We start from the raw sequence: 57347 nt of genomic DNA, 5'->3' as shown, positions 1-57347 counted from the left end.
GCGCCTTACCGCGACGCACGTCGGCGAACACCGCACCGAGCTGACCGGCCTGCTGCACCTGCTGGATGAACTGCTCCGGCGACATGCCGTAACGCTGGGCCTGGAACAGGATTCGCTCGGTCAGCTCCTGCTGGCCGACCTGGGTGTTCTCGGCCTCGGCGATGGCGTCGAGCAGCAGCTGGGTCTTCACCGACTTCTCGGCGGCTTCCTGGGTGTCCTTGTCGAACTCCTCGCGGGAGGAGCCCTGCGCCTCGAGCGCCTCGGCCAGCTTGGCCTCGTCGTGGTCGAAGCCGTGCACGGCGTCGTGCAGCACCGCGTCGACCTCGGCCTTGACCACGGCCTCGGGCAGCGGGACCTCGACGGTCTCGAGCAGGGTGTCGAGCACCTTGTCGCGGATCTGACCGGCCTGCTCGACCTTCTTGACGCGCTCGACGCGGCCCTTCAGGTCTTCCTGCAGCTCGTCGATGGTGTCGAATTCGCTGGCCAGCTGGGCGAACTCGTCGTCGGCCTCGGGCAGCTCGCGCTCCTTGACCGACTGCACGGTCACGGTGATCACGGCTTCCTTGCCCGCGTGGTCGCCGGCGACCAGGGTGGAGGTGAACTCCTTGGACTCGCCGGCCTGCAGACCGGTGACGGCCTCGTCCAGGCCCTCGATCAGCTGACCCGAACCGACCTCGTGCGACAGCCCGGTGGTGGCCGCCTCCGGGACGTCCTCGCCGTCGACGGTGGCCGAGAGGTCGATCGACACGAAGTCGCCGTCCTGCACGGCGCGCTCGACACCGGTGAGGGTGCCGAAACGCTGACGCAGCGAGGTGAGCTGCTGCTCGATGTCGGCGTCTTCGATGGTGTAGGCGTCGACGGTCACCTCGATGCCCGAGTAATCGGGCAGGGTGATCTCGGGGCGCACGTCGACCTCGGCGGTGAACGCCAGTTCCTGGCCGTCCTCGATCTTGGTGATCTCGATCTCGGGCTGGCCGATGACCTTCACCTCGGAGGTCTGCACGGCCTCGGCGTAGCGGCCCGGCAGCGCGTCGTTGACGACCTGCTCCAGCACGGCGCCACGGCCGACGCGGGTCTCGATCAGCTTGGCCGGGGCCTTGCCGGGACGGAAGCCGGGGATCTTGACCTGCTGGGCCAGCGCCTTGTACGCCTTGTCGAAGTCGGGCTTCAGCTCCTCGAAGGGCACCTCGACGTTGATCCGGACCCGGGTCGGGCTCAGCTGCTCGACGGTGCTCTTCACGGACATGCTCCTTGGTTCGTAGTTCAGTGGTGTCCCCGCATGGGACGTCGCGCCCTGATCGGGGTGCAGCGCAACAACGCGCATCCCGACCAGGGTAGTTGACCGCCTGCGCGGTCGCGCAATCGGCGGTTGTTCGGCCCGCGGCTAGCGGCCGACCTGCACCGCGTCGGTGACGAAGACCAGCGTCTCGTTCGGCGGGACACCGTTGCCACCGGCGCCGTAGCCGAGGTCCGGCGGCACGATCAGCAGCCGGCGCGCGCCCTGCTGCACACCGAGCAGACCCTGGTCCCAGCCCTCGATGACCTGGCCCGCGCCCAGCGTCAGCTGGAACGGCTTGCCGCGCTTGAACGAGCTGTCCAGGGTCTGCTTGTCCGACCAGGTGACCAGCGCGTAGTTCATGGTCAGCGGCTGACCGGCGACCGCGCCCGCGCCGTTGCCGGGCACCAGGTCCTTGGTGATCAGGGTCTTGGGCGGATCGCAGTCGTCCGGGATGGTGATCTCGGGAACGTCGCCGAACCCACCGGTGACCTTCACGTCGTCAGCAGTGCACTCACGGCCCTTGCTGCCGGTGTCACCCGCGGCGCTGCTGGTGGTGGTGGCCGCGGCCGTCGAATCCGAGTCCGAGCCGCAGGCCGCTGTCGTGATCGCGGCGGCCGCGACGAGTCCGATGCCGATGATCCTGCCGAGAGAATGCATGGCCCGCACAGTAATAGACCGCGGGTCCGGCGGCGGGAACGGGCACGGCGGTAGGCTCGGATCTGCGTTTCTCCACCGGGTACCGGCTCGGTTCCCGGCCAGGTCCCCGGCAGCGCGGACGGCGCTGCGGCACAGCCGAGCGCGAGGAGCCAGCGATGACCCCGACCAGCGAACGCGACGCCGACACCGCGGCCGACAATGTGGGCGGCGGACAGGGCGAGACCATCGCCCCGCGGCCCGCTCACCTCGGCGACGCGCCGGGCCCACTGGACCGCGACGAGCTGATCGCCGTCGACGCGTGGTGGCGGGCGGCGAACTACCTGGCGGTCGGGCAGATCTACCTGATGCGTAATCCGCTGCTGCGCACACCGCTGGCCGCCACCGACATCAAGCCACGGCTGCTCGGCCATTTCGGCACGGTGCCCGGCCTGAATCTGGTGTGGGCGCACGCGAATCGGGCGATCCGGCAGCGCGGTCTGAACGCCGTCTACGTGGCCGGTCCGGGCCACGGCGGCCCCGGCCCCAACGCCTGCGCCTGGCTCGAGGACGCCTACACCGCGCTCTACCCCGACATCGACCGCGACATCGCCGGGATGGGCAGGCTGTTCCACCAGTTCTCCTTCCCCGGCGGCGTGCCGAGTCACTGCGCGCCGGAGACGCCGGGCTCCTTCCACGAGGGCGGCGAACTGGGCTACAGCCTGCTGCACGCCTACGGCGCCGCCCTCGACAATCCGGATCTCACGGTGTTCTGCGTGATCGGCGACGGCGAGGCCGAGACCGGTCCGCTGGCCGGTAGCTGGCACGCGAACAAATTCCTCAACGCGGGCCGAGACGGCGCGGTCGTGCCGATCCTGGCGCTCAACGAGTACAAGATCGCCAACCCGACCATCCTGGCCCGCATCCCCCGCGACGAGCTGACCGAACTGCTGCGCGGCTACGGCTACGACCCGCTGATCGTCTCCGGCGAAGATCCGGCCCCCGTGCACCAGGCCATGGCGCGCGCGCTCGACACCTGCCTGGACCGCATCGCCGCCTACCAGCGCGCCGCGCGCGAACACGGCGGCACCACCCGGCCGCGCTGGCCGATGATCGTGCTGCACACCCCGAAGGGCTGGACCTGCCCGCCGGTGGTCGATGGCGAACGCGTCGAGGGCACCTTCCGCGCCCACCAGGTCCCGCTGCCGGCCGCCCGCACCGATCCCCGGCACCGCGAAGTTCTCGAGCAGTGGCTGCGCTCCTACCGGCCCGACGAGCTGTTCGACGAGCACGGACGCCCGCGCCAGATCCTGCTCGACCAGGTCCCCGAGGCACCGATGAGCCTCAACCCGGTCGCCAACGGCGGACTGCTCGTGCGCGCGCTGGACCTGCCCGACTGGCGCGAGTACGGCGTCACCGTCGACGCACCCGGCGCGGGCAGCCACGAGGCGACCCGGGTGCTCGGTGGCTGGCTGCGCGATGTCACCGCGCGTAACCCGCAGAACTTTCTGACGATGGCCCCCGACGAGCTGGCCTCCAACCGGTTGCAGGACATTCTCGAGGTGACCGGCCGCGACTGGCAGGCCGAGGTCGGGCCGTGGGATGTGGCGCTGAGCCCGACCGGGCGGGCGCTCGAGGTGCTCTCCGAACATATGTGCCAGGGTCTGCTCGAGGGCTATCTGCTGACCGGCCGCCACGGCGTGTTCACCTGCTACGAGGCGTTCGTGCACATCGTCGACGCCATGTTCAACCAGCACGCCAAGTGGCTCGACGCCAGCCTGGCTGTTCCGTGGCGGCGCAAGATCCCGAGCCTGAACTACCTGCTCACCTCGCATGTGTGGCGCCAGGACCACAACGGTTTCACCCATCAGGACCCCGGCTTCCTCGATGTGGTCGCCAACAAGAGCCCCGAGATCGTGCGGGTGTATCTGCCGCCGGACGCCAACACGTTGCTGTCCACCTACGACCACTGCCTGCGCTCACTGCATTACGCCAATGTCGTCGTCGCGGGCAAACAGCCGGGGCCCGACTGGCTTTCGGTGGAACAGGCCGCGCTGCACTGCGCGCGCGGCGCGGGCATCTGGCCGTGGGCGTGCCACCACGACGAGCCCGGCACCACCCCCGACGTGGTGCTGGCCTGCGCGGGCGACATCCCCACCCTGGAAACGCTCGCAGCCGCGGCGATCCTGCGCGATCGTCTGCCCGAACTGCGGGTCCGGGTGGTCAACGTGGTGGACCTGATGCGCCTGCTGCCCGCGGACGAACATCCGCACGGCCTGCCCGATGCGACCTTCGACACGCTGTTCACCCGGGACCGGCCGGTGATCTTCGCCTTCCACGGCTATCCGTGGCTGGTGCACCGGCTCACCTACCGGCGCACCAACCACGCCGGGCTGCATGTGCGCGGATACAAGGAGAAGGGCACCACCACCACACCGTTCGACATGGTGATGCTCAACGACCTGGACCGGTTCCACCTGGTCATCGATGTGATCGACCGGGTACCCGGGTTGGGCGAGCGCGCCGCCGGACTGCGCGCGCAGATGGTCGACGCGCGGCTCATCGCACGCGCCTGGACCAGGGAGCACGGCGAGGACATCCCGGTGGTGGCGAACTGGGTCTGGCCGGATCCGGCGTTCCCGGTCGCGGACTGAACTCGCTTGCGCCGGGTTCACCGGCCGGGCCACGATGGACCGACGATGACCCAGCCCCGCCGCACCGAGCCCCTCCCCCGCGATCGCCGTGATCTGACCGGGCCGTTCGACGTGATCGGCGATGTGCACGGCTGCCGCAGCGAACTGGAGTCGCTGCTCGATGCCCTCGGCTACCGGCTCGAGCGCGACGCCGCGGGCCGCGCGGTCGACGCGATCCATCCCGACGGCCGCACCGCGGTGTTCGTCGGTGACCTGGTCGACCGCGGCCCCGACACCCCCGGTGTGCTGCGCCTCGTCATGGGCATGTCCGCCGCGCGACGGGCACTGTGTGTGATGGGCAACCACGAGTTCAAACTGATCCGCGCGCTCGACGGCCGCGCGGTCCGCGTCGCGCACGGCCTGGAACGCTCACTGGCCCAGCTGGCCGAGGAAACCCCCGAATTCCGTTCCGCCGCACACGCTTTCCTGCGCGGCCTGCCCGGCCACTACCTGCTCGACGGCGGCCGCCTGGTGATCGCGCACGCCGGCCTGCCGGAAAGCCTGCACGGCAGCACCTCCAGCCGCGCCCGCGCCTTCGCCCTCTACGGCGCCCCGACCGGCGAGGTCGACGCGCACGGCCTGCCGGTGCGCTACGACTGGGCCAAGGACTATCACGGCGCCGCCACCGTCGCCTACGGCCACACCCCGGTCCCCACCCTGCGCTGGGTCGGCAACACGCTGTGCCTGGACACCGGCGCCGTCTTCGGCGGTGCGCTGTCAGCCCTGCGCTATCCGGAACGAACCACCCTGTCGGTCCCTGCCGAGCAGGTGTGGAGCGAACGCGCGGGCATCTCCCCGGCCCGCTAGACCGCGCCGTCCGCGTCCCGCATGATCGTCATCGAATCGTCGGCGCGACATCCCGCGCGGACCTGCCACGACCCGGTGGGCGGCGGCCTACCATCAGCTCCGGACGACCCGACTCGCTGTTGAGGAGAGGTTCATGCGCCGTACCCTGCTCGCCCTCACCGCTCTCGCCCCGCTGGCTGTCGCCGGTGTCGCGGCTGCCGATCCGGCACCACCACAGGACGGCACACTCACCGTGCGCGCCGTGACCGGCCGGGAACCGATTCCGGTGAATCGCGCGCAGATCACCGTGACCGCGTGTGACACCGACCAGGTCGTCGCCACCCTGGTCAGCGGCAAGGACGGCAGCGCCACGGTGACGCTGCCGGTGGGCTGCTACGAGGCGCGGGTGACGACCGTGCCCGGCGGCTGCGGCCTCAACGACCGGGAACCGGCCCGCCTCCAGGTGGCCGCGGGCACCGAGGTCCGCACCGACTTCCGTTTCGGCTGCGCCTGAGCCGATCCGACGAATCCGGACGTCAGTCCTTCGGGCCACCTGCCACGTAGATGACCTGACCGGAGACGAAACCGGCGGCCTCACCGGCGAAGAACGAGGCGGTGTTGGCGATGTCGTCGGGGTTGCCGACCCGGTTGACCGGGATCTGCGCGGCGGCCGCAGCCTTGAAGGCCTCGAAGTCGACGCCCACGCGGGCGGCGGTGGCCGCGGTCATCTCGGTCTCGATGAAGCCGGGCGCGATGGCGTTGGCCGTGACGCCGAACTTGCCGAGTTCGAAGGCGAGGGTCTTGGTGAAGCCCTGCATGCCCGCCTTGGCGGCGGAGTAGTTGGCCTGGCCGCGATTGCCCAGCGCCGAGGTGCTCGACAGGTTGACGATGCGGCCGAAACCGGCCTCGACCATGTACTTCTGCACCGCGCGGGTCATCAGGAAGGCGCCGCGCAGGTGCACGTTCATGACGGTGTCCCAGTCCTCGACCGTCATCTTGAACAGCAGATTGTCGCGCAGCACGCCCGCGTTGTTGACCAGCACGACCGGCGCGCCGAGTTCGGCGGCGATGCGCTCGACCGCGGCGGCGACGGCGGCTTCGTCGGCGACATCGGCGCCGACCGCGAGGGCGGATCCGCCCGCGGCCTCGATGGCGGCGACGGTGTCGGCGCAGGCGGCGGCGTCGAGATCGAGGACGGCGACGGCGTACCCGTCGGCGGCGAGCCGGACCGCGACGGCCGCGCCGATACCCCGCGCGGCACCCGTGACAACAGCGACCCTGGCAGTCATGCGCTCTCCTCTGACCCTGAACTGGGCGAATGGTGATGGTCGGGGTGACAGGATTTGAACCTGCGACCCTCCGCTCCCAAAGCGGATGCGCTACCAAGCTGCGCTACACCCCGAGGCCTCGCCGGCGGAACCGCCGTCGAGGGAATTCGTGTTTGAGCGGGTGACGGGAATCGAACCCGCACCATCAGCTTGGAAGGCTGAGGTTCTACCATTGAACTACACCCGCAGGCATACGACATCGATGGGATCGCCACGATGTCGTGTGCGCCACGACTGTACCGAACCTCGCGCGGTAAATGCCAATCAGCCCCCGGCCCGCGTCGTCGCGCGCGCCGGCTCCGGGTACCCACCGATGCCACGGACATGCCCGATTAGGGCCTAATGACCCTAGCTATGAATCCCCTACGCGGACACGATGGTTGGTGCGCGCTTTCAGGGAGCCGGCGCCAGTTCCACCGGGGGAATAAATAGGAGTTTTTTCCTTGAAAACCTGGCAGGTGGGCGGCGAGTAGGTCACCATGAGGTGAGCGTGACCCCGGCCAGGAGGGACCAATGGCGACACAACGCCCACCACCCGTAACAGGGCAACACGCTGCAGGTTTCGACGGTCTGAAAAAACTTTCGGGAAGTGTGTAACACCAGAGCCGCTGCAGCGATGTCATACCCGATCGCCATTCGCGAGAGGCTGTAACGCGTGCTAGAACGCGACTTTTCGGTCTCGGGTGGCTTGCTAGGATCCTTTTTGCCGGACGGGGGTATCTGGAAAGGGGGCGGTGAGCGTGTGCCGAACTCGGTGGACTCAACCGCGTAGCAGTGCGAACGATCGAGGTGGCATGTCCGACGCCACCGACCACCGGTGATAACGATGACTGTCCACATCGAGCCACCGGTCGCCGCGATGGCCCGCGCCTGGGCCCGCGCGGTGTGTGCCGAGCCCGGATCGTCCACGGCTCCGCACCAGCTGGAGCCGGTGCTCGTCGAGATCGTCGAGCGCCTGCTGCATCTGGCCCGGACCGAACCGTTCCCGGTGCCCCAGGCGCGCAAGCTGGGTGCCCGGCTGGCCGAGGCGCCCTTCGAACGAACCAGAATGCTGGCACACGCCACCCGCTGGCTGCTCGGTTTTCCCTCCGGCGTGCCCGGCTCGCTGGTGGCCACCCGCTGGCCGCTGGTCGCCAGCCAGGCCATCGACAGCTACGCGCAGGCGCTGCAGGAACGGGCGCTCGCCCAGCAGGAACAGAACATCTCGGCGAAAGTGTCGCTGCGCGTACAGGAGATCGCCGCGCTACAGCACCGCTTGCGCCACGAAGCAACCCACGACGCACTCACCGATCTGGCCAACCGCACGCTGCTACAGGAACGGGTCCGCGCCTTCGCCGCCGATCCGACCCGCGGTGTCGGCGTACTGGTGGTCGACCTGGACCGGTTCAAGCAGATCAACGACGGCTACGGGCACGCGATCGGTGACGAGGTCCTCGTCGAGCTGGCCAACCGCCTACGCGAGGTCTGCCCGCCCGACACGGTGATCTGCCGGTACGGCGGCGACGAATTCGTGGTCGCGGCCAATCCCCGCCGCGACACCCTCGGCGAGCTCGCGCACCTCGTGGTCGCGGCGCTGCGCGACCCGGTGTGGTCGAGCGCGGGTCCGGTGCCGGTGTCGGCGAGCGTGGGCACGGCGTTCTGCGCGCCGGGTAAGACGTGCGATTTCACCGACCTGCTGCGTCGCGCCGACCGCGCGATGTATTCGGCGAAATCCGCGGGCGGGCGGCGTTTCGCCCTCGCCGAATCGGGCGACCCCGAACTGGGAACGGCGGTCGCGGGCTGAGTCGGATCGCGAAGCCTGCACTTCGCGGTCCGGCTCAACCCTGTCAGTGTTCGATGTAGCCCGCGTCGCCGACCGGCGGCTTCGCCGCGATGTCGCAGCGGCGCACCACAACGATCACCGGCGCGCATTGCTGAACGCCACCGAGCCGGAAAACAGTGCGGTGCCGCCAGGTTGCGCGCCCCATGTCGCGTGCGGTCGGCTTGCCGCCGTCGGTGCCACGAATCCACGTCAGACCGGTCAGGAACTGACCGACGGTCGCGCCGACGACGGCCGGGAGCACGATGGCGTCGGCCACCACCATGACCAGCACGACGAGCGTGGATACGAGCATCACCGGGGTCTGATCACCCATCCCGAGGATCCACTCGTGGCCGAAAAGCAGCATCATGCCCACGAACGCGGCGATGAGCACGCCGTACGGGAGCACGATGTCGGCGACGTTGGCCACCGCATTGCGCAGTTTTCGCGTCGACGGATAGCGCGGATCACCGTCGGCGCCATGGTATTCCGCGCTGGCTCGTCGCGAATCCGATTCTCTTGTTCCCCCGAATTGTGTCACCGACCCATGGTCGCACACCCACAGGCAGGTCAGCGGGGCTGACAGGTGGGGCACCAGAAGAGGTTTCGTCCCTCCATGACCGCATGCGCGATAGGTGTGCCGCACACCCGGCACGGCTCGCCCTGGCGCCGGTAGACGTAAGTGCGGGGCCGGTCCTGAGCGTAGGACGGTGCGCCGGTGTCGTGTTCGGGGCGGACGACGTGCATGCGGCCGGTGGCGACGCCGATGGGCATGAGCTCGACCAGGTCTGCCCACAGGGTGTCCCATTCCTCGGAGGTGATCGAGGTGCCGGGGCGGTACGGCGAGATCCCGTGCCGGAACAGCACTTCCGCGCGGTACACGTTGCCGACGCCCGCGATCAGCGACTGGTCCATCAGCAGAGCTCCGATCGCCCTGCGGGAGCGCCGGATTCGCGCGCCCGCGCGCTCGTGGTCGGCGCCGGGACGCAGCGGGTCGGCGCCGAGGCGGGTGATCAGCGCGTCGACCTCGGCCGGGTTCATGACCTCACACGCGGTCGGCCCACGCAGGTCGGTCCCGAATTCCGTAGCGGCACCGACCATTCGCATCCGCACCTGTCCGACAGGCGCGCCCATCGGCAGCCCGGACTCGCTGAACGTGCCGTACAGCCCGAGGTGCACGTGCACGGTCAGGCCGGCCTCGTAGTGATGCAGCAGGTGCTTGCCGACCGCTTCTGCCCGCTCGAGCACCCGCCCGTCGACCAATGCCGCTCCGTCGGCGAAGCGCCCCTGCGGACTCGAAACCCGAACCACCCCACCGGAGAACCGTTCCTGATGCAGGCCGGCGATCCGGTGGAGGGTGTGTCCTTCAGGCAATTCCCTTGCTCAGTACGCGGGGACCGCAGGCGCCTCGCCGGACTTCTCGTAGTCGGCGAGGATGTCGATGCGGCGCTGGTGGCGGGGCTCCTCCGACCAGGCCTGGGCCAGGAAGGCATCGACGATGGCGAGGGCTTCCTCGGTGGTGTGCATACGGCCGCCGACGCCGATCAGCTGGGCGTTGTTGTGCTCGCGGGCCAGCTTGGCGGTCTCCACGCTCCAGGCCAGCGCGCAGCGGGCGCCGGGGACCTTGTTGGCGGCGATCTGCTCGCCGTTGCCGCTGCCGCCGAAGACCAGGCCGAGGCTGCCCGGGTCGGCGACGGTGCGGCGCGCGGCCTCGATGCAGAAGGCGGGGTAGTCGTCGAGAGCGTCGTATTCGAGAGCGCCGCAATCGACGACCTCGTGTCCGGCCTCCTGCAGATGGGCCTTGACGTGATTCTTCAGTTCGAAACCGGCATGGTCGGCACCCAGGTAAACGCGCATGGCTGCGATTGTGTCAGGCCCGCTTAGAGTCGTTTTCATGCACCCGCACGAACCGCATTCCCCGCATTCGGCAGGTCCGCCACCGGAGCATCCGGACCGGCCGACGGACGCGGAACCCGCACTGCGCAAGGACACCGGAGCGGCACCGCAACCCCCGCCCGCCGACCCCGCGCACTCACCGTGGACCCAGCCGGGCGCGCCGACCAGCGGTTTTCCAACGGCGCAACCCACCGGGACCTACCCGCCGATGCCCCAGTTCCCCGGCGGGCAGGGCGGCTATCCGCCCGTCGGCCAGGGGCAGTACGCGCCCGGTCCTTACCCGCCCGGCGGTCCGCCGGTGCCGCCGCAGTTCCAGCCGCGCGGGCTGTCGCCGTACGGGATGCCCGCCCGGCATCCGTGGGAGATCCCGCTGCTGGTGGTGGTGATCATGGTGACCTCGCTGGCGTTCCTGCTCGCGCTGCTGATCGTAGCCGTCGAACTGTTCGCCGATCCGGTGCTCGACGAGCACGGGCAGCCGGTGGCCGAGGATTCGCTGATCACCAGCCCGTATGTCCTGTTGCTGTTGTTCGCGCCGGTGCTGCTGTGGGCCGGTCGTGGCCTGAACTACGCGACCCAGCGGATCAACGGCGTGAAGATGTCGCCCACCCAGTTCCCCGAGGGATATCGCCTGGTGCAGGAGGCGGCCGTGCGGTTCGGCATGCACAAGGCGCCCGACGCGTACGTGATCCTGGGCAACGGCCAGATCAACGCCTTCGCCTCCGGGCACGGATTCCGCCGGTTCGTGGTGGTCTACAGCGACCTGTTCGAGATCGGCGGCGAGGCCCGCGATCCCGACGCGCTCGCGTTCATCGTCGGCCACGAGGTCGGCCACATCGCCGCAGGCCACGTGTCCTATTGGCGCCAGCTCGGCATGTTCGTCGCACCGTGGCTGCCGCTGCTGGGTTCCTCGCTGATCCGCGCCCAGGAGTACACCGCCGACAATCACGGCTTCTGCAACCGCCCCCAGGGCGCCCCCGGCGCCATGGCCACCCTGGCCGCGGGCAAGTACCTCAACGCCGAGGTCGGTTTCGACGAAATGGCCGACCGCGCCGCCCTGGAAAAGGGCGGCTTCGTCTGGCTGGTCAACGCCATGGCCAGCCACCCCGTCCTGACCTGGCGCATGTGGGCCCTCCGCGACCGCAGCAAACCCGGCCCGATGTTCTGGCGCCCGAGCCCACCCCACCCCGGCACAATCCCACCCCCAGGCGGCTACCCCCTCAGCACCACCACCCGAGCCCTCCCCCCGAAGCCGGTGTGAGCACGACGCCAGCCACACCGCACCACCCGAGACCGCACCCTCCCGCACTCCCAACCCCGCACATCCCGACCTCGAGGAGGGATCCGCCGCGCAGCGGCGGGTTCGCGCCCGTCCCGTCGATCAGGTGCCGGTGCGTAGGCGACGAAGGAGCAAGCACCGGTGCCTGATCGACGGGACCCAAGGGGGCGCGAACTCGAGCGCGCCAGCGCTCCAATATCTCAGCCGTTGAGTTTGGTCAGCCGGTCGTAGGCGGTGACGTATTCCTCCACCAGGCGGTTGATCACGTCGGCGCTGCGTTCGACCTTGTTCATCATGCCGACCACCTGCCCGACCGGGTTGAAGTTCACGTCCTTGGCGGCCTCCGGGTAGCGGTGGCCACGCTTGACGCCGTCGAGGGCGACCATCATCTGCAGCGGCATGGGCAGCGGGTCGGGGTTCTCGGCCGACTCCCACGCGTCGGTCCAGTCGTTGCGCAGCATGCGGCAGGGCTTGCCGGTCCAGGAGCGTGAGCGGATGGTGTCGTGGCTGGTGGCGTCGATGTAGGTCTCCATCTGCGCCGGCGGCACATTGGCCTCTTCGACGGTCAGCCACAGCGAGCCGGTCCAGGCACCCTGGGCGCCCATCGCCAGCGCGGCCGCGACCTGCGCGCCGTTGCCGATGCCACCGGCGGCCAGCACCGGCGTGTCGCCGATGGCTTCGATGACCTGCGGCCACAGCACCAGCGAGGACACCTCGCCGCAGTGCCCGCCGCCTTCGGTGCCCTGGCAGACGACGAAGTCGAGCCCGGCGGCCTTGTGGTTCATGGCGTGCTTGACCGAACCGCAGAGCGCGCCGATCACCCGGCCGGAATCCTGGATCCGCTTGACCACGTCCTCGGGCGGGGTGCCCAGCGCGTTGGCGACCAGCTTGGCCTTGGGGTGGTTGAGGATCACATCGACCTGCGGGCCCGCGGTGGTCGCGGTCCAGCCGAGCAGCTCGTTGTGGTGCTCGCCGTCGGGCAGCTGCGGCACATTGTGGTCGGCCAGGATCTGCTGGGCGAAATCGCGATGGCCCTGCGGAACCATCTGCGCCAGCTGCTTTTCCAGCTGTTCGGGGCTCAGGCCCTCGGCGCCCTTGCCCTCGTACTTGGACGGGATCACCAGGTCGACGCCGTAGATGCCGTTGACGTGCTCGTCCAGCCAGGCCAGCTCCACCTCGAGCTGTTCGGCGGTGAAACCGACGGCGCCGAGCACACCGAGCCCGCCCGCGTTGCTCACCGCGGCCACCACGTCGCGGCAGTGGGTGAAGGCGAAGAGGGGGAACTCGATGCCGAGCTGTTCGCAGAATTCGGTACGCATACCGAACTGTAACACGTTCTAGTTTATTCGAGAATGGTCAATTTTCAGTCGGCGGCGTCCTCCAGCGCCGCCAGTGCGTCCTCCAGATGATCGAGGAGTCGATGCAGGTCGGGCAGGGTGCGGCGGCAGCCGACCAGCCCGAAATCGAGGCTGTCGCCATGGGAGGTGAGAGTGATGTTCACGGCTTGTCCGTCGAGCGGAATCGATAACGGATAACCGGCGTCGAGCCGGGCCCCGTTCCAATACAGCGGCTCGCTCGGACCGGGCACATTCGAAATGATGATGTTGAACGGCGGCAACCCCAGCGAGGCGAAACCCGGCAGCAGCAACGCCGCCAGCGGACTGAGCATCAGGCCGGCCACCGCGAGGGTCTGCGTCGCGGTCAGCGAGCGGTAGACCTCCTTGCTGGTGCGCGTCGACTCGCTCACCACCCGCAACCGCTCCAGCGGATCGGCGATATCGGTGCCCAGATTGCACAGCAGCGCCGCGATCTTCACGCCCTGGGTGTCGGTGTCGTCGGCCTCGCGCAGCGACATCGGCACCAGCGCGACCATCGGTTTGTCCGGTAACGCGTCCCGCTCGAGCAGATACGCCCGCAGCGCACCCGCCGACATCGCCAGCACCACATCGTTGACGGTGGTCCCCGTCGCCTTCTTCACCTGCTTGATCCGGTCCATCGACCAGGTCCGCACCGCGCACTTGCGCGCCCCGCCGATCGGCACATTGAACAGCGTGCGCGGCGCCTCGAACGGCAACGTCAGCTGCTGCTGCACCAGCCCGGCGCGCGCCGCCTTCATCAGCGCCGTCGTCGAGGTGCCCGCCGAACTCAGGTTCTCCAGCAGTCCACCCAGCCGCGAACGGCCGGACCCGGTCTCGGGCCGCGGCTTACGCGGCAGATTCCACGGCGTGCTGACCTCGGTCGAGCACGGATCGGTGGTCAGCGTGCGGCGCAGCAGCCGCTGCGCGGAGACGCCGTCGATCAGCGCGTGATGCATCTTCGAATACAGCGCGAACCGGCCGTCGGCCAGGCCCTCCACGAAGTGCAACTCCCACAGCGGGCGATGCCGGTCCAGCAGCGCGCTGTGCAGAGTGGAGGCGTGATCGAGCAACTGCGCCATACTGCCCGGCGCGGGCAGCGCGCTGCGCCGCACGTGGTAGTCCAGATCGACTTCGCCGTCCTGGGTCCAGGCCAGCTGCGGTGCGCCCAACCAAGTGGCAGGCCGCTTACGGAAAGTCGGCCGGAAGTTCTTGTCGGCCAGCAAGGTTTCGCGGAACTCGCGCAGATAATTCGGCCCGGCGCCCTCCGGCGGCTCGAACAGCTGTAGTGATCCCACATGCATCGGATGCTCGCGCGACTCCGCGAGCAGGAACAACGCATCCAACGGTGCGATGAACTCCATGACAGATCGCCCCCTGACGAGAGTGGTTCGGTGCAAGTCTGTAGACGATCGACCACGCTGTCGGGCCGGCGCCGCGATATATCACGCGCCACATCCCAAGCTACCCGCCCCCGCCCATCCGCGTCAGGTGAACGCCCATGCCACCGGGCCAAGCCTTTGCGGGTCAGACCCTGCGCCGGTTCGGTCTGCGTGGGTCAGACCTGTGTGGTTCGGCCTGCGTGGGTTCGGCCCGTGTGGGTTCGACCTGCGTGCCCGCGCGGCGTTGTCTCCGATCGGGTTTTGCTCAGGACCATCTCGGCCATGGCGATTGGCTGGTTTCCGGCGGTTGGCTGGTCATACCGGAGGATATCTGGACCAGGCAGGCCGTCTCGGAGTCAGACCTGTGTGGATTCGGCCTGTGCAGGTCAGACCTGTGCGGGTTCGACCTGCGTGCCCGCGCGTTGTCTCCGATCGGGTTTGCCCAGAAGCATCTCGGCCATGGCGATTGGCCGGTTGCCGGCGGCGGCTGGCCGTCATACCGGAGGACAACGGACCAGCCAGGCCGTCGCGGAGTCAGACCTGTGCGGGTTCGGCCTGTCGCTGCTCGGTCGGCTCGGCGGCCGCGGTGGGTGGTTGGCTGGGATCGGTGACTACCCGAAGAACGGCCGTATGGTGTTCGCCGGCTGCGGGTTCCGGTGTCGGGTCTGCGAACGCGGGCGCGGTCGACCCGGGGGTAGCCGAACCGGATGTAGCCGGAGTGGGAGCAGCCGACCCAGGTGCGGCCGGAGTCGTTGCGGTCGACCCATGTGCGGCCGACTCAGGCGTGGCCGACCCGAGCGCGTCCGGAATCGTTGCGGCCGAACCAGATGCAGCCGGTCCAGGTGTGGCCGACCCGGGCGCGGCAGGAGTAGTTGCGGCCGCACCGGGCGGGGGCGGAGTGGGCGCGGGCGAAGCGATTTCGGTGACCGGCTCGGGTGCGGGCGGCTGCGCCGCCAGAACCGGGGGCGTCGCAGTGGTTTTCGTGGCGATCTCGACACCCAGCTCCAAGCGGGTGATCTCCACCAGTGCCCGTTCCTGCTCGGCGGCATGGCGCATCGCCTTCTGCCACAGCGAGGCCATTTCCTCGAGCTCCTCGACGGTGGCCTCCACATCGATGTGCAGCTTGAGCCGCTGCATGGTGATGTGCTGGGCGGCGGTGAGGGTGCGCAGCAGGTCTTCGCACTTGTTCGGGATCCGGCGATGCGCCACCACCCGCAATCGGGTCAGCATGCCGCTCGGGCGATCCCAGATCACCTTGTGGATCTGCGCGCCGACCCCGTCGATCTCCTCGACGGTGACCAGATCCCACTCACCGCAGTTGGCCAGATCGGCCCGCACCGAAGCCGAAGTCTCCAGGATCGAGGCGACCGCGGCCAGCACCGCTTCGCGCCGCCACGCCTCGTGATCACGCTGATCACCCACCATGTTCGACAGCTCGACATGACGTTGCGCGGCATCCAATGCCTGCCTGCCCCGCTCGTCGGCCGCCGCGATGCCCTGGCGGTGCGTGCGGTTGTTGGCGAAGACGCCGACCAGAACAGCGCCGGCGACAGGGAGCGAGCCGAGGAGTGGAAGCCACTGAGTCACCAAGCGATCATTGCATCGCGGCTCGTCCGGCGTCACCATGATCGGCGCGTTGCCTGAAGATCACTCCGGGGTGTCGCGCCCGGGAAGTCCCGTCGAACCGGCATTTTCGTGCAATTCGCAGCGCTGCAATCAGTTTTCTGACTGCGGCGACGCAGATTGCACGAAAATGCCGGATCTCCGGGGCACAAAGGATCTCTCCGGGGTCACGAAAGGCGAAAATCCCCGGTAGTTCGGCCGACTCGGCCGAACTACCGGGGATTTCGTTCTCGCGGTGCCTAGTTCGCCGGGGTCGGCGTGGTGGTGGTCGGTTCGACCGTCGTGGTCGGGGCCACGGTGGTGGTCGGGGCCGGGGTCGACGTGGTGGTCGTCGGTGCGGGGGCCGCGGCCTGGTTGGTCGCGGGCTCCTCAACCGGGGCCTCGGTGGTGGTGGTCGGGTCGGCCGGGGTGGGTGTGGTGGTGGTCGGCGAGGTCGTCGACGTGGTGGTGCTGGTGCCGGTCGTCGACGTGGTGGTGCTCGGCGAGGTGGTCTTGGTCGTGGTCGACGTCGACTTCTTCGTGGTCGAGGTCGCCGTCGCGGTGGTGGTCGTGGCCGGCTTGGTCGGCGCGGCCAGCGCGGCGGCCACACTCTCGTCGTCCGGTGCGGCCTTGGTGTCCACCGGCTCGCCGGCCTGGGCCTGCTTGGCCAGATGGGTCAGCCAGGCGGCGGCGTACTCGGCCGAGGTCATCGGCTTGCCGTTGTTCGCGTCGGAGTCACGCCAGTAGTCGAAGTGATGACCGGTGCCGTTCGGGCCGAGGGTGAGCTGGTACGGATCGCTCATCGCCACCGGGATCGTGTTCTGGTTGGTCACGATCAGCCCGACGATCTCGTTGAACACCTTCTGCGGCAGGTATGCCAGCGGCGAGACCTGCTCGGCCGCGATCGTGTCCGCCTTCGCGGGCGCCTTGGTCTCACCGGGCTTGTAGTCCGGGTCCGAGACCTTCAGCAGCACGTCGAGGAAGGTTTCGTCGCTGGCCATCCAGTTCGGGTTCGCGGCGATATCGGAGAAGGCCGCCATCGCGATCCGGCCCAGCGTGAACGCCATGTCCTGGCCGGTGGCCGGGGTCAGGCCGTCGCGCTGCAGGTCGTCGATATTGATCTGGCGGCCGACATTCGCGGCCAGCTGCAGCAGCGAGATGTTCTCCGGCGCCGCGCAGGTCAGGTCGCCCTCGGAGCAGAACGAGGCGATCTTGCCGTTGAGCGCGCCGAAATCGCCGCCGGTGGTGGCGCCCTTGCCCGAGACCGGGGTGCGGCCGTCCTGATATTTCTGGTCGAAACCGTCGGGGTTGGCGAAGGGGTCCTCGGCGCCGATGAACGGTCCGTCGCCCGCCGCGCGGCCGGCGTCGGCGAACATCACCACACCGAGCACGTCGTCGGGATCGACCACCGAGTAGCCGTCCTCCGGCGCGTCGTTGCCGATGCCCTCCGCGACGCGGCGCACCACATCGGCGCCCTCGCTGTAGCCGACGATGGAGAACTTGGTGTCCGGGCAGGCCGCCGAGATCTCCCGCATCACCTGCTGGGTATTGGCGACGCCCTGGTTGACCGCGTCCTCGTAGGTGGACATGTCCGCCGGGTAGGCGATGTAGACCGCCGCGTACTCACCCGCGGCGAGATCGTCGGCGGGCGCGTTGACCACCGGGTCCACCCAGACACTGCTGTGATCGCCCGACAGCGCGGCGGGCAGCGGGTTGCCGTTGGCGTCGAGCAGCATGGCGGTGGTGCCCTCGACCGGGGTGTCGTTGCGGCCGGCGACGGAGATCGTCACCATCTCGCGGCACTCGGTCACCGAGGTGGTGAGCTGGTAGGTGGGGGACTCGGGCTGTTGCGATGTCACCGCGAACGACGCCGCGACGATCGCCGCGACACCCAGGGCCGCCGGCGCGGCGACAGCCGATGCGATGCGATGTTTCGCAAGGAACTCACGCAGATTCATGTCATGATCCCGTTCGAATGACCTACAGGTGGGCAGGCCCCCCGACGGGCCGCATGTCACGACCTTTGTCGCGCCCCACCTGCGGATCGTTACTACCGCGAACAGCAAGGACGTGCCCCGGGTTCTGGGGGCACGGCAGTCGGCAGGGGGGACGTGGGCATGTCAGCGACACTGGTGAAGGGTCAGAACGGGCCGATCCGGGGCGGTGAGGTGGTCGTCTCGGTGCGGGTCGGCGCGCCGGTGTCGACGGCGGCGTTGCTGGTCACCGAGCAGGGACGGGTGCGTTCGGACAGCGATCTGGTGTGCGATTACCAGCCGTTCGCGCCGGGTGTGCGATTGCAGGCCGGGACGGTGGCGGTGTCACTGGCCCAGGTGCCCGCCGATATCGCGCAGGTCAGGACGGTGATCGTGCTCGACAGTCCGGCCGGGGGATTCGGGCGGATCGCGCCGCCGTCGGTGGTGGTCGCCGAGGACGGCCGCCCGGTCTACGAGTTCCGTATCGACGGGCTGAGTTCGGAGTCGGCGGTGCTCGCGGTCGAGCTCTACCGGCGTCAAGGCGGCTGGAAAGTGCGGGCGGTGGGGTCGGGGTACGCGGGTGGGTTCGGTGCGCTGGCCGCCGATCACGGTGCGCGACTCATCGAGGTGCCCCGGCCCGCACCCACACCCAGCCCGTCATCCTGGCCGAGCTCGTCATCTACGTCGAGCCCGCCGACGCCTGGCCGGGAACCCACGCTGAGCCAGCCACCGACGCCAGGCTGGGAATCCACGCCGAGCTGGCCGCCGACGCCGAGCCGGGAGCCCGCACCGAGCCGGCCGCCGATTCCGAGCTCTGGTCCCGGAGCCTGGCCCGGGTCGGCTCCCGTGCCCGGTGCGGGTTCCGCGCCGCCACCGGGACTGTCCCGGCGTCGCCCGGTCAGCCTCGCCAAAGGCCAGCGGGTGACCCTGCGCAAAGACGGCGGCGCCGCCCTCACCTTCGTCCGGATGGGCCTCGGCTGGGACCCCGTCACCCGTGGCCGGCTCTTCGGCCGTCGCCCCATCGAGATCGACCTCGACGCGTCGGTGGCGATGTTCGCCGACCACACCCTCGTCGACCTCGTCTGTTTCGGTCAGCTCATTTCCGACGACGGCGCCATCCGCCACCAGGGCGACAACCTCACCGGCGAGGGCGACGGCGACGACGAAGTGATCCTGGTCGACCTGGTCCGCGTCCCCGCCCACATCACCACCCTGCTGTTCTTCGTGACCTCCTACCAGGGCCACACCTTCCAACAGGTCACCAACGCCTTCTGCCGCCTGGTCGACAACACCACCGGCGCCGAACTGGCCCGCTACGCCCTCACCGGCGGCATGCCCTACACCGCCATCGCCATGGCCAAGGTCAGCCGGGCCGCCGGCGAATGGACGATGCAGGCACTGGGTGACCCCTTCCATGCCAGGACCCCTGGCGACGCCATCCCGCAACTCGGCCGGTTCCTCACCGGCCGCTGACCGGTCACCGCTGGTCGAGCGTGGCGACCTCGCGCACCGAGTCGGCGATGGCACGGAAGTCCTTGCGCAGGATGGCGCCGTGGTTGCTCGCGACCTTGGCGCCGATGCGGATGTTCGGGTTGCGGGTGGTCGCCGAATCCAGTCCGCCGCGGATCTTCTCCTGCTCGTCGCGTTTGCTGCCGAACGAGGTGCCCGAGGCGATCACGTACCGCACCGGCACACTGATCGCGTCCAGCACCGGACCCAGCTCGCGCTCGCGGGAGAGCTTGCCGAGCTCGATATTGCTCTCGGCCTGCTGCGCGGCGCTCATTCGCGGGGCCAGCCCGGTCGGGCGCAGCAGCGGCATGAACCAGCTCAGCCGCTTGAACAGCGTGCGGATCCGCGCTTCCATGGCGTCGTCGAGCCAGTCGTAGGGGAACGCGCCGTCGACGAGGACCGCGCCGATGGTCCGTTCCGGATTGCGCTCGGCCCAGTGCGCGCCGACGACCGCGCCGTAGGACCAGCCGACCAGCAGCGCCCGGTCGACGCCCCTGGCCGCGAGCACCGCGTCGACATCGCGGACAGCGGCCGCGAAGGAGTAGTCGGCCGACAGCCCCGACTTCTTGCCGCGCGCCCGCTCGTCGAAGGTGATGTGCCGGAACCCGGGACCGAGTTCGGCGATGGTCTTGCGCCAGTACCCCTGGGTCGCGAACTGCCCGTTGAGATACACCACCGGGATGCCGTCGCCCCCGGTGTCGGTGACGGCCAGCGCCGTGTCGTCGACGGTCACCAGGCCGCTCCAGGCAGCGTTCGTCGGGTCGGTACTCGGTGTGTGCTGTGCGGTCATTTCGGATCACCCTCCTCGGTGCGTGCTCGATGTGACTACTGTCGCGACCCGGCCTGACACCGCGCTGACACCTTCCTGACGCGCCCGCTGACACCTAGAATCAGCTGGTCGCGCATGTCGAATTCCAGGTGCCGAGGAAGGTGAGGCGATGTCCGACGAACTCGACGCCCCGCCGGGCCGGAAAGACATTGCGCCGCAAGGCGGGTCGTAGCGATGGCCGACTGGGACGGCGCGGGATACGCCCACATCAGCGAACTCCAGCGGACGATGGCGACCGACGCGGTGGCCTCCGTCGCGGTCGCCGGTGCCGAGCGGGTGCTCGATGTGGGTTGTGGCGACGGCTATGTGACCCGCCTGATCGCGGCCAGGGTTCCCGATGGCCGCGTGCTCGGTGTCGACCCGTCGCCGCGGATGATCGATTTCGCCCGCTCGGCCGACGACCAGTTCACGAATGTCGATTTCCAGGTCGCCGATGTCACGACGATGACCCTGACCTGCGACTTCGACCTCGCCGTCTCGTTCAACGCCCTGCACTGGGTGCCTGACCAGACTGCCGCCTACCGCCACATCGCCGCCGCCCTGGCACCCGGCGGACGGGTGCTCGTGCAATACGTCTGCGCAGGCCCGCGTCCGAGCGTCGAGGACATCGCCACGGCCGTCACCGGCGACCCACGCTGGTCGACCGCGTTCACCGATTTCCCGCGCCCGTACATCCACATCGACCCCGGCACGCTGCCGTCGATCGCGGCACGTGCCGATCTCGAGGTCTCCGCGCGATCGGTGACCGACCGCGAATGGGACTTCGGCTCCCGCGAAGCCTTCACCCGTTGGTGCACAGTCGGATTCGCCGACTGGACCGCCCGCCTACCCGCCGCCGACATCCCCGTTTTCGTCGCCGAGGTCGTCGACCGCTACGAAGCCGTCACCGGCCGGCCAGGATTGTTCCGATTCCTGCAGATGCGGGCCGAACTATCGCGACGCGCGGACGGTTGAGCGATCACCAGATATCGACCCACTGCGGCCGCTGTGGCACATCGAATCCGGCCGCGCGCCCCCGCACCAGCATCGGCATCCCCGCGCCCACCGGAAACCGCTCCTTCATCGCTTTCGCCGTCCCCCGCCGAAACTCATTGAACGCGAACTCTTTCTTCATCTCGTGCTCCACCCCGGTCTCCGGATGCGTGAACCGCACCTCGACCCGCACCCGATGAGTCGACAACGGATTGTTCGACGTCTGCGTCACCCGATACCCCGCATCGATCACCACCCCCTCGACCCCCTCCGCCGTCCGGCGCAGATAAGCCCGCCGCACCCGCCACCCCACCCCGAGCACGAACGGCCAGGTCACCAACCCGAACACCAACGCCCCGATGAACCAGATCGCGATCAACTCCCCACCGGTCCGCTCCGAAGCGAACATCGCCACCCGCAACACCAGCGAGAAATACAGCAGCACGGCCACCGCCGACACCACCCAATACCCGATCACAACCTGGTTAACCAGCAGTTTCTTGTTCCCCACCCTGAGTCCGATCCACTTCAGCCGACACAACCCAGCGATCGTAACCGGCCCGCCACGGTGGTGCTGCTAATCGGGAATTATCTATAAAAGCTTGCATACTTCCTTCAAGGATTTTATGGTAGTTCTCATGAGTGAAACGGAAGACGCAGTGGTCGTGTTCACCGCCAAGAGCCCGGAAACGATCCTCCGCGAGGGTGGTTCTCAGGCGTGGAAGCTCGACCCCGCGCGCGCCAGGAAGTGTGAATGGCTGGTGTGCACCCAGAACGCCCACAACTACGAGGACTACGCCGATCCCAGCGAACCGCACGGGAGCGCCTTCCTCGTCGGCCGGATTTCGCGCCTCACCCCGGCGACCGAGGTCGAGGGCCGTTGGAAGATCGAGGTCGACGAGTACATCCGCATCAGCCAGGCCGACGTGTGGGCCGGTGACCGGAACCCCGTGCGCTACACGAACCTCGCCGCGCTCGGCATCGACATCGACGGCGTCACCTTCCAGAAACTGGAACGTTCCGATGCCACCACCGCTCCGACTCCCGCCGCGGGGCTCACCATCGCGCAGGCGAAGGCCGGTCTCTCGAAGACCTATGACGTCGGCGTCGACGCCATCGAAATCGTGATCCGCGGATAGCCAGTCTTCGCCGTGGTGGATCCGCTCCGATCAGCCGCGGGCCATGTCCACGAAGCGGCTCAGGTGCAGCTGGTGGGCGACGGTGATGGTGGCGGTGGGGCCGTTACGGTGCTTGCCGACGATGAGGTCGGCCTCGCCGCCGCGCGGGTCGTCCCGCTCGAAGGCGTCGGGACGGTGCAGCAGGATGACCATATCCGCATCCTGCTCGAGACTGCCCGACTCGCGCAGGTCGGAGACCATGGGTCGCTTGTCGGTTCGCTGTTCCGGACCACGGTTCAGCTGTGAGATCGCGATCACCGGAACCTCGAGTTCCTTGGCGAGCAGCTTCAGGTGACGCGAGAATTCCGAGACTTCCTGCTGACGCGATTCGACCTTCTTGCCCGAGCTCATCAGCTGCAGGTAGTCCACCACAACGAGTTTCAGATCGTGGCGCTGCTTGAGCCGTCGTGCTTTGGCGCGGATCTCCATCATCGTCAGGTTCGGTGAATCGTCGACGAACAGCGGCGCCTCGCTGATCTCACTCATCCGCCGGGCCAGCTTGGTCCAGTCGTCATCACTCATCCGCCCCGACCGCATATCGCCCAGCTTGATCTTCGCTTCGGCCGAGAGCAGGCGCATCACGATCTCGGTGCGGCTCATCTCGAGCGAGAAGATGACGCTGGCCATGCCGTGTTTGATCGAGCAGCTGCGCATGAAGTCCATGCCCAGTGTCGAGTTGTGGGTGGGGACCAGTGAGCGGCCTGCCAGGTACATGTGGTCGGCATTGTCGACCTCCACACAGCGGACCGGCAGCGGATCGATCTTGCGGACATCGACGATCTGGCGTGCCTCCGAACGCGCGGTGCGTGGCACGGCGTGCGCGAAGTGATCGCGGGGTGTGCGCAGGCTGTGCGCGATCTCCCCGGTGGTGCGGACCGCCGGATGGGGTGCGAGCGTGGGGGCCAGTGTCGTCCACTGATGGTCTTCGTCGGCGACGAGCACCGTCCCGTCGGAGAACTCGACCTCGTAGCAGGGGCGGTCGGTCATGACTTCCGTGGTCGCCACGACGCGGGTCGGGCGCCCGTCGGGCCCGAGCAGTTCGTCGCCGACCTGAATCTCACCCATCGTCGTCCACCCGGACGGGGTCGGCAGGGGGGTGTCCAGCGCCAGCGCTTTACCCACACCAGGTCGGGCCGCGACGATGATCATCTGGCCCGCGTGTAGGCCGTTGGTGAGTTCGTCGAGTTCGGTGAAGCCGGTGGGGACGCCGAGGGAGATGCCGCCGCGGGAGGCGATGGAGTCGATTTCGTCCATGGTGGGCTGGAGGAGTTCTTCCAGCGGGGTGAAATCCTCGGTGGTGCGGCGCTCGGTGACCTCGTAGATCTCGGCCTGGGCGCGGTCGACGACCTCGGCGACGTCTTGGCCGTCGGCGCCGGCGTAGCCGAACTGGACGATGCGGGTGCCCGCTTCGACGAGGCGGCGCAGGATGGCCTTCTCGGCGACGATCTCGGCGTAGAAGCCGGCGTTGGCGGCGGTGGGGACGGTCTGGGTGAGGGTCACCAGGTAGGGCGGGCCGCCGATGCGCTTGAGCTCGCCGCGGCGGTCGAGTCCGGCGGCGACGGTGACGGGGTCGGCGGGCTCGCCGCGGCCGTACAGGTCGAGGATGGTGTCGTAGACGGCCTGGTGGGCGGGGCGGTAGAAGTCGCCGGGGCGCAGCACCTCGACCACGTCGGCGATGGCGTCCTTGCTCAGCAGCATGCCGCCGAGCACTGACTGTTCGGCCGCCATGTCGTGGGGTGGCTGCCTGCCGAAATCCTCGCCGGGGGGTTCGGGCGGGAAGTCGGTATGCGCGCGGTCACCGGTGGTCGTCACCAGACCGTCCTCTCTGCCCACAGAACCAGGGGTTTCACATCGATGAACTCGTTGTACTCCCGGGCACCGACACGATGTCAGCAATCGGTTGCCTGCGTGCTTCCCGGGGTCGTGCGCAGGGCGATGCGACGAACCTAGGCGACGTTTTCGGGATGCGCCAAGCCGACCTGTGCACAGAACTGTGGATAACTTGGGGGTAGTTCACCCAGAGTTGTGCAGCTCCTGTGGAAAACATGGGGAAAACCCAGGTCAGTGCCTTGGAACGCCCTGCTAGGCCCGGTTTTACCCAACTCTCGACCTGTGGATTAAAGAAGTTCCGGCGTGTCGGTAAAGGTGAACAGCCGGGCGTGTTGGGTAAACAGCGGTGGTGCAGGCTATGACCGGGGTCACAAATGTGCCGGTCGGTTTCCACGGTCATCCACAGGGTGAATAACCGGAGGTCAGCGAGTTGCCGACCGTAGGCCGCGCACGGCGACCGATACGGACGGAAAGACCGGCTACCGGTCAGCTATCGCTGCCGGAGGCAACGGAAACCACCCCCGTGCGAACACAGGGGTGGTTTCCAGCGAACTCAGTTCGCAGCAACCTCGAGGCTGAACTTGGCAGCCACGTCGGGGTGCAGGTGCACCACGATGCCGTGCTTGCCGGTCGCCTTGATGTGCGACTTCGGCAGCTCGATGCTGCGCTTGTCCACCACGGGGCCACCGGCGGCCTTGATGGCGCCGGCCACATCGGCGGTGGTGACCGAACCGAACAGCTTGCCGCTGTCGGCGGTCTTCACGGCCAGCGACACCGACTCCAGGCCCTCGATGGCCTGCTTCAGCTCGTTGGCGTGATCCAGGTCGCGCACCTTGCGGGCGTCCTGGGCACGACGGATGCCCTCGACCTGCTTCTGGGCGCCACGGGTGGCCACGATGGCCAGACCGCGGGGCAGCAGGTAGTTGCGGCCGTAACCGTCCTTGACCTCGACGAGGTCGCCCGGAGCACCGAGGTTGTCGACATCAGCGGTGAGGATGAGCTTCATCTGTCTGACTCCCTTTCTCAGCGAGCGGTCGACACGTAAGGCAGCAGGGCCACCTCACGCGAGTTCTTGACGGCCACAGCGATATCACGCTGGTGCTGCACGCAGTTGCCGGTGACGCGGCGAGCGCGGATCTTGCCGCGGTCGCTGACGTACTTACGCAGCAGCGTGGTGTCCTTGTAATCGATATTGACGAGTCCGGACTTGGCTTCCTTGCAGAAAGCGCACGCCTTCTTCTTCAGTACCTTTTCGCGCGCGGGCGCTTTAGGCATGGTCTTCTCTCCGTACTATGAGTGCCGTTCGGTCAGAACGGCGGTTCGTCATCCATGCGGCCGCCGCCCCCGAAGGAGCCGGCCGCGGGCGCGCTACCCCACGGATCGTCGGTGCCTGCGTTGCCGCCGCCCGACTGTCCGCCGCCATTGTTGGCGTTGTAGCCGCCTGCGCTCGCACCACCACCACCGGCATTGCCGGAACCGCCACCGAAGCCACCGCCTCCGCCGCCGCGACCGGCCTTGGAGACCTTGGCCGTCGCGTAGCGCAGGGAGGGGCCGACCTCGTCGACCTCGAGTTCGACGACCGTGCGCTTCTCACCCTCGCGGGTTTCGTAGGAGCGCTGCTTGAGCCGTCCGCTCACGATCACGCGAGCACCTCGGGTCAGGCTCTCGGCGACATTCTCCGCTGCCTCACGCCAGATGTTGCAGCGCAGGAACAGGGCCTCGCCGTCTTTCCATTCGTTCGAATTGCGATCGAACACGCGGGGAGTCGAAGCGACGGTGAAATTCGCCACCGCTGCGCCCGCGGGCGTGAAACGAAGCTCGGGGTCGGCCGTCAAGTTTCCGATGACGGTGATGACCGTGTCGCCTGCCATGTGGGTTCCTCCTGCTCGGGGGGTGCAGTCCGCATCTCGCGTTTGTGCTGGAGCCTAAAGCTAGGCGGTGACACAAAACTCGAGAAGTGGTCGCGGACTACTTGTCGTTGCGCAGAACCTTGGTGCGCAGCACCGTCTCGTTCAGGCCCAGCTGGCGGTCGAGCTCGCTCACGGTGGCCGGGGTCGCGGTCAGTTCGACGACCGCGTAGATGCCTTCGGCCTGCTTGGCGATCTCGTAGGCGAGCCGGCGGCGGCCCCAGATGTCGACCTTGTCGACCTTGCCGCCCTCGGTCTTGACGACGTTGAGCAGGTTATCCAGGGACTGCCCGACGATGCGCTCGTCCAGGCTGGGGTCGAGGATGACCATCACTTCATATTGACGCACGGACCAATCACCTCCTGTGGACTAGGAAACGGCCATGGACTTTCCATGGCAGGAGGGTTCGTTGCGTCAGCAACCCGCCAAGGCTACATGAGCCGCCCGTGAGCGGCGAAATCGATCATGGTCGCGGGTGTACCCGGGTGATCGGCGCGCCGGCGCATAGGGTGTTCGCCATGATGGTCGACCCGCGGCGGCGCGCGGCATCCGGCGCCGCGCGAGCCACCGCGCTGGCCTTCGTCATCGTGCTGCTGTGCGGGTTCACCCTCGCCCTCGGCTATGCCAACAAGGCGCGCTGTGCCGGTGGGGCGATCGATGAATACGGCCGCAGCCAGGTATTCGATGTGCGCAAGGACATGGATGTCTGTTATTCCGATATCCAGTTCCTCTGGCAGGGCCGCGAGATCGACAATCACGTCTTTCCCTATGTCGACGGCGCCATCACCGACGACGGCGTGCTGATCGGCGGCGCGGTGGAGTACCCCGTGCTCAGCGGCCTGCTGATGTGGGCCGGTGCGATCGGGGTGCACAACGACGCGGACTTCCTGTGGCATTCGGCGCTGCTGCTGGCGCCGTTCGCCCTGCTGACGGCCTGGCTGCTGGCCCGGCTGGCCGGCCCGGCCGCGCTGCTGTGGGCGATCGGCCCGCCGCTGGTGTTCTACGCCTTCCACAACTGGGAGCTGCCGGTGGTGTGTACCGCGGTCGGGGCGGTCTACGTGATGACCGCGCTGACCGGCCTGACCGTGCGTACCAGGGGGATCATCGCGGCGGTGCTGCTCGCGCTCGGTTTCTGCCTGAAGATCTATCCGGGCATCTTCGTGCTGCCGCTGGCGGTGTACGTGCTGACCGAGGGCAGGTCGCGCGGTCCGCGCCGGATCGCCGAGCTGGACGTGGCAGGCGCCGCGCAAACACTGCTGGCCGCGATGGGCACCGTCGCCGCGGTGAATCTGCCGTTCGTGCTGGCCGGGGTGGAGGGCTGGCGGGCCTCGGTCACCTTCCAGCGGCTGCGCCAGGCCGACATCACCACCAATTCGATCTGGTACTGGGGTCATCAGGCGATCTTCGGTCGCGACGCCGAGACCACCCAGACCTGGCACGACATCGTCGGGGTGGCCTCACCGGTGCTGATCGCCGCCGGATTCGCGCTGGCCATGTGGCTGGGCCGGCGGCGCTGGACGCCGGACTCGGCCTTCCCGTGGGTGGGGGTGAGCGCGGCGATGCTGGCCGCGTTCCTGCTTTTCCACAAGGTGCACTCACCCCAGTACACCCTGTGGATAATTCCGTTCCTGGTGCTGCTCGAAGTGCCGTGGTCGCTGGTCGGGGCCTATCTGGTCGCTGACGCGGCGGTGGGGATCGGGGTGTTCCGGTACTTCTATTCGATGGGCCAGGGCGAGGACTTCGAGCTGCTGGAGGGGATCGTGCAGTTCGGCGTGTGGCTGCGCAGCGGGCTGCTGCTGGTGCTGTTCTTCCTCTTCCTGCGGGCGCGGTCGCGCGCGACACCGCTGCCTGGCCCGATCAGCCGGGCGCGGCGACCGCAGTTGCAGCCGGTCGCCTGAAGACGACGACGGCGGCGAATCCGGGAGGGATTCGCCGCCGTCGTGGGGAGAGAACCGATCAGCTGACCGGCGCCGCCTCCTTGGCCTCGCCGACATCGTCGGGTTCGGATTTGCGGTTGCGGATGATGCTGGTGATCAGCGCCGCGCCGATGAACGCCACCCCGACCAGGCCGGTGATCAGCTCGTTGACGTGCACGCCGATCGAGATCAGCAGGATCGTCGCCAGCGCGCCGATCGCCCAGTGCGCGCCGTGCTCGAGGTACACGTACTCCGAGAGCGTGCCCTGGCGGACCAGGTACACCGTGATCGACCGGACGAACATCGCGCCGATGAAGCCGAGGCCCAGCGCGATGATGATCGGGTCGGAGGTGATGGCGAACGCGCCGATCACGCCGTCGAAGGAGAACGACGCGTCGAGCACCTCGAGGTACAGGAACAGGAAGAACGCGGCCTTACCGGTCGCCTTCACCAGACCCGACGGGCCCGACGGCGCGTGTTCGAGTTCCTCGGTGTGGAACATCGAGCCCAGCCCGTCGACCGCGATGTAGACGATCATGCCGAGCAGACCGGCGACCAGCACAGTCGAGCGATCGTCGTCCTTGGCCAGGAACTCCGCGGTCAGGATCAGGCCGGTACCGGCCACGACCACCGAGAGCATGTCGAGCTTGCCCGCCTTGGCCAGCGGGCGCTCCAGCCAGCTCAGCCAGGTGATGTCACGCTCTTCGAAGATGAAGTTCAGGAACAGCAGTGCCAGGAACATGCCGCCGAACGCCGCGATCTGCGGGTGCGCGTCGGTCAGCAGGGTCTCGTAGCTGGGGCTGCCGTCGGGGAAGTGTGCCGCGTCGTCGGCAGGCGGGTTGAGCGCCAGGTCGAACGCTTCGATCGGGCCGAGGCCCGCGGTGACCCACACGATGGCCAGCGGGAACACCAGCCGCATGCCGAACACGGCGATGAGGATGCCGACGGTCAGGAAGATCCGCTGCCAGAACTCGCTCATCCGTTCCAGGACGGTGGCGTTGATGACGGCGTTGTCGAACGACAGCGATACCTCGAGGATGCCGAGGATCGCACACAGTACGAGGGCGGTCAGGCCACCATAGAGGTAGGCCACGACCAGCGATACCACCGTGATGGCGATGGACAGGCCGAAGATGCGCGTAATCACGCGGAGGGACCTTTCTGTGTCACACGGACAGGGGGCCCGGATTCATCGAGCCCCCGTCCGCGATGGTGACTAGACGTTGACGCCGTAGTCGCGGGCGATACCGGCCAGGCCGGAGGCGTAGCCCTGTCCGATGGCACGGAACTTCCATTCGGCACCGTTGCGGTACAGCTCGCCGAAGACCATAGCGGTCTCGGTCGAGGCGTCCTCGGACAGGTCGTAGCGGGCGAGCTCGTTGCCGTTGGCCCGGTCGACGACGCGAATGTAGGCGTTGCGCACCTGGCCGAACGACTGCGAGCGGGTCTCCGCGTCGTAGATCGAGACCGGGAAGAAGATGCTCTCGATCGTCGGCGGGGTGTTGGCCAGGTCGACATTGATGACCTCGTCATCGCCCTCGCCCTCGCCGGTGGTGTTGTCACCGGCGTGCTCGATGGCACCTTCCGGCGACTTCAGGTTGTTGAAGAACACGAAGTGCTTGTCGGAGACGACCTTCTTGTCGGCGCCGGTGGCAATCGCGCTCGCGTCGAGGTCGAAGTCGGTGCCGGTGGTGGTACGCACGTCCCAGCCGAGGCCGACCGCGACCGCGGTCAGGTTCGGGGCCTCTTTGGTCAGCGAAACGTTGCCGCCCTTGGACAGACTGACACCCATGCGGGATTCCCTTCGGTTAGTCCGGTGTGTCGTTTCCCAGCATGTCCGAATCGCCGGGTACGGCTACGACAGTAATAGGTTTCACGGATCTTGCGTAGGAACTGTCTGCAGCCCAGGTGAACCGGGGGAATCTCCTACCATCGGGCAGTGGGCGCCAGGCGATGGCGTGTGGTCGGGGAAAGGACGTGACGGTGACACCTCGCAGACGCGGCTGGTTCAGATCCGGGGCGGATCATGGCTGGATCAGTGGTGCGCGGGCCTCGGCCTCGGCCGCCTTCCTCGATATGGATCGCAGACAGACGGCAGCGGAGGCGGGCGTGGTGGCCAGCGAGCAGGTCTTCCCGGAACGCCGGGTCGAGGCGCTCTGGGAACCGGTGCGGGCGCGCTGCTACGCCGCGGCGGGCGCCTATCTGGCCTTCACCGACGAACTCGACGCGGCCGAGGCCGCGGGCACCGCGATCGCGGACGGCCCGGCCAGAGCGGACGCGCTGGTCGGTCAGCTCAACGAGGCGGCGCGCGGGGTCGACGAGTTCTATCACGCGCAGCGGGCCGGGCTCGAGCACGCGGCGAACGTGCGGTCCTCGGTGCCGCAGTTGCTGCGCCAGGTGCGCCACGAGGCCGAGCAGGCGCTGGCGGCCGCCGCGTCGTCGGGCTACGGCGAGTACCCCTCGATCGCGGCGGGTGTAAGGCGGCTGAATGAGTGTCTGATCACAGCCGCCGCGGTGGATCCGCTGAGTGCGGTGGCGGCCGCGCGCGAGGCCGCGGCGGGGGTGCAGCAGGCCACCAAGGATCTGTCGGATGCGTTGGCGCAGGCCCCTTCTCGCGCGGCGGCCGCGACCAAGGCGATCGCCTCGGTGACGACCAGGACCGCCGCGGTGCGCAACCGCGCCGACGCGCTCGGCCCGGCATATTCGGCGCTGCTGCGGGAATTCAACGCTGCGAGTTCGGCGGATCTGACCAACAATGAGCGAGACAGCCGCCGCGGCATCGACGCCGCAGACGAAGCGCTGGCCGGAGCGCGTGTCGCGGCTGCTGCCCACGACCCGGAGACCGCCCTTGATTCGACAGCCACCGCGCGCGAGCATCTCGCCGAGGCCGAGCAGTTGGTCGATGCCGTCACCCGACGGCTGGAACTGTTGCGCGGGGTGCGTGCCGACCCCGATGCGAAGGCTCGCACCGTACGATTCCGGCTGCGGGACGCGCAGATGCTCGCGGTCGACCGAGGACTGGTCGCCGAATGGGGTTCGGTGCTCGATGCGCAAGCCGAACGCCTCGACCGCGTAGCTTCTGGACTGACGGGTCGTCATCCAGACTATTGGGCGTACGTGACGGAACTGGATACCGTCGCGACGTTCATCGCCGGAGTGGTCGACCGGATGCGAAAACACGACAGCACATAGGACCTCGAGAGAGATGATTTGGCACAGATGAGGTGGGGGGAATGACCGCTGGGTACGCCGTGGCGACGGAGGTTTGCCTGCACAAGCAGGTGCCGCTGCGCCACTTCCGGCAGTTGCAGGGTCCGCGCAGCCGCGAGCTGTTCCTGGTGGAACCGGAGCCGCTGGCCGGCTCCGCGGACCGCGAGTTACTGGCCACCGCGCTCGGCGCGACGCTGTACGTGCCCGCGACCAGGCCCGACCTGGCCGCCACGATCCGCAGACGGGCCGCGCGCGGGGTGTGTTCGATGGTCATCGACCTCGAGGACGCCGTTGCCGATCACCAGGTCGACGCCGCCAAGCAGCACGCGGTGGACACCCTGGATCTGCTCGCGCACAGCCGTGACCCCAACCCGCTGCTCTTCGTGCGGGTGCGTGACCCGCAGACCGTCACCGAGCTGGCCGACCGGCTCGGTGACGGCGCCGAGGTGCTCACCGGCTTCGTCTTCCCCAAGTTCGACGCCGTCACCGGGCCCGACTACCTGGCCGCCCTCGACGCGGCCGGTCGCACGCTGGGTCGCCGCGTCTACGGCATGCCGGTGCTGGAGTCGGCGAATCTGGTGCACCGCCAGACCCGCGACGAGCAGCTCGCCGCCATCGCCGACCTGCTCGCCCTGCACCGCGACCGGCTGCTCGCGGTGCGCATCGGCGCCACCGACATGTGCTCGACCTTCGGCATCCGCCGCGACCGCGACCTCACCATCTACGACGTGCGGGTCATCGCCGACGTGATCGCCGACATCGTCAACTACCTCGGCCGCGCCGACGGTTCCGGGTTCATCATCACCGGACCGGTGTGGGAGTACTTCGCCGATCACGAGCGGATGTTCCGGCCGCTGCTGCGCAGCGCGCCGTTCGAGGAATCCGACGCGGTGCCGTTCCGGCAGTACCTGGTCAGCCGCGATCTGGACGGTCTGCTGCGCGAGATCACCCTCGACCGCGCCAACGGCATCCAGGGCAAGACGGTGATCCATCCCTCGCACGTGGCGGCGGTACACGCGCTGTCGGTGGTGACGCACGAGGAATACGCCGACGCGCTCGACATCATGGCGGACGACGTCGGCGGCGTCGCGGCCTCGGAATACCGCAACAAGATGAACGAGATGCGCCCACACCGCAGTTGGGCCCGCCAGACGCTGGTGCGGGCCCGCGCGTTCGGGGTCGCCAACAAGGGAGTGTCTTTCGTGGATCTGCTGACAGCGATGATCGCCGAATGAACGTCGCCGAAACGCCCTGGGCCACCACCCATCTGGGCATCGTCCTGCACCACGGCGAATCCTTCACGCCCACTGCGCCGGGTATTGTCCCGCTGGGTGATGGCGGGGCGGTCGCACCGGGGAGTGACGGGTTGCCGGATGAGCTGACGATCTCGGCGCTGGTGGTGCCGGGGTTGCGGCGTAATCCGCGGCGGGCGCATCTGCTGGTGTCGACGGTGCTGGGTAAGCATCTGCCGACCGATCCGCGGGTGGTGATCGGTGCGGGGGAGCGGCTGGGTGATCTGGTGCGGGAGCAGCTGGGTGACCTGGAACCGGTTGTACTCGGGTTTGCCGAGACCGCAACGGGTTTGGGGCACTGTGTGGCCGCGCGGCTGGATGCTGTCTGCTACCTGCATTCGACCCGCAGGCACGAGCCGCGCACCACCACGCTGACCGGTTTCGAGGAGGGGCACTCGCACGCCACCTCACATCTGCTCCAGCCCGAACCCGCGGGCATCTTCGCCAACGACCAGCCGCTGGTGCTGGTCGACGACGAGATCTCCACCGGTGACACCGCCATCGACGCGGTGCGCGCCCTGCACGCCTTCGCCCCGCGTGCGCACTATGTGCTCGCCTCCCTGGTCGACATGCGCACCCCCGCCGATCGCGCCAAGTTCGAAGCCGCGGCCGCTGAACTCGGCGCCCGCATCGACACCGTCTGCCTGGCCGCGGGCCGCACCCAACTGCCCGACGGCCTGATCGACACCGTCACCGCGCTGCCCGAACCGCAGCTCAATCCGACGGCGGCGCAGCGTGGTTCGCACGGCCGGATCGACCTGTCCTGGCCCGCCGACGTCCCGGAAGGCGGCAGGCACGGCTTCCTGCGCGCCGACACCGACGCTTTCGATCTCGCCCTGAAATCGGCCACCGCCGAACTCAGTACCCGCCTGGACACCGAATTCCCCGGCCGCCCCGTGATCGTGCTCGGCCACGAGGAACTCATGTACCTCCCGCTGCGCCTGGCCGCCGAACTCGCCACTGCGGGCACCCCCACCCGCTTCCAGACCACAACGCGCTCACCGGCTCACGTCCTCGACGAACCCGGCTACCCCCTGCGCCGTGGCTTCCGCTTCACCGCCCCCGAACCGGACCCCACCGCCGCCCGCTACGTCTACAACGCCCAGTGGCCCGGTAGCGACACCGCCCCACTCCTGCTGGTCGTCCTCGACCCACCCGCCGACACCCCCGAACTCGTCGCCCCCGGCGGTCTCGTCGACGTCCTCACCGCCTCCGGCGCCGACGTCCTGACCGCCGTCCTCCCCGGCGCAGACCCCCGCGCCCTGCACACGGCCCGCACTGCTGCTGTGGGCGCCCAGCCGATCGGCCTGTCCGATGGGCAGGATGGTGCGCGGGCGGCCACGGCGCGGGGTGCTGAAGGTGCGTATCCGCCCGCGCTGCACGGGCCCGAGTTCGGTTCGTATGCGGCCGAGGAGGTTTCGTGGCTGCTCAAGGATCTGTCCGAGGCGGATCTGGAAGCCGATATCGCGGAACGGGAGCGGCGGATTCAGGCCGGGGTCGCGCATTACGCCGAGTCGTTGCCGGTGGAGTATCAGCCCGATGCCGAGTACCGGGAGCTGTTCGAGCGAGTGCTGGCCGACAGTGCCGAGCGGTTGGCGCTGGCGGTGGCGACCCTCGCCGAGCTCGTTGTCGCCGAGCGGGGCGAGGACATCGTGCTGGTTTCGCTGGCCAGGGCGGGCACGCCGGTCGGGGTGCTCATGCGGCGGTGGCTGGCGACCAGGGGACTGACGGTGCCGCACTACGCGGTGTCGATCGTGCGGGCGCGCGGAATCGACGCGGTGGCGCTGGATTACCTGGCCCACCACCATGATCCGGCCTCGGTCGTGTTCGTCGACGGTTGGACCGGCAAGGGCGCGATCACCCGCGAACTCACCGAGGCACTCGACGCCTACCACGCGGCCGGTGGCGCCCGGTTCGATGACGAACTGGCCGTGCTCGCCGACCCGGGCAACTGCGTGCGTACCTTCGGCACCCGCGATGATTTCCTCATCGCCTCGGCCTGCCTGAATTCGACAGTCTCCGGGCTGGTTTCGCGCACCGTCCTCAACGACACCCTGATCGGCCCTGGCGAATTCCACGGCGCCAAGTTCTATCGCGAACTGGCGCAGGCCGATGTCTCGAATCAGCTGCTGGACGCGGTAAGCGCCGCCTTCGCGACCATCCGCGATCAGGTGCCCGCCGCCGTCGCCGCGATCCGCGATTCCGACCGCACGCCGGACTGGTCGGGCTGGGCCTCGGTGGAACGGGCACGCGCCGAATACGGCATCAGCACAGTCAATTACGTCAAGCCGGGCGTCGGCGAGACGACCCGGGTGCTGTTGCGCCGCGTACCGTGGCGGGTGCTGGTTCGTGACGCGGATGCGCCCGAGCATGCCCACATCCGCCTGCTCGCCGCCGCGCGCAATGTCCCGGTGGAAGTGGTACCCGACCTGGCCTACTCCTGCATGGGCCTGATCAAGGAGTTACCCCGGTGACCGCTTCGGTTCTGTTCGCCACCGATCTGGATCGCACGATGATCTTCTCGCGCAACGCCTTCGGCGGCGCGGAGGCGGTCGAGAAGGAATGCGTCGAGTACTACGAGGGCGAGCCGCTGTCGTACATGACCACCACCGCGGTGGCCAGCCTGCGCGCACTGGCCGTCACCGCGCCGGTGGTCCCGACGACCACCCGCACCATCGAACAATTCCAGCGGATCACCCTGCCGGGCGCGCCCTGGCGGTACGCGATCACCAGCAACGGTGGCAACATCCTCGTCGACGGTGTGCCCGACCCGACCTGGCGGAGCGACATCGACGACCAGGTGCGCGCTTCCGGCGCCACGCTGGCCGAGGTGGGCGCCGAATTACGTTCGCGCATCGACGATTCCTGGGTCACCAAGTACCGCGAGGCCGACGAACTGTTCTGCTATCTGGTGGTGCGCATCGACGCCGTGCCCGCCGGCTTCCTGGCCGAATGGGACACCTGGTGCCGCGCGCACGGCTGGTCGGCTTCGCAGCAGGGCCGCAAGATCTACACCATGCCCGACGCGGTCTGCAAGAGCCTGGCCGTCGCCGAGGTGCGCCGCAGGCTGCGCGAGTCCGGCGAATTGTCCGGTGACGCACCGCTGTTCACCGCGGGCGACGGTGCACTGGACGCACCGATGCTGCGGGTCGCCGACGCCGCCATCCGTCCCCGGCACGGTGAACTCGAGGACCTGAACTTCACCGCGCCCGCGCTGACCGTCACCGAGACCACCGGGATTCTGGCCGGCGCCGAAATCCTGGACTGGTTCCACGCCAAGGCGGACAGTACCGTGCCGGTGGTCGCGGATCCGGCCTGACGACAGCCCGTCCGATCAGTAGTTGCCCTGCTGACCAGCCAACTGCTGGGTGATCAGGCCGTGGATGCGCTGCAACCCACCCACGCTGATCCCGCTCTGCAACTGGCCCTCGATCGTGCGGACCAGCGCGTTGTCGCTCATCACCTTCTCGGTCGACTGGATCAGCACGGTGCCCGCGCCGGTGAAGTCGAACTGGCGTTCCTCACCGGAGTTGGCGCCCATCCTGGCCGCGCCCGCCGCCAGGAAACTGGTGATCCAGCCCTGGTCGTAATGGTGGCTCGGGGACGGGCAGTCGGCCCAGCCGACCAGCGACTCGGGGTCGACTCGCAGCGGCGGTTCGGCGAAGATCACCGGGCCGTTGGACGAGGCCAGGAACTTGCCGGTGCCGATCAGGGTGAGGAAACCGGGCACGATCGACTGCTTGAGCGCCAGGCCGGGCTCGAAGGCGAGCAGGTTGGCGGCGCGGATGGTGAGGTTGCCTTCTTCGAGGTCGAAGGAATTGATGTCGTAGCCGCGGTCGCCGATGATCAGCTTGCCGTGCCCCTCGGCCACCACGTAGTCGCCGGTGAACAGCGGCGCGGAGAACTGACTGCTCACCATGTGCACGAGGCCGCCTTGCAGGCCGTGGGTGAGCATCTGGAACTGGATCTGCCCGTAGTAGGCGATCATCGCGCCCTTGCGCATGAACCAGGGCGCGGTCAGGTCGATGCAGTAGGCGTAGTCGTTGCCCGGAATATTGTCGCTGGCACCGAGATTCATCGGGGACAGGATTTCGCTCATCGGTTCACAACTTCTCTTCGGAGGCCTGCACGTACACCACACCCTGTCCGTGGCAATGCAATTGCATCGCCTCGCCCGCGCCGCGGCCCACCGCGTCGCGCCAGCTCATCGCGGCCTTGAGTTCGGTCTGCACATTGCCGTACGCGGCGACGAACGCCTGCGGGTCGACCACCACCGGATTCGGCCCGCCCACCTGCAGTTCCAGGAAACCGCCGTGCGCGAGCAGTACCGCGGCGCCGTGGCCGCTGAGCTGGGTGGTGAACATGCCCTGCCCGGTCGCGACACCGGCGGCCGCGCCACGCAACGCGCCCATCAGGCCGCCACCGCCACCGCCCCCACCGGAGCTGGCCACCGACACCACCGAGGACTGCAATCCGGCCGAGTTGGCCAGCAGTCGCGAGGCCTCGGCGCGCAGCACCGCGCCGGGCTGCATCTGCACCACGTGCACCTCCAGCCCGGCGAATCCGTAATGGACCACGCCGTTTCCGCTGGCGAGCATGGTGCGCTCGTGCTCGCCGGCCATCATCGACCCGGCCATCCGCATCAGCCCGCCGCCGCCCGTGCTCGGGCCGGCGCCCGGGATCTGGTGCGGCGCGAACGCGACCTGACCGGTGTAGAACAGCATCGCGCCGGTCCGCGCGACCACGCCGCCCGCCTGCCCGACGTCGACCTTGACGACTTTGCCGTTGACCTTCTCGAACATCGCTCGCCTACCGTTCCGCCGGCTGGATCAGCACGACACCCTGGCCGTCCCACCGCAGTGAGAACGCCTCGCCCGCGTCCTGGCCGACCACCGTCCGCCAGGACACATCGGTGACGAAGGATTGATTGAGGTTGCCGCGCGCGGCGACGAACGCGTCCGGATCGACGATCAGCGGGTACTGCGGCGACACCTCGAGGTGGATCAGCGGTCCACCGGCCGACAACAGCGCCACCTGGCCCTGACCGGTCACCGTGGTGGTGAACAGGCCACTGCCCGAAGACATTCCGCCGACCCCGGCGAAGCGCACATCGGTGCGCAGATTGCCCGCGAAGGCGAGCAACTGCTGCGACTCGACCTGCAATGTCTCGTTGTTCAGGTTCACCACGGTGACGTTCTGGCCGTTGACCGCGAAGAACACCCGGCCGTTGCCGGAGCACTCCATCAGCGACAGCTTCTCGCCGGTGGCGCGGCGCTTGAGCCCGGCGAGCACGCCGTCGCCGCCGCCGAAGCCGGCCGATTTGAACTGCACATTGCCTTCGTAGGCCACCATCGAGCCGGCGATCGCGCGGATGCTCGTCCCCGCGAGATGCGCCTCGATCACCTTCTTCGATTGTTCGAACAATTGTGCCATGACCGGCCCCGATGCCCCTTCGTCGCTGCTGCGAGGCCACCCTAACCGATCCCGGCTGAACCTGCTGCCGGCAGCAGAGCGCGAACGCCGTCGGCCGCTTTCTCGTAGAGTGGCTGGAGACACCGGCAAGCAATAACGACAAGCGAAGGGTCGAACTTGTCCGCAACACTCGCCAAGGGCCAGAACGGACCACTGGCCGTCAGTGACGTCGTGATCTCGCTCCAGCTCACGGCACCGGCCGATCTGTCCGCACTCCTCGTGACCGAGCAGGGCAAGGTCAGGACCGACGCAGATTTCGTCTTCTACAACCAGCCGAGCGGGCCCGGCGTCGATCTGCGCCCGGGGCCGGCGGGCCAGCCCGCCTCCCTGGCCGTTTCGCTGCCCTCGGTGCCCGCCGAGATCGATCAGATCCGGGCCGTCATCACCCTCGACGACGCGACCAGCAATTTCGGCCGCTCCGCGCCGCCGACGGCGATCGTCTCCGACGCCGCCGGTAACCAGCTGTTCGAGTACCGCATCGAGGGGCTCAATGCCGAATCGATCGTGATCGCGCTCGAGCTGTACCGCCGTCAGGGCTCCTGGAAGGTGCGCGCGGTCGGTCAGGGCTATGCCGGTGGCTTCGCCGCGCTGGTCACCGATCACGGTGTGCAGGTGGATGATTCGCCCGCACCGGCCGCCGCAGCACAGCCGGTCGCCCCGCCGCCTCCGCCGCCGCCCGCCTACCCGGCGCAGTCGGCGCCGAGTTACCCGCAGCAGGCCGCGCCCGCCTACGCGCCGCCCGGTGGCGGCTACCCGCCGCCGCCAGCGCCGCAGCAGCCGCCCGCCGGCGGGTACCCGCCGCCGCCCGGACAGGGTTACCCGCCGCCCACGCAGGCCGCCCCGCCGCCGCAGCAGCCGGCCGGGGAGATCAGCCTGAGCAAGAACGGGCCGGTCAGCCTGCAGAAGGGCCAGCGGGTCACCTTGCGCAAGGAAGGCGGCGCCGCGCTGACCTTCGTCAAGATGGGCCTCGGCTGGGACCCGGTGCAGACCCGTGGCATGTTCGGCAACCGCACCGTCGACATCGATCTCGACGCCTCGGTCTGCCTGTTCGCCGACAACAACCTCGTCGACGTGGCCTACTACGGTCAGCTCTCGTCCAAGGACGGTTCGGTGCGCCACCAGGGCGACAACCTGACCGGCGAGGGCGAGGGTGACGACGAGATGATCCTGGTCGACCTGACCAGGATCCCCGCGCACATCTCCACCCTGCTGTTCATCGTCACCTCCTACAAGGGCCACACCTTCGAGCAGGTCCAGAACGCGTTCTGCCGCCTGATCGACGGCGCCAACAACGGCGAGCTGGCCCGCTACACTCTCGCGGGCGGGATGCCGTTCACCGGGATGGCGATGGCCAAGGTGTACCGGGTCGGTGGGGACTGGAAGATGCAGGCGCTGGGCGAGGGATTCCAGGCCAAGCATCCCGGTGAAGCGGTACCGCAGCTCGGTCGTTTCCTCGGCGGGGTCTAGTACAACAGAGCGGGCAGACAACGTGATCGAACTGAGGGCGGGGCAGAACATCGCGCTGACCGCCGATACTGTGCGCTTCACCGCGCGGACCACCGGCACCGTCGACCTCGGGGCCCTGGTGGTCGGCGAGGATCTGCGGGTGCGCGACGAACTCGACCACGTGAGCACGACGCGGCCGACCGCACCCGGTGTCGCGTTCGCCGGTGGCGCGCTGGACCTGACGCTCTCGCAGGTCAGAGCCGACGCGCATGCCGTGCTGCTGTTCGTCACCGCCGGGCACGTGCTCGGCGGTGTCACCGCGACACTGGACGAGAACGGCAGTGCCGCAGCCAGTTTCGAGATCACGCCGACCTCGGGGGAGAGCGCGATGCTCTGCCTCGAGGTGTACCGGCGCGGCGGGGGCTGGAAGCTGCGCGCACTCGGCCAGGGCTACGACGGGGGCGCGGTCCAGCTGCTCACCGCCCACGGTGTGCCCGCCACCGCGCCGGCGCCGGTCCCGCCCCAGGCCACCGCACCGACCCAGACCGCGCCCCGCCCGGTCACCCCGGCGGCGGGCGCTCCGCTCGAGGTCGAACACGGCCTGCAACGGATGTGGATGATCTTCGAGGACGCGGCCCGCTCGGCGGCCGCGCTGCTCTCGGCCCGTGATTACGCCGCCAAACGCCTCGACCAGGAAATGTCGGAGGCGGTGTCGAATCCGGCGACCCGCAACACCCCCGCCGCCGACACCGCGCGCGCCGCCGCCCAGCGCAGGCACGACGAACTGGTCGGCATCGCCGACGCCGATCATCGCCGCGACAGCGACCAGCTCGGGCACGAGATCGCCGAGGCCGACGCCGTCATGCCCGCCGCCCTCGCCTCCTGGCTGGCCCCGGCCTGGACGACGAAGGCGCAGCGCAGCGACGGCATCCGGCTCGGCGAGCTCTACGCGCTCGACCGCGGTGCGTTGCGCGTACCGTATTGCGTTCCGGTGCCGCTGAATCGGCCGCTGTGGGTCGACACCGAATCCAGCGCCGCCGCGTCCCGGGTGGTCGGCGCGCTGCTGGCGCGGCTGGTCGCGGCGTTGCCGGACAAGCCGATCCGGGTCGACATGATCGACCTGTCCGGTGGTCTGCGTGGTCTGGCCGCACCGCTGGCGCCGCTGCTGGCCGGTCCGGTGATCAGCGACCACGGTGAGATCGCCACCCGCCTCGGCGAACTCGCGCACGCGGCCGAACTCGCTGAAATCGCTTACCACAGTGGACAAGCCGTGCCGCCCTCGGAACACCGGATCCTGGTAGCCGCGGACTTCCCGCACGGCTATCAGGCCAGCGATGTGGTGCACCTGGGTCAGCTGATGGTGCGCGGCGACCTGATCGGCCTGTCGATGGTCATCGTCGGCAGCGGCAGCGAATTCGCCGACGGCCCGCTGGCGCTGCTGTCCCAGTCCTGCCGGCACCTGCCGACCATTCCCGGCACCCCCCTGTTCGACCCGTGGACGGGCAACGCCTGGGAACTCGACCTCGACATGCTCCCCGCCGAGCCCGAACTCCAGGCCCGCTACCTGCGGTTGTAGGGAGCGTCCCGCCGGGCACTCCTTCGTCGCACCCTCTGGTCAGTCCAGAATCGAGGCGGGCCGAGAACCGGTGCAGGCGTGCCTGGGCCGGAGGAATTCCGGCAACCAGGCCAGTAGTGGGTCGGGGGCGCGGTCGAGGATGCCGCCGGCCGGGTCGTCGACGAAATCGCGGCGGACCAGGTCGTCGCCCGGTTGCAGGATCTGGTGCACGATCAGCGCGCACAGGCCGAGGACCGCGAGGTCGCGCAGCACGACGGTGCCGGTGAACCACTGTTCGGGCAGGCCCTTGGCGTCCTCGCCGAGGTAGTAGAACATCCGGGGCACCCAGACCAGCGCGTCGATGGTCATCCAGGCCAGCAGGATGCGGCGGTGCGGTAGCGCGAGTACCGCCAGCGGGACCAGCCACAGCGAGTACTGCGGGCTCCACACCTTGTTCGTCAGCAGGAACGCGGCCACCACCAGGAAGGCCAGCTGCGCCAGCCGGGGGCGGCGGGCGGCGGTGAGCGCGAGATAGGCGATGCCCGCGCAGGCGAGGGCGAACAGCAGCAGCGAGACGGTGTTGAGGATCGTCGGCGGCTGCCCGTGGTCGAGCTGCCCGTCGAAACCGCCCCAGCCGGTGAACGAGGCGATCACGTTGTAGATCGAATCCGGGTCGGCGTGCCGGGTGGTGTTGAGGCGGAAGAACTCCCGCCAGCCCTCCGGGTACAGCACCGCGATCGGCAGGTTCACCGCGATCCAGGTGCCTGCGGCGGCGCAGACGGTCAGCGTGGCCGCGCCGAGCGGGCGCAGGGCGAAAAGATGTGTGCGAGCGGGTGCTTCCCGGAGGTAGGTGCGCACCCCGTCGATGCTGTCGATATCGCGCAACCGCAGTCCGGCACGCGCCGCGGGCACGCGCTGCATCGGATCGGTGCGCAGGCACAGCACCACGATCGGGCCGAGCAGCAGCAGCGGATACAGCTTGGCCGCACCGCCGAGGCCGAGCAGGATGCCGGCCAATACCGGTTTGCGCCGGGCCCAGGCCAGCAGGCCGGTGGCCGCGAAAGCCGTTGCCAGGGCGTCGAAATTGGTGAACGCGTGCACGATCACCAACGGCGACACCGCGATCAGCGCGGCATCCCAGACCCGGCGCCCGGCTAGTCGCGAGGACGCCCACACCGTGATCAGCCAGCCCACCGACAGCCCGAGCGCGACCACATTGAAATACACGACCACCGACAGCGCGCCGGGCACCGGCAGGTGATCCCAGACATTGCCGATCTGCATGGCCGCGTACTGGTAGAGGCCCGAAAGTACCGGGTACTCCATGTATCTGGTCTCGGTGCCGCCATCGGGCGTCTTCTCGGTCCAGTGCTTCTTGTACGGGAACGCGCCCTCGTTGAGACGTTCGGCGCCGTAGAGCGGCACCGTGTCCGAGTAGCACATGGCCACGTACTGGCGGCCGTCGGTCCAGTCGAGCATCAGACCGCCCGCGCCGTCGCTGGTCTGCTGGATGCAGCCGGCCTTGGCGAACCAGCCGAACGCCAGGAACAGCACGGTGAAGGCGAACATCACCCGCAGCGGCGTCCAGAACCGCACCCGCCCGATCAGCGCGTGATCGCCGACCGGGCCGCCGACCACTGTCGACAGCTGCGCGGTCAGCGAATCGTTGCGGCTCGGCCGGTCGCGCGCGTCGACCGAGCGCAGGTCCGGCGCGAGCTGAGCGGGCGCGACATACCCCACCTCACGGCCCGGCCGGTTACCGTTCGACGCCGGCTGGTCCGTGAGTTGCTGATCGGTCACGACATTCGAGGCTACCGGTGACTATCGCGAACGAGTCGGTGTGGTTCCCGCCCCGCTGCTCTCGTCGTCGTTTCCGCCGCCCGCACCAGGCCGGGTGGTCGGGTTCGCGCCGGTGGTGGCGGGCGAGCCGTCGGCGGGTGCCACCGGCTGACCCGGCAGCGGGCCGGCGTCGGGTTCCGGCGCCTGCTGCTGCTGCGGCTGCGAGGGCTGCTGCTGGACACCGGGCACCGGGATCCGGACGCCGGGGAAGATCTCCACCTCGGAGGGCACGATCACCGGCGGGGCGAAGGTCGGCGCGGTGGTCGATGGCGCGGTGTAGGGCGCCGACCACTCCGGCACGCCGGCCTGGCCCTTGATCGGGGCGGGCTTGGGGAACGACTCGTTCGTCGTGCCCGACAGCGCGCCGTCCATCGTGTCCTTCCAGATGTCGGACGGCAGACCCGAACCGTAGATGCTGCCGCCGCCGTAGTTGCGCAGCGGATCGCCCTGCTCGGTGCCGACCCAGACCGCGGTCGACAGCGACGGGGTGTAGCCGACCATCCAGGCGTCGCGGTTGGCGCCGGTGTCGCCGAGCTGGTGGGTGCCGGTCTTGGACGCGGATTCGCGGCCGCCGGCGAGATTGTGGTTGCGCGAGTACGCCGCGATCGGCTTCATGGCCGCGGTGACGTTGTCGGCCACGGCCGCGCTCACCCGCTGCTCACCGGCAGGTTCGCCGCGGTCCAGCAGCACCTGGCCGTCGGCGGTCACCACCCGCTGCACGAAATGCGGCGCGTGATACATGCCGGAGGCGGCCAGGGTGGCGTAGGCGGAGGCCATGTCGAGCGGGCGGGTCTGGTACTGGCCGAGCACGATGCCGTTGTTGGGACCGGCGCCGTTGGGCTCGGTCAGCGTCTCGCCGATACCGGGCAGTTCCTCGGGGATGCCGAGCTTGTAGGCCATCTCGCGGATCTTCTGCGGGCCGTTCTGCATATCCAGCTGCATGCGATAGAAGCTGGTGTTCAGCGAGCGCTTGAGCGCCTCGGCGATGGTGCACATGCCACACGACTCGCCCTCGACATTGCCGATCTCGATGCCGTTGACGGTGATCGGCGAGCTGTCGTAGAGCTGCGAGAGCGGAATGCCCAGTTCGAGGTTGGCGGCCAGGCCGATCACCTTGAACGAGGAGCCGGTCGGCAGTCCGGCGTTGGCGAAGTCGAAGCCCTGGCCGTCCTCGCCGCCGTAGTAGGCCCGCACCGCGCCGCTGTGCGGGTCGATCGAGACCACCGCGGTCCGCAGGTTCTCCGGCTCGCCCTCGAGGTTGTCCTGCGCGGCGCTGACCGCCGCCTCCTGCGCCTTCGGGTCGATGGTGGTGGTGATCTGCAAGCCCTCGGTGTTGAGCTGCTGCTCGCTGATGCCCGCCGAGGACAGTTCCTCGAGCACCCGGCTCTTGATCAGACCGCCGGGACCCTCGTCCGCGTCGCCCTCGTTGAGCGAGGCCAGGGAGACCACCTGCGGGTACTGCATCGCGGTGCGCTCGGCCGCGGCCAGGTTGTTGCCGCTGACCATGCCGTCGAGCACGTAGTTCCAGCGCGCCTTGGCGCCGTCGGGGTTCTTCTCCGGGTCCAGCAGCGAGGGCAGCTGGATGGTCGCGGCCAGCACGGCGCCCTCGGCCACGGTCAGCTCCTGCACCGGCTTGCCGAAGTAGGCCTTCGCCGCGGCATCGATGCCGTACGCGCCACGGCCGAAGTAGATGGTGTTCAGGTAGGCGGCGAGGATGTCTTCCTTGCTCCACTGGCGGGCCATCTTGGCCGAGATGACCAGCTCGTGCATCTTTCGGGTCAGCGACCGCTCGTCACCGACCAGCGCGTTCTTCACGTACTGCTGGGTGATCGTGGAGCCACCACCGGCGCTTTCCTTGCCGAGGATGTTGTCGCGGGCGGCGCGGGCGAAGCCCGACACCGAGAAGCCCGGGTTGGTGTAGAAGTCGCGGTCCTCGGCGGCGATCACGGCATTGCGCACGTGCGGCGGGATCTGATCGATCGAGACCTCGGTGCGGTTGCCCTGCGGGGGCACCACCTTGCTGATCTCGGTGGTGCCGTCGGCGGCGTAGATCATCGCGACCTGGTTGGTCTCCAGATCGCCCGGCTTGGGGACCGACACCGCCGTGTAGGCGACCAGGAACACCGCGCTTGGCACGACGATGGCCAGCGCCATCAGGACATAGAGGGTCCGGCGTACGGCCCGCCACGGCATCTTCCGTTTGGTCACCGCTCCATCACTACCGGAGCCGTCGTCGCCCCCGCTACCAGCGCGGCGGCGGCCCGGACCGGCCGGCGGCGGTGTTCCGCCCGCGGCGGTGGCCCGGCGTTCACCTGTGGTGGGGCCGCCGGGACGGCGTCCGGCGCCGGGGCGCGCGGACGCGGCGGCGGTGCCCATTCGAGTGGTGCGGTTCACATCGTCGGCGCGGACGGTTCGGCCGGCACCGGTCTGGCCGGCGCGCACCGTCGGTTCGTCCGGGGTGCCGGGACGCGGTAGTTTCTGGGTGGCGCCTGCGGCGGGCACGCCACCGGCACGGCCCGGCTGAGCCGGCCTGCCCTGGCCGGGCCGCGGACCCTGGCCACCGACGCGCTGCGTGGGGTCGCCCGGCTGGCCACCCACGCGCTGGGTCGGGCCGCTCGCGGGCCCGTTGACGCGCTGGGTGGGGCCGCTCGCCGGGCCGCCCGCGCGCTGGGTGGGGTTGCCTTGCGGGCCGTTGAGCCGCGGTGGGGGCGGACCCTGGCGCCGCGGCGGCTGACCACCGGGCGGCGGGCCCTGCCGGTTCGGCGGCGGACCGCCCTGCGGACCTCGTCCACCGGGCGCCGGGCCACGCCCACCCTGGGGCGCGGGACCCTGGCCGCCCTGACGCGGCCCGTTGGGCGGCATCGGGCGCCGCGGCGGCTGACCCGACTGGGGAGGAAGACCTGGCTGCGGGCCCCGTGCCGGACGGCCGCCGTGCGGATCATCGCCGAAGGGGGAGGGCTCGTAGGGCGAACTCACTGACCAGATCTCCATAACTTGTAAGGTTCAACCGGCACACGACATCCGCGCCGGAGCACCGGCGCGGATACCTTGCACCCTGAACAGCAGTGCATCACGGGGTGATCACTCGGCGGCAGAGCGCCGCCCCGCTCGCGAACTCGTCCGCCGCCGGGCCGGCGCGGGCGCCGATCCCAGCACATACGACTGCACCAGGTGGTTCCAGCTGCACGAGCGGCACACCTCGACGACATGCACCGAGAACTCCTCGCTCGACTCCGCCATCCTGATCAGTTCCTCCGGGGTCCGAGCCGACCCGGCCGCCTGGCCGAGCCCGTCACCGAACACCCAGGAAACCAAGGTCAGCTGCTCTTTCCGGCAGATCGGGCAGGTGACCTCACTACCCCGGCCATGGAACTTGGCGGCACGGAGCAGATACGGATTCGCATCGCACACCTCGGCGACACCCACCCGGCCCGCATAGACGTCGGCCAGCAGCGACCGGCGCCGGAGCGCGTAGTCGACCACCTGCCGCTGAATTCGCACGATCACCAGAGTAGCTGGGTTTGAATCCCGCCGTCGTGGGCACCGCGTCATCTCCCCGCTCGTCGTACACTCCCGTTACCGGGGAGCGCACGGAGGTTTTCGCAGGTGAGGGATGCCAGGGCAATGGGTGATTCCGGGCAGGCGGGCAGGGCCGCCGATTCTGTGACGAGGGCGCGTGATATCGATCGCGCACAGGTGTCGACCGTGCTTGACGCGGTCTATGCCGAAGGCCAGCTCAGCGCCGGCGAGTACCACGACCGGGCGGCCCGCGCCGGAACCGCGCGCACATTGGGTGAACTCGAACAATTGACCGCCGACCTGCAATCACCCGCGGTTCTCGGTGGTCAGGGCACTGTCGAACGGAAGCGTTTCGGGCGCCGGAACTCCGGTGCGTACCCCGCGCGGACCAGGGCCCGCGACGCCGATCGCACCCGGATCACCGCGGCCCTGGACGCCGCCCGCGCCGACGGCCAGCTCGATGCCGACGAACACACGGCCTACACCGAATCAGCTTCGGCGGCACGCACTCTCGGCGAACTGTCCACCCTGGTCGCCGACTTGCAGCAGCGACCGCCCGCACCGGTGAAACCCAAGGCGCGCAACACTTTCCGTATCGCAACCGGCGCCGCCGTGCTGCTGGTCGGGATCAGCGCTTTCGTGTGGACGGTGCGCACGGAGCCCGCCCCCGCGCCCGCCCCCGCCGAGACGGTCGACTACGACGCGGCGCCCCCGCTGGTGATCCAGACCCCGACGCTCACCACCCTGGCCGGCTTCACGTACTTCCTCGACGACTACCGCGTCCAGTTCGGCGACACTGTCGTCGACGAGGCCGTCCTGCACGCGGATCAGGCCTCGGTCGTCCGGCGCGCGCCGGACAATCCCAGCTGGACCGCCGACTACCGCTACCAGGGTGGATTTGCCCGCGCGAGCACCCAGATCAGCACTCGCGAACGCGACGCCGTCGACATCGACCTGGCCCAGGTGAACACCGACGCCCTCGGCGCCGCCCTGACGAACGCGGCGGCCATGACCGCCGTACCGGACGGCGCGGTCACCCACTTCCGGATCGCGAACGACAGCTGGAGCGACGGCCCCGCCATCACGATCTTCGTCGGCAACGAGGTCGACCAATCCGGGCACCTGGTGATCGCGCTGTCGGGTGAACTGCTGAAGACCTACCCGTACGAAGGATGACCCCCGCGATGAAAACCTCGGCTCCCGCGAAGAACCTGCGGGCCCGTGACACCGACCGCGCCGATGTGTGCGCCCTGCTCGACGCCGCCCTGGCCGACGGCCAGCTCAGCACCGCCGAGCACGACAGCCGCACCGCGACCGCCATGCGGGCCGGGACCTTCGGCGCCCTCGACCGGCTGGTCGACGACTTGCAGATCCCCGGTGGCCTGGCCGCCACCCCGATCGCACGGGGGCTGCCGCGCGCACCCCGTCGCTGGTGGATCCCGGTCGGCGCCGTAGTCCTCGCCGGTCTGCTCGGCGCGGGCGCCGGCCTGCTCGGCCGCTCGCCGACCCCCGCCCCACCACTACCCGACCTGACCACCGGCAACGGACTCGCCCAGCTCATCACCGACTACCGCACCGAGTTCGGCACCACCGAGGCCGACGAACTGAGCGTGTTCCCCGATCGCGCCGAGATCGCCCGTTCCGGGCAGCCAGGCAAGCAGGAAACCACCCGCTACACCGGCGAATTCGAACAAGCGAGCGCACCGGCCCGCCGCACCCCCGACACCAGATCCTTCGACCTGGCCACCCTCGACCTCCCCCGCTACGCCCGCCTGATCGCCGGCGCCCCCCAAACCACCCGGCTACCGGACGGCCAGGTCTGGCACGTGACGATCGAGTACCCACCCGGCGCCGACAAGTACAGCGAGCCCTTGCTCTCGATCTACGTCAAAAACGAAGCCGAGCAGATCGGATATCTACAGATCCGCCTCAACGGCGAAGTATCCGCCGTGTACCCCGCCTAGACCCCGACCGGGTATCTCACCAGCGCATACGCAGTGATGTGCGTCATTCAGCTTTGCCCAGATGTATCGGGCCGATATAGTTGGAAGTCGCATCCATCGGTTAGGTCCGTTCGGCCTGTCGGGTCGACATAGTCAGGGAGTGAGGTCGGCAGTGCTCGAATTGGCGATTCTCGGCCTGCTCCTCGACGCGCCCATGCACGGTTACGAGCTGCGCAAGCGGTTGACGGGCCTGCTCGGAGCGTTCCGGGCCTTCTCCTACGGTTCGCTCTACCCGACGCTGCGCAGGATGCAGACCGACGGGTTGATCGCCGAGGAGATTCCGGAGGGCGCGACCGCGCGCCGTGCGCGCCGCGTCTACCGGCTGACGCCGGTCGGGCGGGAACGGTTCAACGAACTCCTCGCCGACACCGGTCCGCAGAACTACACCGATGACGGTTTCGGCGTTCACCTCGCCTTCTTCAGCCGCACTCCTGCCGAGGCAAGGATGCGGATTCTGGAGGGCAGGCGGCGTCAGGTCGAGGAGCGCCGAGAGGGACTGCGCGAGGCGATCAAACGGGCTTCCGGCTCGCTGGATCGCTACACGAGCCAGCTCCACCAGCTCGGATTGGAATCAAGCGAGCGCGAAGTGCGCTGGCTCAACGAGTTGATTGCGGCGGAGCAATCGACGAAGGCGGCACCACAGAAAGAGGGAAAGAGCGGCCATGAGTGATGTCAACAAGGTTGGGTCCGGCGAAGTTCGCGTCGCGATCGTCGGTGTGGGCAACTGCGCGTCGTCGCTGGTGCAGGGCGTGCAGTACTACAAGGATGCCGACGAGAACTCGACCGTTCCCGGCCTCATGCACGTCAAGTTCGGTCCCTATCACGTCAAGGACGTGAAGTTCGTTGCCGCGTTCGACGTCGACGCCAAGAAGGTCGGTTTCGACCTGGCCGAGGCCATCTTCGCCAGCGAGAACAACACCATCAAGATCTCCGATGTGCCGCCCACCGACGTGACGGTGCTGCGTGGCCCGACCCTCGACGGCATCGGCAAGTACTACGCGCAGACCATCGAGCAGTCCGAGGCCCCGGCCGTCGACGTCGTCAAGGCGCTGAAGGATGCCCAGGTCGACGTCCTGGTCTCCTACCTGCCCGTGGGCTCCGAAGAGGCCGACAAGTTCTACGCGCAGTGCGCCATCGACGCGAACGTCGCCTTCGTCAACGCGCTGCCGGTCTTCATCGCCTCCGACCCGGTCTGGGCGCAGAAGTTCGTCGACGCCGGTGTCCCGATCGTCGGTGACGACATCAAGTCCCAGGTCGGCGCGACCATCACCCACCGCGTGATGGCCAAGCTGTTCGAGGACCGCGGCGTGGTGCTCGACCGCACCTACCAGCTCAATGTCGGCGGCAACATGGACTTCAAGAACATGCTCGAGCGGGAGCGTCTGGAGTCGAAGAAGGTCTCCAAGACCCAGGCTGTCACCTCGAACCTCACCGGTTCGCTCGCCGGCAAGGTGCACGACCGCAACGTCCACATCGGTCCCTCGGACTACGTGGAGTGGCTCGACGACCGCAAGTGGGCCTACGTCCGCCTCGAGGGCCGCGCCTTCGGTGACGCCCCGCTGAACCTGGAGTACAAGCTCGAGGTGTGGGACTCGCCCAACTCGGCCGGCATCATCATCGATGCTGTGCGCGCCGCCAAGATCGCCAAGGATCGTGGCATCGGTGGACCGGTCATCCCGGCCTCGGCCTACCTGATGAAGTCGCCGCCGGAGCAGATCGCCGACGATGTCGCGCGTACGCAGCTGGAAGCGTTCATCATCGGCGCGGAGTAGTCACGCGACGACAGATCACGCGAGTACATGGGTAACTCGCAGGGGACGGGCTGACTCAGCCCGTCCCTTTCCGTCGGCCGCCAACGCGAATCTCGCGGTACTCGGGTCTGGCCAGAATTGCGGAGAAGCGGAACAGCATCAGTCGAGGGAGACGTAGACCTCTACGCTGGTCGGTCCGGTGTAGCGCTCGAGTTCGGCGGTGTGGGAGCGGGTGATGGTGCCGGCGTTCTCGGCCTTGACGACCTGGGCCCAGGCCGTGCGTAGCAGGTCGTAGGGCTTGTCGGAGACGACGAACTTGGCGTAGCGGCCTGCGGGGATGCGGGTGAGGACGTCGCCTTCGTCGATGTCGTCGAGGCTTGCGACCTCGTAGCCGAGCACGGCGACGGCGTGATCGTTCTGGCCGATGTAGGCGGCCGCGCGGGGGACCGTCTTCTCCCGGGAGAGATAGCGGTCCCAGGTGAAGTTCACCAGGTCCAGGTCACGGGCGGTCACCTCGCGACCGGCCAGCGGCACGGTGAGACCCGCGACCAGCCCGTCTTCCAGGGTGACGATCTCGAAATCGACAGCCATGGCTATGCGCCGCCCTTCTCGCCGGTCAGCGAAACGAAGATCTCGACGGTGTGCTCGTCGGGGTACTGCTCGTAGTCGCCGGCGTAGGCACGGTCGAACTCGTCGGCGGCTTCGGCGTCCCAGATCTGGCGCCACAGCGCGACGATCACGTCGCCACGGTTCTCGCCGCTGGCGGTGAAACGGGCGTAGCGGCCCGCCGGAATACGGGCGAGCACATCACCGGCCTGGAGATCGGCCAGTGTCTTGCATTCGTAGCCGACGATGTGGGTCAGGTACGAGTTGATCTCGGTCGCGAAGTCGACGTACCCGGTCGCGATCGGTCCCGGTAACTGCGCCCTGGCCAGCAGATGCCGCCACGCCTCCACCACCTTCGCCCGCCGTGGCCCCTCCACGGCGAGCGCCGGACTGCGGAGCACAGTGCCCGCGATCAGCGTCTCGGGACGGTCAACGACATTGAAATCCACCTGCGTAGCCCCTATGTCTAGTCTCGTCGTCGCTCGAGCGCATCCATCTTCCCGCATCGCTACGACAGGTTCCGCGCCGGGCTCGGTCGCGCTCTGGCCAACGATGTTGCCATGTCCGCTCGGGCGCTGGGTCCCGGTGGCCAATCCGTGATCTACCGCCCACCGCCACCACCGAGGCCGGGGAACAATTCCCCTGGTTGTGACGGCTGCGGGGCGGGCGGAATGATGATCACCGGTGCGGGCGGACGCTGGGTCGTCGTGCCCGGATCGGGGAATCCGGGACCGGCGGCGGGCGGGGTGGTCGACGGTGGCGTGATGATCAGCGGCGCCGGTGTGCGCCGGGTGGTCGGCGGGTTGAGGATGTCGTAGTCGCCGCCGCTGCGCGAGGGCGCGGGCGCGACCGGATTCGACAGTGGCGGCACCTCGAACTGCTCGACCGGCGTGCCGGCCAGCGCCGTGTCCATCGCCTGTTTCCAGATGTCGGACGGCAGGCCCGACCCGTAGATCGCGCCGCCACCGCTGGTGCGCAACGGCTGGGGATGCTCGGTGCCGATCCACACCGCCGTCGACAGCGACGGCGTGTAGCCGATCATCCAGGCGTCCTTGTTGTCGTCGCTCTCGCCGAGCTGGGTGGTGCCGGTCTTGGCCGCCGACGGACGGCCCCCGGCCAGGCCGTGCCCGTTGGAATAGTTGGCGATCGGCAGCATCGCCTGGGTGGTCGCGTCGGCGATGCCGGCGGGGATGCGCTGCTCGGGTTCATTCGACCGGCCGACCCCGTAGTCGACGCCGCGATCCAGCAGCACCTGACCGTCGCCGGTGGTGACCCGCTGCACGAAGTACGGCGGCCGGTAGGTCCCGTGGTCGGCCAGTGTCGCGTACGCCGAGGCCATGTCGATCGCGCGAACCAGATACTGGCCCAACACGATTCCGTTGAGCGGCGGCCCACCCGCCTCGGTGAGCGTCTTGTCCTCCAGCCCGGGGATGTATTCGGGGATACCGGCCAGGTGCGCGGCGTCGGCGATCGAGCGCGCGCCGTCGGCCATCGTCATGGTGAGCCGGTAGAAGCTGGTGTTCAGTGAGCGTTTGAGCGCCTCGGTCAGCGGGCAGCGCCCGCAGGAGTCGCCGCCGTCGTTGGTGATCTCGGTGCCTCGGTCGGTGATCGGGGAGCTGTCGATCGCCCTGGTCAGCGGGATGCCCTGCTGCTGGGCGGCGACGAGGGCGAAAACCTTGAACGAGGAACCGGTTTGCAGCGGGGCCTGCGCGAAATCGAAACCGGTGCCGTCCTCGCCGCCGTAGTAGGCGCGCACCGCCCCGCTGCGCGGATCGATCGAGACCACCGCGGCACGCAGCTCCGGCGGCTGCCAGGACAGCCGTTCGCGCACGGTGTCGACCGCGCCTTGCTGGGCGGCGGCGTCGATGGTGGTGGTGATCTGGAGTGCGCCGGTGTTGATATCGGCGTCGGTCAGGCCGGCGGCGCGCAGTTCGCGCAGTACCTGGGTGCGGATATGGCCTTCCGGGCCCAGGGTGTTGGGTTCGTCGGGGGTGTCGTCCAGCGGCAGGATCTGCGGGAACTCGGTGGCGTCCCGGTCGCCGGGTGCGAGCACCTTCATCTCGACCATGCCGTCGAGCACGTACTGCCAGCGGGCCCGCAGCTGGTCGAAATGGGTTTCCGGATCGAGCACCGACGGCGAGCGGATCACCGCCGCCAGCACCGCGCCCTCGCCGAGGGTCAGTTCCGGAACCGGTTTGCCGAAGTAGGCCTTGGCCGCCGCGGCGATGCCGTAGGCGCCGCGCCCGTAGTAGATGGTGTTCAGATACGCGGCCAGGATCTCGTCCTTGCTCCACTGCCGCGCCATCTTCGCCGCGATGATCAGCTCGCGCATCTTGCGGGTGACGGTGCGCTCGGAGCTCAGGAAGGCATTCTTCACGTACTGCTGGGTGATCGTCGAGCCGCCGCCGGCGTTGTCGTTGCCGAGCAGGTTGTCGCGGGCCGCGCGCAGGAAGCCGCTGGTCGAGTAGCCGGGGTTGGTGTAGAAGTTGCGGTCCTCGGCGGCGATCACCGCGTCGCGCACCGGAATCGGCACATCGGCGAGCGGGATCGGGATCCGGTTACCTTGCGGTGGAATGAATTTGGTGAGCACGGTGGTGCCGTCGGCGGCCAGCAGGGTGGCCGGTTGTTCGACGGCGACCTCGGCGGGTTCGGGGATCTCCGAACTCCAGTACAGCGCCGCGAGCAGCAGCGTCGGCACACAGAAGAAGAGGATGAACAGGGCGAGCAGCAGCCGCCGGATGCGTTGCGCCCTGGTGCGGGGTCGGCGGTCGCGGCGCTCGGCGGCACCGTCATCGGGGTCGACGGCGGCGAGCCGGGCGGCTTGGGCGCGCCGCGCCGCACCCTTGCTCTCGGAGGCCACGCCAATCCCCTTCCCGAGCGAGGAGAAGAATCATCTGCATCTGCCGATCGATGCAGGCGACTCTACCCGTCAGGGGCCGCCGAACCCGGGAGGAGCGGCTTGGGGGCGGCCGACGCGCCGCCCCGCGCACTCAGCTCTTGACGCCGCCCGCGGTCAGACCGGAGATGATCCGCCGCTGGAACACCAGCACCATGATCACCAGCGGCACCGTGACGATCACGCCGGCGGCCATGATCGCCGCGTACGGCTGCACCAGTGGATCGTTACCGGAGAAACTGGCGATCGCCACCGTCACCGGCCGGGTGTCCTCACCGGAGAGCAGCCGGGCCAGCAGATACTCGTTGACCGCGGCGATGAACGCCAGAATCGCGGTGGTGAACACCGCGGGCGCGGCCAGCGGCAGCATGATCAACCGGAACGCCTGCAGCTTGCTCGCGCCGTCGATGCGCGCGGCCTCCTCCAGCTCCCACGGCAGTTCGGCGAAGAACGAGGCCAGGATGTAGACCGTCATCGGCAGCACGAAGGAGATGTTCGGGATGATCATCGCCTGGTACTCGCCGATCCAGCCCAGATCGGTGAACAGCTGGAACAGCGGCGTCACCAGCACCACGGCCGGGAACATCGACGCCGACAGGATCAGCCCCGACACCAGATACTTGCCCGCGAACGTCATCCGGGCCAGCGCGTAGGCGGCCAGCACACCGAGCGCCAGCGCGATCGCGGTGGTCGCCGAACCGACGATGACGCTGTTGAGCAGCGCCTTGCCGAAATCGTTGCCGCGGCTGGTGTCGAAGGCGTTGCGGAAGTTCTCCAGCGTCAGATGAGTGGGCCACGGCGTGGAGTCGAAGGTGTGGGCCGGATCGCGGAAAGCGACCACGGTCATCCAGTAGAACGGGCCCAGACCCCACACCAGCACGATCAGCACGCCCAGATACATCCGGACAGTCCCGAGGCGCTGACGCCACGACACCGGCTGCACCGCGGGCGTCTCGCGCTGCACGGACGGCTCTTTGGTCATCGAGATGCTCATCAGTTCGCCTTCCGCTGTTCTTCCTGCGTGCGAACAGCGTTGGCGCCCAGCACCTTCACCAGCACGAACGCGATGGCGAAGACGAGCAGGAAGGTGATCGTCGACAGCGCCGCCGCACTGTTGGGACCCTGACGCACCTGGTCGACCACCAGGATCGACAGCGTGCTCGTCGCCGGGTTGGCGCCGGTCATGATGGCGGGCAGGTCGTACATGCGCAGCGCGTCCATGGTGCGGAACAGCACCGCGACCAGCAGCGCCGGCTTCAGCAGCGGCAGCGTGATGTGGACGAACCGCTGCCAGGCCGACGCGCCGTCGACCTTGGCCGCCTCGTACACGTCGTTCGGGATCACCTGCAGGCCGGCCAGGATCAGCAGCGCCATGAACGGGGTGGTCTTCCAGACATCGGCGAAGATCACCGCGAACCGCGCGGCCCACGGATCCGAGGTCCACAGGATGTGGGTGCCGAGCACCCGGTTCACCACACCGTCGTACTGGAACATGAACTCCCACAGCCGCGCGGTGACGGCGGTGGGAATCGCCCACGGAATGAGCACCGCGGCGCGCAGCAGCGCCCGGCCGCGGAAGGTCTTGCCCATCACCACGGCCATACCGAGACCGAGCACGGCCTCCAGCGACACGGTCACCACCGTGAAGAACAGGGTGACCCCGACCGCCGCCCAGAACTGGGAGCCGAGCGTGCCGGTCGGGCACGACTCGGTCCCCGACAGCGTGGCGCACTGCTGCAACAGCCAATGCGTGTAATTGCTGAACCCGGCGCTGCCGCCCTCGACGAACATGCCGGTGGCCGGGTCGATCCCGGCGTCCTGCTGGAAGGACATCCAGATCGCCTGGAACACCGGATATCCGATGACCACGGCCAGCGCGACCAGCACCGGCGCGACGAACAGCCACGCCTTGCCGGATCGTCGCAGTTCCAGCGCAAGCCCGCGCTGCTTGGCTCCCGAAGGATCCGACACCGTTACTACTCTCCTACGGTCAGGTCGGGTCCGCTGCCTGCGCTACGAACCGGAACCGGCTGTCTCGATTCCCTTTTGCATGCCGGCTACCGCGTCGTCGACCGACTTCGTGCCGTTCAGGGCAGCATAGGCGTTGTCCTGGATGGCCTTCGACACCGCGGGATAGAACGGGGTCACCGGACGCGGCACGGCGCTGGCGATGGATTCCTTCAGCGCGGGCAGGTACGGCATCTTCGCGATCAGGGCCGGGTCGTCGTAGAGCGAGGCACGCACCGGGGGCAGCGCGCCCGAGGCGATGATCTGCTGGGCCTCCTCGCTCACCAGGTAGCGCACGAAGTCGGCGGCGGTGGCCTTGTTCTTGGAGAACGCGCTGATCGCGGCGTTGTAGCCACCGAGGGTGGACGCGCCGATGCCGGTGTTGCCGGGCAGCGGGGCCACCCCGAACTTGTCCTTCACCGCGGACGAATCGGCGTTGGCCTGGGCGTAGAGGTAGGGCCAGTTGCGCAGGAACAGCAGCTTGCCGGACTCGAACGCGCTCGCGCTCTCACCCTCCTTGAACGTGATGGCTTCCTTGGGGATGTCACCGCGCTGGTAGGCGTCGACGAGGACCTTCAGGCCCGCCTTCGACTCCGGGCTGTTCACGGTCGGGGTCTTGCCGTCGGCGCCGACGAAGCTGCCGCCGTAGGCGTTGATGATCTCGGAGGTGTTCACGGTCAGGCCCTCGTACGGGAACAGCTGACCGGCGTAGCAGCCGATGTTGTTGTCGCGGGCGATCTGGCACTGACCGAGCATCTCGCTCCAGGTCCGCGGCGGGTTGGGGACCAGGTCCTTGCGGTAGTACAGCAGGCCACCGTTGGTGTTCTTCGGCGCCGCGTACAGCTTGCCGTTGTAGGTGGCGCTGGCGACGGTCGGTGCGAGCAGCGGCGTGGTGTCGATCGAGAAGCTGTCCTCCAGCGGCTGGATCCAGCCCTTCGCGGCGAACTCCGCGGTCCACGGCACATCGAGGGCGACCACGTCGTAGCCGTCCTGCTTGGCGCGGAAGTGCTCGGCGAGGTCGTCGTGCTGCTGAGTGCCGTCGGCCGACTGCTCCTTGAAGGTCACCTGCTCGTCCGGGTGCGCGGCGTTCCACCGGTCGATGAGCTGGCGTACCACGCCGGTCTCGGTGGTGTCCTTGCCCTCGACGTAGGTGATCGGGCCACGGCCCGTCAGGTTCTCGCCGAGCGCGTTACCTCCGTTGTCACTGGAGCAGGCGGTCGCGAACGATGCGGTGAGCAACGCGATCGAGGCAGCAGCCATCGCCGCTCTTGGAACAAACTTCAAGGCCATCGCAGACACTCCAGGGTCGAGACAGTGAGCAGCAGCACACCGTGCGGTGCAACAGGCAACATACAGTACTTCTGGCGGGCCGGGGCCCGCGTGTTCTCGGCCCCCTGGGCCTCGATCTTCCCTCCCTGCGGGCACTCCTTCGTCGCACCCTCCGGTCAGTCCAGATCGAGGCGGGCCGAGAACGGGTAAAGACTTCCATTTGTGGCGGGCCGGGGCCTGTGTGTTCTCGGCCCCCTGGGCCTCGATCTTCCCTCCCTGCGGGCACTCCTTCGTCGCACCCTCCGGTCAGTCCAGATCGAGGCGGGCCGAGAACGG

Annotated in this window: 50 protein-coding genes and 2 tRNA genes (1 of these 52 only partly in view); 19 read left to right on the top strand and 33 right to left on the bottom strand. The window is 68.6% G+C overall.

What is annotated here, in order from left to right:
• Window positions 1-1240: the 5' portion of a trigger factor gene (tig, locus tag ACFXK0_RS25535; protein WP_379413372.1), read on the bottom strand. Its footprint begins 125 nt before the window's first position; 1240 of the gene's 1365 nt are visible here — the first part of the coding sequence; the start codon lies at window positions 1238-1240; its stop codon lies beyond the left edge, outside the window.
• Window positions 1241-1384: 144 nt separating this feature from the next.
• On the bottom strand, window positions 1385-1936 hold the full coding sequence (locus ACFXK0_RS25530) for an FKBP-type peptidyl-prolyl cis-trans isomerase (RefSeq protein ID WP_379413371.1): 552 nt from the start codon (window positions 1934-1936) through the stop codon (window positions 1385-1387).
• A 155-nt stretch (window positions 1937-2091) separates the two neighbouring features.
• Between ACFXK0_RS25530 and ACFXK0_RS25525 the strand changes: the two genes are divergently transcribed.
• The 3 genes from ACFXK0_RS25525 (at window position 2092) to ACFXK0_RS25515 (ending at window position 5905) form a co-directional block, all read left to right on the top strand.
• Window positions 2092-4566: a phosphoketolase gene (locus ACFXK0_RS25525; RefSeq protein WP_379413370.1), complete on the top strand. Its 2475-nt coding sequence runs from the start codon at window positions 2092-2094 to the stop codon at window positions 4564-4566.
• Between the two features lie 45 nt (window positions 4567-4611).
• A complete protein-coding gene (locus ACFXK0_RS25520) occupies window positions 4612-5412 on the top strand; it encodes a metallophosphoesterase (RefSeq protein ID WP_379413369.1) in 801 nt (266 codons plus the stop codon).
• A gap of 133 nt (window positions 5413-5545) precedes the next feature.
• On the top strand, window positions 5546-5905 hold the full coding sequence (locus tag ACFXK0_RS25515; RefSeq protein WP_379413368.1) for a hypothetical protein: 360 nt from the start codon (window positions 5546-5548) through the stop codon (window positions 5903-5905).
• Window positions 5906-5927: 22 nt separating this feature from the next.
• Here ACFXK0_RS25515 and fabG read toward each other — a convergent pair whose 3' ends face one another.
• The 3 genes from fabG to ACFXK0_RS25500 form a co-directional block, all read right to left on the bottom strand.
• Window positions 5928-6680: a 3-oxoacyl-ACP reductase FabG gene (fabG, locus tag ACFXK0_RS25510; protein ID WP_379413367.1), complete on the bottom strand. Its 753-nt coding sequence runs from the start codon at window positions 6678-6680 to the stop codon at window positions 5928-5930.
• A 36-nt stretch (window positions 6681-6716) separates the two neighbouring features.
• Window positions 6717-6793, bottom strand: a tRNA-Pro gene (locus ACFXK0_RS25505).
• Window positions 6794-6835: 42 nt separating this feature from the next.
• Window positions 6836-6906: transfer RNA gene (locus ACFXK0_RS25500), tRNA-Gly, on the bottom strand.
• 639 nt (window positions 6907-7545) lie between these two features.
• Between ACFXK0_RS25500 and ACFXK0_RS25495 the strand changes: the two genes are divergently transcribed.
• Window positions 7546-8502 carry a diguanylate cyclase domain-containing protein gene (locus tag ACFXK0_RS25495; protein WP_379413366.1) on the top strand — a complete coding sequence of 319 codons (957 nt, stop codon included), beginning with the start codon at window positions 7546-7548 and terminating at the stop codon, window positions 8500-8502.
• A 43-nt stretch (window positions 8503-8545) separates the two neighbouring features.
• Here the strand turns inward: ACFXK0_RS25495 and ACFXK0_RS25490 are convergent, their stop codons facing one another.
• From ACFXK0_RS25490 to ACFXK0_RS25480, 3 genes are read right to left on the bottom strand one after another with little or no spacing between them, the layout of a single operon-like run.
• Entirely contained in the window at window positions 8546-9061 is a 516-nt protein-coding gene (locus ACFXK0_RS25490; protein WP_379413365.1) for a hypothetical protein, read from the bottom strand.
• 29 nt (window positions 9062-9090) lie between these two features.
• Window positions 9091-9894, bottom strand: a complete 804-nt coding sequence (locus ACFXK0_RS25485; RefSeq protein ID WP_379413364.1) for an Fpg/Nei family DNA glycosylase — start codon at window positions 9892-9894, stop codon at window positions 9091-9093.
• 9 nt (window positions 9895-9903) lie between these two features.
• A complete protein-coding gene (locus ACFXK0_RS25480) occupies window positions 9904-10377 on the bottom strand; it encodes a ribose-5-phosphate isomerase (protein WP_379413363.1) in 474 nt (157 codons plus the stop codon).
• Window positions 10378-10624: 247 nt separating this feature from the next.
• Here ACFXK0_RS25480 and ACFXK0_RS25475 point away from each other — a divergent pair, with 247 nt between their 5' ends.
• On the top strand, window positions 10625-11674 hold the full coding sequence (locus tag ACFXK0_RS25475) for a M48 family metallopeptidase (protein ID WP_379413390.1): 1050 nt from the start codon (window positions 10625-10627) through the stop codon (window positions 11672-11674).
• Window positions 11675-11892: 218 nt separating this feature from the next.
• Here ACFXK0_RS25475 and ACFXK0_RS25470 read toward each other — a convergent pair whose 3' ends face one another.
• The 4 genes from ACFXK0_RS25470 to ACFXK0_RS25455 all read right to left on the bottom strand — a co-directional run bounded on the left by ACFXK0_RS25470 (window position 11893) and on the right by ACFXK0_RS25455 (window position 17989).
• Window positions 11893-13011: an NAD(P)H-dependent flavin oxidoreductase gene (locus ACFXK0_RS25470; RefSeq protein ID WP_379413362.1), complete on the bottom strand. Its 1119-nt coding sequence runs from the start codon at window positions 13009-13011 to the stop codon at window positions 11893-11895.
• Window positions 13012-13055: 44 nt separating this feature from the next.
• Window positions 13056-14411 carry a wax ester/triacylglycerol synthase family O-acyltransferase gene (locus tag ACFXK0_RS25465; RefSeq protein ID WP_379413361.1) on the bottom strand — a complete coding sequence of 452 codons (1356 nt, stop codon included), beginning with the start codon at window positions 14409-14411 and terminating at the stop codon, window positions 13056-13058.
• Window positions 14412-14963: 552 nt separating this feature from the next.
• On the bottom strand, window positions 14964-16016 hold the full coding sequence (locus tag ACFXK0_RS25460) for a hypothetical protein (protein WP_379413360.1): 1053 nt from the start codon (window positions 16014-16016) through the stop codon (window positions 14964-14966).
• Between the two features lie 275 nt (window positions 16017-16291).
• Entirely contained in the window at window positions 16292-17989 is a 1698-nt protein-coding gene (locus ACFXK0_RS25455; RefSeq protein WP_379413359.1) for a cutinase family protein, read from the bottom strand.
• A 159-nt stretch (window positions 17990-18148) separates the two neighbouring features.
• Between ACFXK0_RS25455 and ACFXK0_RS25450 the strand changes: the two genes are divergently transcribed.
• Complete coding sequence (locus ACFXK0_RS25450) at window positions 18149-19477, top strand: TerD family protein (RefSeq protein ID WP_379413358.1); 1329 nt, start codon at window positions 18149-18151, stop codon at window positions 19475-19477.
• Window positions 19478-19481: 4 nt separating this feature from the next.
• Here ACFXK0_RS25450 and ACFXK0_RS25445 read toward each other — a convergent pair whose 3' ends face one another.
• Window positions 19482-20303, bottom strand: coding sequence for an alpha/beta fold hydrolase (locus ACFXK0_RS25445; RefSeq protein WP_379413357.1), 822 nt, complete (start codon window positions 20301-20303; stop codon window positions 19482-19484).
• A gap of 213 nt (window positions 20304-20516) precedes the next feature.
• Here ACFXK0_RS25445 and ACFXK0_RS25440 point away from each other — a divergent pair, with 213 nt between their 5' ends.
• A complete protein-coding gene (locus ACFXK0_RS25440) occupies window positions 20517-21296 on the top strand; it encodes a class I SAM-dependent methyltransferase (RefSeq protein ID WP_379413356.1) in 780 nt (259 codons plus the stop codon).
• Window positions 21297-21300: 4 nt separating this feature from the next.
• Here the strand turns inward: ACFXK0_RS25440 and ACFXK0_RS25435 are convergent, their stop codons facing one another.
• Entirely contained in the window at window positions 21301-21825 is a 525-nt protein-coding gene (locus ACFXK0_RS25435; protein ID WP_379413355.1) for a hypothetical protein, read from the bottom strand.
• Between the two features lie 127 nt (window positions 21826-21952).
• On the opposite strand from ACFXK0_RS25435, the gene ACFXK0_RS25430 reads away from it, so the two are divergent.
• Window positions 21953-22453: a hypothetical protein gene (locus tag ACFXK0_RS25430; protein ID WP_379413354.1), complete on the top strand. Its 501-nt coding sequence runs from the start codon at window positions 21953-21955 to the stop codon at window positions 22451-22453.
• Window positions 22454-22483: 30 nt separating this feature from the next.
• On the opposite strand, the gene dnaB is transcribed toward ACFXK0_RS25430, so the two are convergent.
• The 5 genes from dnaB to rpsF all read right to left on the bottom strand — a co-directional run bounded on the left by dnaB (window position 22484) and on the right by rpsF (window position 26578).
• Complete coding sequence (gene dnaB / locus ACFXK0_RS25425; RefSeq protein WP_379413389.1) at window positions 22484-24220, bottom strand: replicative DNA helicase; 1737 nt, start codon at window positions 24218-24220, stop codon at window positions 22484-22486.
• 655 nt (window positions 24221-24875) lie between these two features.
• Complete coding sequence (gene rplI, locus ACFXK0_RS25420) at window positions 24876-25328, bottom strand: 50S ribosomal protein L9 (protein WP_379413353.1); 453 nt, start codon at window positions 25326-25328, stop codon at window positions 24876-24878.
• 17 nt (window positions 25329-25345) lie between these two features.
• Window positions 25346-25597, bottom strand: coding sequence for a 30S ribosomal protein S18 (rpsR, locus tag ACFXK0_RS25415; protein ID WP_379413352.1), 252 nt, complete (start codon window positions 25595-25597; stop codon window positions 25346-25348).
• Between the two features lie 32 nt (window positions 25598-25629).
• Window positions 25630-26193, bottom strand: a complete 564-nt coding sequence (locus ACFXK0_RS25410) for a single-stranded DNA-binding protein (protein WP_379413351.1) — start codon at window positions 26191-26193, stop codon at window positions 25630-25632.
• 97 nt (window positions 26194-26290) lie between these two features.
• Entirely contained in the window at window positions 26291-26578 is a 288-nt protein-coding gene (rpsF, locus tag ACFXK0_RS25405; RefSeq protein ID WP_278261022.1) for a 30S ribosomal protein S6, read from the bottom strand.
• 173 nt (window positions 26579-26751) lie between these two features.
• Between rpsF and ACFXK0_RS25400 the strand changes: the two genes are divergently transcribed.
• Entirely contained in the window at window positions 26752-28128 is a 1377-nt protein-coding gene (locus tag ACFXK0_RS25400) for a glycosyltransferase family 87 protein (RefSeq protein ID WP_379413388.1), read from the top strand.
• Between the two features lie 58 nt (window positions 28129-28186).
• On the opposite strand, the gene ACFXK0_RS25395 is transcribed toward ACFXK0_RS25400, so the two are convergent.
• Complete coding sequence (locus tag ACFXK0_RS25395) at window positions 28187-29293, bottom strand: DUF475 domain-containing protein (RefSeq protein ID WP_379413350.1); 1107 nt, start codon at window positions 29291-29293, stop codon at window positions 28187-28189.
• 69 nt (window positions 29294-29362) lie between these two features.
• Window positions 29363-29938 carry a TerD family protein gene (locus tag ACFXK0_RS25390; protein WP_355275138.1) on the bottom strand — a complete coding sequence of 192 codons (576 nt, stop codon included), beginning with the start codon at window positions 29936-29938 and terminating at the stop codon, window positions 29363-29365.
• Between the two features lie 191 nt (window positions 29939-30129).
• Here ACFXK0_RS25390 and ACFXK0_RS25385 point away from each other — a divergent pair, with 191 nt between their 5' ends.
• From ACFXK0_RS25385 to ACFXK0_RS25370, 4 genes are read left to right on the top strand one after another with little or no spacing between them, the layout of a single operon-like run.
• Window positions 30130-31338: a hypothetical protein gene (locus ACFXK0_RS25385; RefSeq protein WP_379413349.1), complete on the top strand. Its 1209-nt coding sequence runs from the start codon at window positions 30130-30132 to the stop codon at window positions 31336-31338.
• A 41-nt stretch (window positions 31339-31379) separates the two neighbouring features.
• Window positions 31380-32591: an HpcH/HpaI aldolase/citrate lyase family protein gene (locus tag ACFXK0_RS25380; protein ID WP_379413348.1), complete on the top strand. Its 1212-nt coding sequence runs from the start codon at window positions 31380-31382 to the stop codon at window positions 32589-32591.
• Window positions 32588-35122, top strand: a complete 2535-nt coding sequence (locus ACFXK0_RS25375; protein ID WP_379413347.1) for a phosphoribosyltransferase — start codon at window positions 32588-32590, stop codon at window positions 35120-35122. Before ACFXK0_RS25380 ends, ACFXK0_RS25375 begins: the two co-directional genes overlap by 4 nt.
• 38 nt (window positions 35123-35160) lie before the next feature.
• The gene (locus ACFXK0_RS25370) at window positions 35161-35967 is read left to right on the top strand and encodes an HAD family hydrolase (protein WP_379413387.1); all 807 of its coding nucleotides are present in this window, start codon (window positions 35161-35163) and stop codon (window positions 35965-35967) included.
• 15 nt (window positions 35968-35982) lie between these two features.
• Here the strand turns inward: ACFXK0_RS25370 and ACFXK0_RS25365 are convergent, their stop codons facing one another.
• Genes ACFXK0_RS25365 through ACFXK0_RS25355 form a run of 3 tightly spaced genes read right to left on the bottom strand, consistent with a single transcriptional unit; the run spans window position 35983 to window position 38081 of the window.
• Complete coding sequence (locus tag ACFXK0_RS25365; RefSeq protein ID WP_379413346.1) at window positions 35983-36747, bottom strand: AIM24 family protein; 765 nt, start codon at window positions 36745-36747, stop codon at window positions 35983-35985.
• Window positions 36748-36751: 4 nt separating this feature from the next.
• Entirely contained in the window at window positions 36752-37450 is a 699-nt protein-coding gene (locus ACFXK0_RS25360) for an AIM24 family protein (protein ID WP_379413344.1), read from the bottom strand.
• 7 nt (window positions 37451-37457) lie between these two features.
• Entirely contained in the window at window positions 37458-38081 is a 624-nt protein-coding gene (locus ACFXK0_RS25355) for an AIM24 family protein (RefSeq protein WP_379413343.1), read from the bottom strand.
• A gap of 156 nt (window positions 38082-38237) precedes the next feature.
• On the opposite strand from ACFXK0_RS25355, the gene ACFXK0_RS25350 reads away from it, so the two are divergent.
• Complete coding sequence (locus ACFXK0_RS25350; RefSeq protein ID WP_379413341.1) at window positions 38238-39587, top strand: TerD family protein; 1350 nt, start codon at window positions 38238-38240, stop codon at window positions 39585-39587.
• Window positions 39588-39609: 22 nt separating this feature from the next.
• Window positions 39610-41142, top strand: a complete 1533-nt coding sequence (locus ACFXK0_RS25345; RefSeq protein ID WP_379413340.1) for a TerD family protein — start codon at window positions 39610-39612, stop codon at window positions 41140-41142.
• A gap of 39 nt (window positions 41143-41181) precedes the next feature.
• On the opposite strand, the gene ACFXK0_RS25340 is transcribed toward ACFXK0_RS25345, so the two are convergent.
• The 3 genes from ACFXK0_RS25340 to ACFXK0_RS25330 form a co-directional block, all read right to left on the bottom strand.
• A complete protein-coding gene (locus tag ACFXK0_RS25340) occupies window positions 41182-42921 on the bottom strand; it encodes a glycosyltransferase family 87 protein (protein ID WP_379413338.1) in 1740 nt (579 codons plus the stop codon).
• Between the two features lie 21 nt (window positions 42922-42942).
• Window positions 42943-45153 carry a transglycosylase domain-containing protein gene (locus ACFXK0_RS25335; protein WP_379413386.1) on the bottom strand — a complete coding sequence of 737 codons (2211 nt, stop codon included), beginning with the start codon at window positions 45151-45153 and terminating at the stop codon, window positions 42943-42945.
• Between the two features lie 888 nt (window positions 45154-46041).
• Entirely contained in the window at window positions 46042-46461 is a 420-nt protein-coding gene (locus ACFXK0_RS25330; protein WP_379413337.1) for a DUF5318 domain-containing protein, read from the bottom strand.
• Window positions 46462-46584: 123 nt separating this feature from the next.
• Here ACFXK0_RS25330 and ACFXK0_RS25325 point away from each other — a divergent pair, with 123 nt between their 5' ends.
• The 4 genes from ACFXK0_RS25325 to ACFXK0_RS25310 all read left to right on the top strand — a co-directional run bounded on the left by ACFXK0_RS25325 (window position 46585) and on the right by ACFXK0_RS25310 (window position 50254).
• Window positions 46585-47655 (top strand): DUF1707 domain-containing protein, encoded by a 1071-nt coding sequence (locus tag ACFXK0_RS25325; RefSeq protein WP_379413336.1) that lies wholly within the window; start codon window positions 46585-46587, stop codon window positions 47653-47655.
• An 8-nt stretch (window positions 47656-47663) separates the two neighbouring features.
• Window positions 47664-48443, top strand: coding sequence for a DUF1707 domain-containing protein (locus ACFXK0_RS25320; RefSeq protein WP_379413334.1), 780 nt, complete (start codon window positions 47664-47666; stop codon window positions 48441-48443).
• 151 nt (window positions 48444-48594) lie between these two features.
• Window positions 48595-49152, top strand: a complete 558-nt coding sequence (locus tag ACFXK0_RS25315) for a PadR family transcriptional regulator (RefSeq protein ID WP_379413333.1) — start codon at window positions 48595-48597, stop codon at window positions 49150-49152.
• Window positions 49145-50254, top strand: a complete 1110-nt coding sequence (locus tag ACFXK0_RS25310) for an inositol-3-phosphate synthase (RefSeq protein WP_379413331.1) — start codon at window positions 49145-49147, stop codon at window positions 50252-50254. Before ACFXK0_RS25315 ends, ACFXK0_RS25310 begins: the two co-directional genes overlap by 8 nt.
• Before the next feature lie 138 nt (window positions 50255-50392).
• Here the strand turns inward: ACFXK0_RS25310 and ACFXK0_RS25305 are convergent, their stop codons facing one another.
• From ACFXK0_RS25305 to ACFXK0_RS25280, 6 genes are all read right to left on the bottom strand, one after another.
• Window positions 50393-50824, bottom strand: a complete 432-nt coding sequence (locus ACFXK0_RS25305; protein WP_379413330.1) for a GyrI-like domain-containing protein — start codon at window positions 50822-50824, stop codon at window positions 50393-50395.
• 2 nt (window positions 50825-50826) lie between these two features.
• Window positions 50827-51288, bottom strand: a complete 462-nt coding sequence (locus ACFXK0_RS25300) for a GyrI-like domain-containing protein (protein ID WP_379413329.1) — start codon at window positions 51286-51288, stop codon at window positions 50827-50829.
• Between the two features lie 152 nt (window positions 51289-51440).
• Complete coding sequence (locus ACFXK0_RS25295; protein WP_379413327.1) at window positions 51441-53699, bottom strand: transglycosylase domain-containing protein; 2259 nt, start codon at window positions 53697-53699, stop codon at window positions 51441-51443.
• A 130-nt stretch (window positions 53700-53829) separates the two neighbouring features.
• Window positions 53830-54636, bottom strand: coding sequence for a carbohydrate ABC transporter permease (locus ACFXK0_RS25290; RefSeq protein WP_379413385.1), 807 nt, complete (start codon window positions 54634-54636; stop codon window positions 53830-53832).
• 92 nt (window positions 54637-54728) lie between these two features.
• Window positions 54729-55706: a carbohydrate ABC transporter permease gene (locus ACFXK0_RS25285; RefSeq protein ID WP_379413326.1), complete on the bottom strand. Its 978-nt coding sequence runs from the start codon at window positions 55704-55706 to the stop codon at window positions 54729-54731.
• 42 nt (window positions 55707-55748) lie between these two features.
• Window positions 55749-57002, bottom strand: coding sequence for an ABC transporter substrate-binding protein (locus ACFXK0_RS25280; protein WP_379413324.1), 1254 nt, complete (start codon window positions 57000-57002; stop codon window positions 55749-55751).
• Window positions 57003-57347 lie beyond the last annotated feature (345 nt).

Origin of the sequence: Nocardia sp. NPDC059177 (genome assembly GCF_042755165.1) — a bacterium.
Lineage (GTDB): Bacteria > Actinomycetota > Actinomycetes > Mycobacteriales > Mycobacteriaceae > Nocardia.
Note: the sequence above shows the minus strand (reverse complement) of the source record. Positions and strands in the feature narration are given on the sequence as shown.

Coding starts and splice junctions, on each gene's coding strand:
- ACFXK0_RS25390 (WP_355275138.1), bottom strand. CDS start 29,938: ATGGGTGTCAGTCTGTCCAAGGGCGGCAACGTTTCGCTGACCAAAGAG.
- ACFXK0_RS25495 (WP_379413366.1), top strand. CDS start 7,546: ATGACTGTCCACATCGAGCCACCGGTCGCCGCGATGGCCCGCGCCTGG.
- ACFXK0_RS25360 (WP_379413344.1), bottom strand. CDS start 37,450: ATGTTCGAGAAGGTCAACGGCAAAGTCGTCAAGGTCGACGTCGGGCAG.
- ACFXK0_RS25305 (WP_379413330.1), bottom strand. CDS start 50,824: ATGGCTGTCGATTTCGAGATCGTCACCCTGGAAGACGGGCTGGTCGCG.
- ACFXK0_RS25355 (WP_379413343.1), bottom strand. CDS start 38,081: ATGGCACAATTGTTCGAACAATCGAAGAAGGTGATCGAGGCGCATCTC.
- ACFXK0_RS25440 (WP_379413356.1), top strand. CDS start 20,517: ATGGCCGACTGGGACGGCGCGGGATACGCCCACATCAGCGAACTCCAG.
- ACFXK0_RS25320 (WP_379413334.1), top strand. CDS start 47,664: ATGAAAACCTCGGCTCCCGCGAAGAACCTGCGGGCCCGTGACACCGAC.
- ACFXK0_RS25470 (WP_379413362.1), bottom strand. CDS start 13,011: ATGCGTACCGAATTCTGCGAACAGCTCGGCATCGAGTTCCCCCTCTTC.
- ACFXK0_RS25525 (WP_379413370.1), top strand. CDS start 2,092: ATGACCCCGACCAGCGAACGCGACGCCGACACCGCGGCCGACAATGTG.
- ACFXK0_RS25370 (WP_379413387.1), top strand. CDS start 35,161: ATGATCTTCTCGCGCAACGCCTTCGGCGGCGCGGAGGCGGTCGAGAAG.
- ACFXK0_RS25410 (WP_379413351.1), bottom strand. CDS start 26,193: ATGGCAGGCGACACGGTCATCACCGTCATCGGAAACTTGACGGCCGAC.
- ACFXK0_RS25290 (WP_379413385.1), bottom strand. CDS start 54,636: ATGTATCTGGGCGTGCTGATCGTGCTGGTGTGGGGTCTGGGCCCGTTC.
- ACFXK0_RS25335 (WP_379413386.1), bottom strand. CDS start 45,153: ATGCCGTGGCGGGCCGTACGCCGGACCCTCTATGTCCTGATGGCGCTG.
- ACFXK0_RS25480 (WP_379413363.1), bottom strand. CDS start 10,377: ATGCGCGTTTACCTGGGTGCCGACCATGCCGGTTTCGAACTGAAGAAT.
- ACFXK0_RS25530 (WP_379413371.1), bottom strand. CDS start 1,936: ATGCATTCTCTCGGCAGGATCATCGGCATCGGACTCGTCGCGGCCGCC.
- fabG (WP_379413367.1), bottom strand. CDS start 6,680: ATGACTGCCAGGGTCGCTGTTGTCACGGGTGCCGCGCGGGGTATCGGC.
- dnaB (WP_379413389.1), bottom strand. CDS start 24,220: ATGGCGGCCGAACAGTCAGTGCTCGGCGGCATGCTGCTGAGCAAGGAC.
- ACFXK0_RS25325 (WP_379413336.1), top strand. CDS start 46,585: ATGGGTGATTCCGGGCAGGCGGGCAGGGCCGCCGATTCTGTGACGAGG.
- ACFXK0_RS25400 (WP_379413388.1), top strand. CDS start 26,752: ATGGTCGACCCGCGGCGGCGCGCGGCATCCGGCGCCGCGCGAGCCACC.
- ACFXK0_RS25515 (WP_379413368.1), top strand. CDS start 5,546: ATGCGCCGTACCCTGCTCGCCCTCACCGCTCTCGCCCCGCTGGCTGTC.
- rpsR (WP_379413352.1), bottom strand. CDS start 25,597: ATGCCTAAAGCGCCCGCGCGCGAAAAGGTACTGAAGAAGAAGGCGTGC.
- ACFXK0_RS25310 (WP_379413331.1), top strand. CDS start 49,145: ATGAGTGATGTCAACAAGGTTGGGTCCGGCGAAGTTCGCGTCGCGATC.
- ACFXK0_RS25475 (WP_379413390.1), top strand. CDS start 10,625: ATGCCCCAGTTCCCCGGCGGGCAGGGCGGCTATCCGCCCGTCGGCCAG.
- ACFXK0_RS25380 (WP_379413348.1), top strand. CDS start 31,380: ATGACCGCTGGGTACGCCGTGGCGACGGAGGTTTGCCTGCACAAGCAG.
- ACFXK0_RS25375 (WP_379413347.1), top strand. CDS start 32,588: ATGAACGTCGCCGAAACGCCCTGGGCCACCACCCATCTGGGCATCGTC.
- ACFXK0_RS25520 (WP_379413369.1), top strand. CDS start 4,612: ATGACCCAGCCCCGCCGCACCGAGCCCCTCCCCCGCGATCGCCGTGAT.
- ACFXK0_RS25365 (WP_379413346.1), bottom strand. CDS start 36,747: ATGAGCGAAATCCTGTCCCCGATGAATCTCGGTGCCAGCGACAATATT.
- ACFXK0_RS25455 (WP_379413359.1), bottom strand. CDS start 17,989: ATGAATCTGCGTGAGTTCCTTGCGAAACATCGCATCGCATCGGCTGTC.
- ACFXK0_RS25430 (WP_379413354.1), top strand. CDS start 21,953: ATGAGTGAAACGGAAGACGCAGTGGTCGTGTTCACCGCCAAGAGCCCG.
- ACFXK0_RS25445 (WP_379413357.1), bottom strand. CDS start 20,303: ATGACCGCACAGCACACACCGAGTACCGACCCGACGAACGCTGCCTGG.
- ACFXK0_RS25450 (WP_379413358.1), top strand. CDS start 18,149: ATGTCAGCGACACTGGTGAAGGGTCAGAACGGGCCGATCCGGGGCGGT.
- ACFXK0_RS25280 (WP_379413324.1), bottom strand. CDS start 57,002: ATGGCTGCTGCCTCGATCGCGTTGCTCACCGCATCGTTCGCGACCGCC.
- rplI (WP_379413353.1), bottom strand. CDS start 25,328: ATGAAGCTCATCCTCACCGCTGATGTCGACAACCTCGGTGCTCCGGGC.
- ACFXK0_RS25465 (WP_379413361.1), bottom strand. CDS start 14,411: ATGGAGTTCATCGCACCGTTGGATGCGTTGTTCCTGCTCGCGGAGTCG.